Below are 57,671 nucleotides of genomic sequence, written 5' to 3'. Positions count from 1 at the left end.
GGGTTCGTGTTGCTCAGGAACTTGGTATAAAAGTTCGGGCCGTTGTAAAACCGCTAGCTGATCTAGAACATATTCTCAGCCAAGGACAGGAAAACTCCGCGCGTTCAAATCTAAGCTTTATTGAGCGTGCACTGTTTGCTGCTCGGCTTGAGAAGCTCGGCTATGAGCGCGAAGCCATTCAGGCCGCGCTGACGATCGATTATCAGACTCTCTCAAAGATGCTGACCATTCCACGTGGCATTCCGGAAGATTTGCTTCTGGCAATAGGGCCCGCCAAGGGGGTGGGTCGTGATCGCTGGTTGGAATTGCGCAAGCTCATAGAGAGACCCGGTAATGCAGACGAGGCCAGAGAACTCACAGAGAGCGATGTTTTCCGGGAAGCTTCATCCCCACAGCGATTTGAATTGCTTTATACGGAGCTCAAAGGCAGCCGACAGAGACGACCGGTGACCAGGTCTGCCGCAAAATCCGGGACCAGCTGGGTGGCTCCCGATAAAAGCGTAAATATCAGTTTTAAACAAACCAGCCGAACTGCGACCATGGCAATAGGATCTGCCAATGGGCCGCGTTTTGCTCAATGGATTTCTCGTAATCTGGATACGCTTTATGCGTCATTTAAAGAGGACGAGGAGTGAGTAAGCGTTCAGATGAGGGAAACTTATCCCCGTCTTTTGAGGATCGAGTATAAAGCCAAAAGAAGCAGGTGATGGTCATCTGCAAAGCTTGAAGAGGAAAAAAGCAAAAGAAAAAGGCCCCCAAACGTTGCCGCGTGGAAGCCCTTCTCATTGGTTTAGCAGCTAGAGAATCGCAAATCCACGAATCAGTGTCAAGTATAATCAGCGTCATTTTGGCGGGTGGATTTCTTTTGCCCAGAAAAAGGTGAAAGAAAAATGCAGTCTCATATTGGATTGACGCCATTTGGCAGTCAAAGGATGACGCACGCCTTGATGGCAGCCCATCAGAAAACAAGGAAATCAGCCAAAGATATCGCCATAGATAAGTGGCAGCTTTATCGTTGGCTGTGTGAAGGCAAGAGCATTATTGGCCTGAGCGATCGTACTCTTGCGGTCCTTTCCGCGCTGCTCTCCTTCCATCCTGAAAACAATCTAAGCACACATGTGCCGCTTGTGGTGTTTCCATCCAATAAGCAACTCTCCTTGCGAGCGCATGGCATGGCGGATGCTACTTTACGTCGGCATCTTGCGGCGCTGGTCGAAGCGGGTTTGATCACACGACAAGATAGCCCCAATGGTAAACGTTATGCACGTCGGAGCAAAAGCGGCGAATTACGCATTGCATTTGGTTTTTCTCTGGCCCCTTTGCTGACGAGAGCAACTGAGATTGAAGCCGCAGCAGAGCAAGTAAAAGCTGAGAAACTTGCTTTGCGTGAATTGCGCGAGCAGCTTACGCTGTTACGTCGGGATATTTCTAAACTATTGCAATATGGAATTGAAGAAAATCTGCCCGGTGAGTGGATACAGCTTAAAGCTTCGTTCCGATCCATAGTAGATGCTATTCCGCGTCGTGCTGAGCAGGACGAGCTAAAGCGCTTGATTGCGGATTTAATGGAAATTCACTTTTCTATAGATAAGCTATTGAAAAATAATGAAAAATCTCAAAAAATGAGCGCCAATGCATCTCATATTGAGCGGCAGCTAAATGAATCAAAACCAGATTCTATTTCTGAATATAATTTTGCAGATTTTGCAGAAAAGGAAACGAATCCGCTTGAAAAGCATAAATCGTCAAAACGAGATAGGCTCATAACAATCGAGCACATCCTGCAAACCTATCCAGAAGTTGAAACCTATGCTCCCAAGCCGATTAAAAATTGGCGGGATCTGTCGGAAGTTACATCACGGATACGCTGTTTCATAGGAATTGATACGAAACTCTATGAGCTTGCTCTACAAAATCTAGGGAAATTCCAGACCGCAATCGTCATCTCTTATTTGCTACAGCGCTATGAACATATTCGTTCAACCAGCGGCTATCTTCGTATTCTTATCGAAAAGGCCCAGAACGGAGCGTTTTCTGTGCAATCATTGATGCTCGGCGCCAAACAAGCACCTGATCTGACGAAAGATCTGCCTGTCTGTTCTGACCTGCAAATTGGTAAATTTCCTGCAACGCAACTGGAGGTGATCCCCAATCTCAACCAATAAGGTCTCAATCAATAGGGCCTCGGCCAATTTAGACCTTTTGCACGATAGGCAAGCTTTCAAAGCATAAGAAACGCACAGAATTGAGAAATTGCTTTACGTACCTCAAAACGATCGCTAAGGTTTATTGCGTAGCTTTGGGAGGAGTTATCAATGCATTCAAAAACGATCGCGAAAAGTCCGGCAAGACGCTTTGCGAACCGGTCGGAATGCTTTTGCTATACGCATTTTCGTAGCGACGGTGCGGGCCAATGATTGCGACCTCGCTCAGCAACGAACCAATTCAGCTCGAAGCGACAGCGCTGTCCAAATCTTTCGGCCCTGTCGAAGTTTTGCGCAACATCAATCTGACCGTCCGTGGTGGCGAGGTTCACGCGATCATCGGTGAGAATGGTGCTGGCAAATCCAGCTTGATGAAACTATTAGCCGGCAATGAACGGCCGAGTTCTGGTGAAATTTATATTGATGGACAGCTGGTAAGTTTCTCTGGGCCGGTAGCAGCCGAGGCACATGGCATTGTGCTGGTGCATCAGGAAATTCTTCTCGCTCCCGATCTAACCGTGGCGCAGAATATTTATCTCGGGCGAGAAATTACCAATGGATTGGTCGTTGATGACAAGTCCATGCGTGAAGGCGCTCGCAAAGCTATTCGTGATCTTGGTGCTGATATTGACCCGGACGCAGTGGTGGGAGGCCTATCGATTGCACAGCAACAATTAGTGCAGATTGCACGGGTTTTGCTTGTGCCGCACCGAGTGGTGATTTTTGACGAGCCAACCGCTTCTCTGACACCACACGAAACGGAAGCGCTGCTGAAAGTCATTGATCATATACGCTCCAAAGGCATTGCGGTTCTGTATATTTCGCATCGCCTGCCGGAAGTGAAACAGATATCGGATCGGGTAACGGTGTTGCGGGATGGAAATCTCGTTTCTTCCCATTTGGCAAGCGAACTCGAACCTGCTGATATGGCCCGTCTGATGGTTGGGCGCGATGTTGCGAAACTTTATCCCGACCGTAAAGCCAATGAAGGCCAGCAAGCTGTTCTTGAAGTCTCTGCTTATAATGTACCCGGCTTTGTGCGGGATGCGGCTTTCCATTTGAATAAGGGTGAAATTCTCGGCTTTGCCGGGCTTGTGGGCGCTGGGCGGACCGAATTGATGGAAAGCATCGTCGGTGTCAGACCGGGCAAGGGCAATATTCGACATAATGGTAAATCTGCGCATTTCCGTAATGCACAGGATAGTCTTTCTGCGGGCATTGCTTATTTGAGCGAGGACCGCAAAGGCAAAGGCTTGTTGCTATCCAAAGATATGGGCATAAATCTCACCCTGGCCTCGATCAAAAAATTCATACGCGCTTTTCAGATTGACACACAAAAAGAAAGTCAGGCGCTGGATGAAACAATTCGCGAGTTTGATATTCGCACCGGCCGCAAGGATATTCTTGCTGGTCAGCTCTCCGGTGGTAATCAGCAAAAATTACTGCTCGCTAAGATGATGATGCTGGATCCGTCAATCATTATCATTGACGAGCCGACACGTGGCATCGACGTTGGCACTAAGGAACAGATTTATCAATTCATCGCCAAACTTGCAGATGAGGGACGATCTATCATCGTGGTTTCCTCTGAAATGCCCGAGCTTATCGGCATTTGTGACCGTATCATCGTCATGCGGGAAGGGCGGATTGTCGGTGAAGTCAGCGGCGAGCGCATGACAGAAAATGATATTGTCGTATTGGCGACGGGGGTCAGCCATGATGCAGCGGCATAAATAAAGGGGAATCGATGACACATAGTGCCACCGAAAAAAAAGAGACGCTTAAAACGTCCAAAGACTGGGATTTGCGCGCGATTGCACCATTCGTCGCGCTGTTTTTGCTGCTTATTCTCGGTACTCTGGCAAATCCTAATTTTCTAAGCGTTGATAATTTACTCAATGTCGCAACGCGAAGCGCATTCATTGCGATCATCGCGCTGGGTGCCACCTATGTCATTTCATCGGGTGGCCTTGATCTTTCTGTTGGCTCAATGGCGGCATTTGTCGGCAGCATCATGATTTTATTCATGAATAGTGGGGTTATAGCCGATCCGGTGATGATGTTGATCGCCGCCATGCTGCTCGCAGTGGTTGTGGGTGCAGCTTGCGGGCTGGCCAATGGGTTAATCACCACTATAGGCGGAATAGAACCCTTCATCGCCACACTTGGCACAATGGGTATATATCGTGGTTTGACCACCTGGCTCTCACAGGGTGGGGCCATTACTTTGCGTAATCCGGAAATTCAGTCGATCTATCGGCCTGCCTATTTCGGCTCGGTGATGGGGATTCCTGTACCGGTGATCGCTATTTTCACGCTTGCGGCCATTGCGGCATTTATCCTTTATCGCACACGCTATGGGCGCCATGTGATCGCGGTGGGCTCAAGCGAAGACGTTGCGCGCTATTCCGGTATTTCGGTCAAAAAAGTGCGCACGATTGCCTATGTAATCCAGGGGCTTTGCGTGGCTGCAGCTGTATTGCTTTATGTCCCGCGCCTTGGCTCTACGTCAGCGACCACCGGCATGCTGTGGGAATTGCAAGCAATCACTGCGGTTGTCGTCGGTGGAACTGCCTTGCGCGGCGGGGTGGGGCGTGTCTGGGGCACGCTTTGCGGCGCATTTATTTTGGAAATTGTCAGCAATATCATGCTGCTTTCCAATTTTATCAGCGAATATCTGATTGGGGCCATTCAAGGCGCAATCATCATTATTGCCATGTTGGTGCAAAGATCACTATCGCGGCGATAGCGCATTCCTACAAAAATCTCACGGTTTGCGTAAGGATCATGCGGGCGAAAATAGGACTTAGAGCGATACCGACATCTGATTGCTCTAGGGAGGTAAAATTGACGGAACTGAAGGGGCGGTTCCGGCTCAAGAGGAATGAAAGCCCCGTTATTGGGAGGAAACTATGCGTAAAAGATTATCAAGCATTGCTTTTGCCGCATTGGCAGCAGGGGCGATGGCTTTCACCGGTGCGGCTAATGCACAACGGGCGGAAAAGGAAGTAACGATTGGTGTTTCAATTCCTGCTGCTGACCATGGTTGGACAGCGGGCGTTGTCTATCATGCGGAGCGCGTGGCCAAACTTCTTCAAGATGAATATCCGGGCCTTAAAGTGATCGTGAAAACATCGCCCGACGCCGCCAATCAGGCCAATGCGTTGCAGGATCTTTCTGTTCAAGGGCTTGATGGTCTGGTCGTTCTGCCGACCGATCCTGATCCGCTGGTCAATGCGATTAGGGAAGTCAAAGACAAAGGCACTTTCGTAGCACTGGTTGATCGGGCACCGAGCGTCAACGACAATTCGATCCGCGATCTTTATGTTGCTGGTAACAATCCTGCACTTGGTCGAGTGGCAGGTGAATATATCGCAGCAACCACACCGGATGCAGAAGTGGTCGTTATTCGCGGCCTGCCGATCCCGATTGATCAACAGCGTCAGGATGGTTTTGACGAGGGGATTAAAGGCTCCAATGTCAAAATTCTTGATCGCCAATATGGCAATTGGAACCGTGACGATGCCTTCCGTGTCATGCAGGACTTCCTGACCAAATATCCGAAAATCGATGTGGTCTGGTGTCAGGATGATGACATGGCTGTTGGTGTGCTTGAAGCAATCAAGCAGGCAAACCGCGACGATATTCAATATATCGTTGCCGGTGCTGGCTCTAAAGACATGATCAAACTGGTCATGGATGGCGACAAGATGGTGCCGGTTGATGTGCTTTATCCGCCCGCAATGGTGGCAACGGCAATGCAACTTGCAGCAGCTCATTTCTATGATCAGGTTCCGGTAAGCGGAGAATATATTCTCGATGCCACGCTGATCACTAAGGATAATGCGGAGCAGTTTTACTTCCCCGACTCTCCGTTCTGATTTTAGCGCCCGCTCCTTGAGGGGCGGGCGTACCCACCGAATGCAGGAGAAGATTTAATGAAAACGATCAAGGGTCCGGCCATTTTTCTTGGGCAGTTTGCGGGCGATGAAGCACCGTTTAATAGCTGGGACAGCATTACAAAATGGGCTGCTGAAAAAGGATATATCGGGGTGCAGGTACCCTCATGGGCAAGTCAGCTTATTGATTTGAAAAAAGCCGCCGAATCCAAGGATTATTGTGACGAATTTAAGGGAATAGCGCGCGAAAATGGCGTGGAAGTCACAGAGCTTTCCACCCATTTGCAAGGCCAGCTTGTGGCTGTTCACCCTGCTTATGATGAGGCCTTTGATGGATTTGCAGTGCCGGAAGTGCGCGGCAACCCCAAAGCGCGGCAGGCTTGGGCGGTTGAGCAGGTAAAAATGGCGATCCGCGCCTCACACAATATGGGCATTGGCGCGCATGCGACTTTCTCGGGCGCGTTGGCATGGCCCTATGTTTACCCTTGGCCGCAGCGTCCTGCTGGTCTGGTGGAAACGGCTTTTGATGAATTGGCGCGCCGCTGGTCGCCGATCCTTGATCATGCGGATGAGCATGGCGTTGATATTTGCTATGAAATTCATCCGGGCGAAGATTTGCATGATGGCATAAGTTTTGAAATGTTTCTTGAGCGGGTGAAAAACCATCCGCGTGCCAATATGCTCTATGATCCCTCGCATTATGTGCTGCAATGCCTGGATTATCTCGACAATATCGACATTTACAAAGATCGCATCAAGATGTTCCACGTCAAGGACGCGGAATTTAACCCCACTGGTCGACAGGGCGTCTATGGCGGGTATCAAAGCTGGGTCGATCGTGCCGGGCGCTTCCGTTCGCTGGGCGATGGCCAAGTCGATTTTGGTGCAGTTTTCTCCAAAATGGCTGCCAATGATTTTGATGGCTGGGCGGTTGTTGAGTGGGAATGTGCGCTGAAACATCCGGAAGATGGTGCACGAGAGGGAGCCGAATTCGTTCGGGCGCATATTATTCGCGTAACTGAAAAGGCGTTTGACGATTTTGCCGCTGGCGGAACAGATGATGCTGCCAATCGGCGCATGCTAGGTCTTTGAGGATATTATGACAATTGAAGCTAAAACCCAAGAAGCGGCAGCACCGCTCATTCGTTTAGGCATGGTCGGTGGCGGGGCAGGCGCGTTTATCGGGGGCGTGCACCGCATGGCATCGCGGCTTGATCATCGTTTCAAACTGGTGGCAGGCGCGCTTTCATCCACGCCAGAACGTGCGCAAGCATCAGGGCGCGAGCTTGGACTTGCGCCGGACCGGATTTATTCCAGCTATCGTGATATGGCCATTCGCGAAGCACGGTTGAAAGATGGTATTGAGGCGGTTTCCATCGTTACCCCCAATCATGTGCATTATGATGCGGCAAAGGAATTTCTGCGCCGCGGCATTCATGTCATTTGCGATAAGCCGCTGACGTCAACACTTGCTGACGCTAAGAAGCTCAAGAAAATCGCCGATGATAGCGGAGCCCTGTTTGTCCTCACCCATAATTACACTGGCTATCCGATGGTGCGACAAGCGCGCGAGATGATTGCCAAGGGTGAACTTGGTGATTTGCGCGTGGTGCAGGTTGAATATGCGCAGGATTGGTTATCCGAGCCATTGGAACAGACCGGTGCCAAAGGTGCTGTTTGGCGCACTGACCCGACACAATCGGGTCTTGGCGGTGCAACAGGCGATATTGGCACCCATGCATTTAACCTTGCGTCTTTTGTCACCGGACTGACGCTCGACAGCCTTGCAGCAGATCTTGATAGTTTTGTTGAGGGCCGGCAGCTTGATGATAATGCGCATGTGATGTTGCGTTTTGCTGGTGGTGCCAAGGGTATGCTTTGGTGCAGCCAAGTGGCGCCGGGTAATGAAAACGCACTGCGTTTGCGTGTCTATGGCACCAAAGGTGGCATTGAATGGGCGCAGGAAGATCCCAACCGATTATGGTTCACCCCATTGGGCGCTGAAAAGCGCCTGATCACGCGCGGTGGAGCGGGGGCAGGGGAAGCTGCCGCGCGTGTGACCCGCATCCCCGCAGGGCATCCGGAAGGTTATCTGGAAGCTTTTGCAACGATTTATACTGAGGCAGCACACGCTATTGAAGCGCATCGCAGCGGTAAAAAGCCAGATGCAGACGTTATTTACCCGACGGTGGATGATGGGCTGGTTGGGGTTGCTTTCATTGACGCCTGTGTGCGTTCGTCGCGCAGAAATGGTGCTTGGGTGTCACTATAATTCGATTTTACCCATGTAAAAGGGCGCTCTTTAGCGCCCTTTTTGTGTATTTGGTATCATTAAACGTAACGATTGACGATATTTTCCAAATATTCCTGTCGACCGGATTTCGGCTGAGGATTGATATTTTCAGATTCCACCACGCTTACGATCTGATCAAGTGTCATATCAGTCATCAGCTTTTTGCCAAACGCACTGTCCCATCCGGCGTAGCGTTCTTCCAGTGGCTTTGATAATGCCCCGTCTTCAAACATGCGCGCAGCAGCTTTTAATCCGCGTGCACAGCAATCCATGCCACCAATATGGCCGATCAGCATATCTTCTGGATCAAGGGATTGGCGACGAAGTTTGGCGTCAAAATTGGTGCCGCCGGTGGTAAAACCGCCATCGAGCAGGATTTGATAATAGGCGAGCGCCATTTCCGGCACATTATTGGGGAATTGATCCGTGTCCCAGCCCGATTGATAGTCATTACGATTCATATCAATCGAACCGAGAATTCCAAGGCTGCGGGCCAGTGCGAGTTCATGCTCGAAAGAATGGCCGGCTAGAATTGCATGCCCCTGTTCAATATTGACCTTCACTTCCTTTTCAAGGCCATAGCGTTTGAGGAAACCATAAACAGTTGCCACATCATAATCATATTGGTGTTTGGTCGGCTCTTGCGGCTTGGGCTCCAGCAGGATGGTGCCTTTAAAGCCGATCTTATGTTTATAATCGACAACCATGCTGAGGAAGCGGCCCATCTGATCATATTCACGCGAAAGATCAGTGTTCAGCAGGGTTTCATAACCCTCACGACCGCCCCAAAGCACATAATTTTCACCACCAAGACGCATGGTCGCATCAATGCAGGTTTTTACTGTCGCTGCCGCAAAAGCGAAAACTTCAGGATCTGGATTGGTGGCAGCGCCCGCCATAAACCGTCTATGGGAGAACAGATTTGCGGTTCCCCACAATAGCCGCATGCCAGTTTCGGCCTGTTTTTTCTCAAAAATATCGACAATTTCGTTCAAATATTTTGTATTTTCGGCGAAATTTTTGCCTTCTGGACGCACATCGGCGTCATGAAAACAATAAAATGGTGCACCGAGCAGCGAAAAAAACTCAAAAGCAACGTCAGCTTTAAGCTTTGCAGCTTCAAGTTCGTTGGAAAACCAAGGCCGATCAAAGGTGCGGCCGCCGAATGGATCGCCGCCTTCCCAAGCGAATGTATGCCAATAGGCCACTGCAAAGCGCAGATGGTCTTCCATCCGTTTGCCCAGCACGATTTCGTCTGGATTATAGTGGCGAAAAGCCAACGGATTATCGCTGTCGGGGCCTTCATAACGTATTTTTTCGATATCGCCGAAAAATCCGCTGCTCATTTTAGTCCTCCCATTCGGTTCTGTTCAGGAAATTACATTCCGCAAAGCGGGATAAATTGCGTGATAGCGCTGATAGGCTTCCTCATAAGCGCCCAGCAAACTCGTATCAGGCTCAATGGTCTGGGCGGTTGGTGGCGGCGCACAGACCGCAAAAGGGTCAGCACTTGTGGCCGCAATCAGACCAAGGCGCGCAGCACCAAAAGCCGCGCCAAAATCGCCTTCCTCGGGTAGAAGAACTGGCACTTTTAGCGCGGTCGCGATGGCTTTAAGCCAATATTGCGAACGCGAACCGCCACCGACCGCCGTGACCGAGCTGATTTCTGTGCCGGCCGATTGCAATGCTGCGAGATTGTCACGAAACGCGAAAGCCACCCCTTCAAGCACGGCCTGAGTCATCGAATTACGGTCTGTCTCATGCTCTAGCCCGGTGAAGATACCGCGTATTTTCGCATCATTATGCGGTGTGCGTTCGCCCGATAAGTAAGGCAGAAAAGTAACGCTGCTCGGCGCCTGCAATTGATCTCCCAATACTGCGCCGAGTTCTTGCGGCGTGGAGCCAACAATCTGTGAATACCATTCAAGCGCGCTGGCAGCGGAAAGGATGACCCCCATCTGGTGCCAACTATTGGGCAGCGCATGGCAGAAAGCATGTACAGCGCTTTCAGGCTTTGGCTGATAGGCGCCATTAGCCGCGAAAAGCACGCCCGACGTGCCAAGCGAGACAAAAGCGTGGCCCGGTTTGACCGTACCCATGCCGCAGGCAGATGCTGCATTATCGCCAGCGCCACCGGCAATCACTGGACGGTTAGAAAGCCCCCATTTGCTCGCAAGTTCAGCGCGCAACATGCCCGCTTGTGCGCTGCCCTCAACGAGTTGCGGCATGTGACTTTCATTAAGGCCAGTTTTTTCCAGCAATTGCGCCGACCAGCAACGCGCGCCGGTATCGAGCCAGCTTGTGCCGGAAGAATCCGACATTTCAGAAATATATTCGCCACTAAGCCAGAGACGCAGATAATCTTTCGGCAGGAGGATTTTGCGCACGCGCGCGAAGATATCCGGCTCATTGCGCGCCACCCAAACGAGTTTAGGTGCGGTAAATCCGGGAAAGACGATGTTACCAGTGATGGCTCGAAATGCCGGATCCGCGTCTAATTCCGCCGCTTCCTTATAGCTGCGTGTATCGTTCCACAAAATGCAGGGGCGCAAAACTTGATCATTCTCGTCAAGCAGGGTTGCGCCATGCATCTGGCCGGAAAGCCCGATACCAGAAATTGCCGAAAACGCTTGCGGATGGGCTGTACGCAGGCCATCGATAGCGCTTTCACAAGCCTTTATCCATTGTGCTGGGTCTTGCTCGCTCCAGCCCGGATGCGGACGCGATACATCCAGATCACCATGGGCCGAGCCCACCAGATTCTGTTCATCATCGATCAGAAGAGCTTTAACCCCAGATGTTCCAAGATCGAGACCGAGATACATTTTTTCTCCGTTCAGCCAAATTGCGGCAAGTTATCTTTCAGGAAAACTTCGATGCGGATGTGCTCTTGTCCCGGCACGATTGCCAGGTCATCCGCAGACGCTTTCAATATGCGGATGGCGCTGCGAATTTCATGTCCTGCATCTTGCGCCAGAACCGCATGGATCAAACCATCTTGCAAAGCTTTCGTGGTGATTTCATCACGCTCATGCGCAATGACCAAAGGGCGCTCTGTCTCTAAAGGAAGCGCTGCTAGCGCATCGACAAGTCCACTATTGCCAGCGCCAAGACTGTAAATTCCTGCTATATCGCGGCGCTGGTCGAGCAGGGAGCGCACAAGCTTTTCAACCCGCTTTCCCTCGTCCCAGCCTTCCAGAACAGGTAGAATTTCGCGGTCTGGAAAATCAGCGCGCATAGCAGCGCAAAAACCGTCAAACCGCTCTTGATGATCATGAACTTTCAAAGACCCCGCGAGAACGGCAATTGCACCTTTGGTTCCTTTGGCAAAAAGCCCCAACAGACGAGCCGCGGTGCGCCCGGCAGCATTATTGTCCACGCCGACATAATGTTTGCGGGTTGAGCGGCCGAGATCAGAAACAAGCGTCACCGCATGGATGCCGTTTTGCGTCAGCCGTTCGCAGGCGGCGCGGACTGGGTCAGTATCAACCGCAACAAAAGCCACGCCGTCAGGTCGGCGCTCAATAGAGGCATCAAGCGCGGTTACAAGGGCCGCTTCGTCAAATGCCGGCACCAATACCAAATTGATCAGAATCCGATCAGCCGCGGCGTGTTTCAGCGCGGCTTCCAGCTCTGCCCGCAGCGCGAGCATGAAACTATTGTCATTGTCGGGAAGAATGAAATCGAACCTGTAGCGTCGCCCGCGTGCAAGATTAGCCGCACCAACATCACGTACATAGCCGAGCGCATTCATCGCAGCTATCACTCTTTCCCGAGTCTTGATGCGAACGCCGGGTCGATCATTAAGAACACGATCAACAGTAGCCAGACTGACGCCTGCCGAACGCGCAATATCATGCACTGTAGGTTTCATTTTTACTCCTCATTGCAACATAAGAGTAAAAATGAGGTACGTAAATCAAAAAATCATAGCAATCATATCACTGGGTCAGAACAGGTGGAAAACTCAACAGTTACCGGAGTTTGCACAGCCCAAATCATTGTGTCTCTTGTAATTATTCCTGCAATTGGGTCTATAAATATTGACTGCCCACTGTGGAAATTGAGTGTGCGAGAAATTGAGAGTGTGAAAGAAACTGATCGTTGACGAATGATATTGCCCATACCGAGCTGATTGCGGTTTTAATTGCCGTTACAGGCGAACAACCGCGGGTGATGACTGTGCGGCAGGGACATGCTTTGCCATCAGGCCCATTTGAAATGGAGCACCGATCATTACAGGCCGGATTGCGCGCTTGGATCCAGTCTGAAACCGCGCATCCCGTGGGCTATCTTGAACAACTTTATACTTTTGCTGATCGCGATCGACATCCGGAAGGTGAGCGCATTATTTCCATCAGCTATCTCGGACTGGTGCGCGAAAATGATGCGGCGGTGGATCAGGCCGGTTGGCGAGGTTGGTATGATTATCTGCCCTGGGAAGACCATCGGCAGGGCATACCGGAAATCACCGATCATTTGAGCAATGCCTTGCGCGATTGGGCGCATAGCGCGGCAACGGCAGAATTAACCAAATTGCGTTTACGCCGTATCGCTTTTGCTTTTGGTCTTGATGGCGAGCGCTGGAACGAGGATCTCACATTGCAACGCTATGAGCTGCTTTATGAGGCGGGGCTAGTGCCGGAAGCGGGCCGGGATGCGGGCGAGAGCGGGCGACGCATGTTTGCCGATCATCGCCGCATATTGGCCACAGCCATTGGACGGTTGCGCGCCAAGATTAAATATCGCCCGGTCGTCTTTGAGCTGATGCCGGAAAGTTTCAGCCTTTTGCAACTTCAGCGTACCGTTGAGGCCTTAGCCGGTTTGCGACTGCACAAACAGAATTTCCGCCGCGTCATTGAACAGCAAAACCTTGTTGAAGAAACAGGCGAAACCGATAGCGAAACCGGTGGCCGTCCGGCCAAGCTATTTCGCTTCCGCTATTCTATCGTTGAAGAACGCGCGCTATCTGAACGCCCAATTGCTGGCAGCAAATTACCAATCTCACGCGATTGATGCATGAAAGCCCGTGCAGCCAGGGTCTTACCGCTATTTCTGTGTCGGCACTGTGGTTTGAATACTGGCAGTTGTCTGCGGCTTGTCCATTTTGCTTTCCGCATTATGCGCAGGGCAACCCGCGAATGCAGCAGATGCCGAAAAAGCAAGAACCGCGGTAGTCACAAGAACGAGTTTCATGCTGCTCTCCCTTTTGTTCTAGCTGGCTTGTGAGACAATTTTGTCAGCTGGTTTGCCATCTAGTTTGCCAAGTAGTTTGCGAGGCAGTTCCGTCCATTTAAGGATTTATATTAGCAAATGCTGCAATATATGTCTCATCACTTTCGCCACCAAATCGGATTAATTGCGGGGCGCTATTGAGCAGCAGCCCGAAAGCAGGCGTGGTTGTTGGTCTTTATTCTCGAGAATAAGCGTCGCATTCAGGCCGAAACTACGATCAGACATGCCATCAGAACAAAGGCCGGGCTGGATGACCGCGCTCATTTGCGTGGTTTCATCCGATGCAAGCAGGGCGCGAAGGCGATCGCCTTCAAATCCGCGATCAAGCACAGCTTTAAGCTGCAAGGCTTGATCTGGATTGTCGGGCTCAGAGAAGCTGAGATTTCCATCTTGTTGCCGTAGTGACCAGAATGGTTCGGTACCGTAGCAGGCAAGATGTTGGGGCAGTGTTTTGTCTGTCCAGGCTGAACCTTCAAGTTCCAGAAACTTGCGTGCCACCCATCCGGCAGTTTCGCCTATGTTGACTTGCGCCCATTGCCCGTCTGCACTGAACGCGACGACCTCTATATTGGTAGCATTGGGCGAAAACTGGCCGATGATTTCGCCAATTGCCTGCGGTTCGCTGCGAATATTGAGCATATCATCTTGTGCAACATTGCTGACCGAAAAAAGCTCGGGCAGGGCAATGATCTCTGCCTGCGCGGCAAATGGCAGGGAAATCACGATTGCAGCCGACAGAAACAGGGCGCGCATGGTTTGCTCCTAAAAGACTCAATTAAAAACACTATGAGTTGATTGACATGCGATAGCATTTCTCATGTCTTGTCGATACCCAACTCAGATTGATCAATCCGTATTTTGCGTTGGCGTCTCAGATGGGATTTCAAATATGCGCTGGTCATCAAGCGAGCTATGATAGGTAACCGGTTGGTTGGGTGGGCGAAATAGTGCCCCTTGATCCCGCATCAAGCAAATTGAGTAAATACGAGCGGAGAAGGACAGCAAGAACTAATGAGGGCAATAGTCAGAAAGCTTCTGTTTCTGTGGGCGGGTTTGTTAGTTTCGCCGATTTTCCATAGCGCCAATGCCGCAGCGCCTGCCTGCCAAGAAAAAAGCTTTGAAGGCAATCGTTATGTGCTTTGCACTGTCGATCCGCAAAAGGATGATTTACGTCTGTTTTGGAAAAATTCCGATGGCGAGCCATTTCGACGCTTTCCACGACTGGCGCGCACAATTGCTGATAGCGGTAAGTCGCTGGTCTTCGCTTTGAATGCTGGCATGTATCATACAGATTTCTCACCGCTGGGGCTGTATGTTGAAGATGGAGAGGAGTTGCAGCCTGCCAATATTGCGCCCTATAGCGGCAAAGACCGGCCGGTTCCCAATTTCTACAAAAACCCGAATGGGGTTTTTTATGTTGATAAAGAGAAGGCGGGAATTGTCGCCACCAAGAATTTTTTAAAAAGCGGGATCAAACCGCTTTACGCTACACAATCCGGCCCGATGCTGGTGATCGATAATAAGCTTAATCCCATTCTGATAAAGGGTTCTAAAGAGCGAACCCGACGCAGTGGCGTGGGCGTTTGCACTGAGGGAAAAATAAGTTTTGCAATCAGCACCGATAATATGAATTTCTATGATTTTGCGCGATTGTTTAAAGATGAACTTAGATGTCCAAACGCGCTTTTTCTGGATGGCGGAGGCGGAGCCGGGTTTTATAGCCCGGACCTAAAACGGAGCGATTTCTCATGGCATGGCGGATATGGGCCTTTTTTCGGATTGATAAAATAGGCTAATCGATTCCGCGCCCCATCCTGAAAACAAACTCCGTTCTTTGATGGTGATGGCCATAAAATCAAATAAAACCAATAGGTTATTGTTTCATAGCAAATGAGAAAATAACCTCTCTTGACGCAACGCCCAATTTGCTTTCAAATAATGATAACGTTATCATTTACGGCGAAAGGTGTTCATTCATCCATAGCTGGAATTGAGAACTGCTGGAGGAGGCATCATGAATTCCACCCCGAGGGAGCGGGGCGATCTGGCTGTGGTTTGTCCGCAAGCCCAGAAGGGCCGAGGAGCTTATGCATCAGGCATAGAGGGTTCTTATCGCAGCCTTTCTGTGGTCTTGCCTATGCATTTCGGACATTCCTATGTCGTCGCTTAATTTCCGTCCGCTATGGCGTTATGAAGATTTCTTTATTGAAGGCATAATCACGACGCTCAAGCTCGCCTTTCTTTCCGGCGCCAGCGGGCTCTTGCTTGGGCTTGCATTGGCGTTACTGCTTGGTCGCAAAAACCGTGCGATCACAATCCTGATCCGGTCTTATATTGAGATTATCCGCAATACGCCTCCCGTCTTGCAGATATTCATAATCTTTTTCGTCATGCCGCAGTTAGGCTTTCGCTTACCGCCTTTTGAAGCATCCGTGGTGGCGCTCACACTCTATTTTGCGGCTTTTGTCTGTGAAATAGTGCGCTCAGGATTGAGCTCAATTCCAAAATCGCAGATCGAAGCCGGGCATTGTTTGGGCATTACGAGAGTACAAGTCTTTCTTCATGTCGTGCTGTTGCCAGCGCTGCGTAATATTTATCCGTCCTTGACCAGTCAGTTTATTCTGCTGCTCCTTGGCACTTCGATTGCCTCATTTATTTCGACGGAAGAGCTGTTTTATCAAGCAGCCTATGTGGATAGCCGAACTTTTCGCAGTTTCGAGGTCTATGCGGTTGTTTCAGCCATCTATGTGGCGATGGTTATGGCGTTTCGCTTGCTCTTCTTTGCTATCGGAAAGCTGGCTTTCCGTTGGCCGGTAGCGCGATGAGGAGGAATTGATGCGTCCATTTGGAACAATTGACTTTATTTCGTTCGCTACCGCTTTCCAATATACGGTGCTGCTGGTCATTCTGGCATTGATTTTTGGCGGTCCGCTCGCACTTTTATTTGCCATGATGCGAGTATCGCGTTTTGCTCCGCTGCGCTGGCTCTCGGCAATATTGCTGCAATTGATGCAGGGCATCCCATTGCTCGCGCTGTTAATGTTTGTCTATTTCGGCTTGCCCGTTTTTCTGGGAATCCGGCTTCCGCCGCTTTTGGCTGTAACGGCTGCCTTTACGCTCTATACGGCAGTGTTTCTGGGCGAAATCTGGCGTGGAGGCATTGAGGCTGTGAAGAAAACGCAATGGGAAGCGGGCGCATGTCTTGGCCTGAGTAGTTGGCATCAGTTCAGATATATTATTGCACCGCAGGCGCTTAAAATCGCACTTCCCGCAAGCGTTGGCTTTCTGGTGCAGCTTATCAAAGGCACATCGCTTGCAGCTGTGGTCGGGTTTATCGAGTTGACGCGAGCAGGCCAACTTTCCGCCGCAGCAACGCTTGAGCCTTTGCGGGTCTATCTCATTATCGCTGCGATTTATTTCGCAATTTGTACTCCGCTGACGCTTTGGTCACATAAATTGGAGACACGTCTGCATGGTGCTCGTTGAGATCAAAAATCTGCGCAAGTCTTTTGGTTCCTTAGAGGTGCTCAAAGATGTTTCTCTGGTGGTTGAGAAAGGGGATATTGTCGCGCTTATCGGTCGCTCGGGCTCGGGCAAGTCTACCCTTTTGCGCTGCATCAACGGGTTAGAAGAGACGCAAGGCGGGTCCATTCGGGTCGGAGATCAAGCAGTCAGCGCGCATATGCGTGGTTTGCGGGAATATCGCCAGCGTGTCGGTATTGTCTTTCAGCAGTTCAACCTGTTTCCGCATATGAATGTGCTGAAAAATATCACATTGGCGCCGATCCTGACCGGCAAAGTGTCGAAGGCTGATGCGCGTGCGCTGGCCGAAAAATGCTTGGAAAAAGTGGGCTTGCTCGACAAGATCGAAGCCTGGCCGGAACAGCTTTCGGGTGGACAACAACAGCGTGTGGCCATTGCCCGCTGTTTGGCCATGTCGCCAGAACTCATGCTGTTTGATGAGGTGACGTCGGCGCTTGATCCTGAATTGGTCGAGGAAGTTCTCAAAGTCATGGAAGATATGGCCCGACAGGGCATGACCATGGTGTTGGTGACGCACGAAATGGGATTTGCCCGCAATGTGGCGAATAAAGTGGTCTTCATGCATCAGGGGAAAATCTGGGAAGAGGGGCCACCGGAACAGTTGTTTACCAACCCTCAGACGCCTGAACTACAGGCATTCATCCGGAGGTCGCGCAATTAGCGCATTATAAAAAGGGAGAGAAATAATGGGATTTAAGTCAATCTTGAAGGCAATCACCGTCGCAGCTTTGATGCTGGCGCCGGTCACTGCCCACGCGGATAAACTGCAAGATATTCTTGATCGCGGGAAAATTCGCGTCGGTATTTTGCTCGATGTGCCTCCATGGGGCATGAATGATGCGGAAGGAAAACCAACGGGGCTGGATGTCGAAGTAGCAGAACTGCTTGCGCAGGAGCTTTCGGTTGATCTTGATATTGTACAGGTAACCGGCACAAACCGGATCCCGAACCTTCTGTCAGATCAGACCGACATTATTATTGCCGCAATGGGCGCAACATCTGAACGTGCTCAGCAGGTGATGTTCTCTAATCCTTATACTGCGGTGCAGCTTGGCGTTTTTGGCTCGCCGGAAATTGGTCAATCTGAAGATGTTTCGATACTGGACGGGAAAACCATTGCCGTGGCTCGTGGTACGACGCTGGATCTTTGGCTGAGCGATAATGTTCCATCCGGCACCACATTGGCGCGGTTTGATGATGTTCCGGGTGCGATGGCTGCCTATCTGGCAGGCCAGGCGGATATGTTTGCTGAAAATAGCGCGATTATCAGCAATTTGCGCACGGAACGGCCAGAGATCGAAATTGCTCCGGTTTTTGAAATTCGTCAATCGCCCGCCCATATTGGCGTGCCAATGGGTGAGCACAATTTGCTGCAATGGGTGAACACATTTATCTTTACAAATGTGATCAACGGAAAACTCCCAGAGCTGCAAGAAAAGTGGTTTGGCACCAAGCGTGGTGATTTCCCAGCCCTTTGATAATGTTCGGGCGCTCATCAACCATGGGCGCCTGACTGTTTTTCTTGCTTTCGCTTGATATTGGCGAAGACAGGGCTTGATATTAGCGAAGATAGGACTTGGAAACACGCTCCCTGATCGATCTGGAGCTTGTTTATGGATCGGCGTGAAAAATTAAATGCAGATTAAAATGATCTCCACAGTAACGCAGGATCCGGTAGTCCGTGTGCCGAATGCGAATCACGATCCGGCAAAACCCGGTGACAGGCAGGTCAGGATTGAAGCCGTGGCCGAGCGTGCTGGTGTCTCCGCGATTACTGTTTCACGTGCGCTGCGCACTCCGGACATTGTGGCGGAGAAAACGCGCGAAAAAGTTGCCGCAGCCATCCGCGCCACAGGCTTTAGCCTTAACCCCCATGCCAGCGCATTGCGATCAGGCCGATCCAATGTGGTGCTGGTGTTTATTTCATCGATGGCGAGTGAGCAATTTCTGCTCGCTGCCGATGCGTTTTCCGATATTATCGAGCAATTGGATTATGAAGTCGTGCTCGCCCGCACCTATTATTCCTATGAGCGCGAATTGCGCCTGACGCGCAGCCTCTCGCAACTGCGTCCCGCAGGCGTATTTATCACGGGTATGATTGAACAGGAACTCAATCGCGATATGCTGCATCGGCTCAATATTCCGATTGTGGAAAGCTGGGCCTATTGTGACACACCGATTGATATGTTGGTTGGCTTGTCAAACACCGACGGCGTTGTCGCGATGATGGAATATATTGCGGAGCGTGGTTATCGCCGCCCAGCTTTTATGGGCCGTGCCTATGGGCGTGGCAAAATCCGCTATGAGGCATTTCAAAAACAATGCGCGCGGTTGGGCCTGCAAGAAGCGGGTTCTGTCCTGTTGCCCACAGTGCGCTCGAAGGAGGACGGACGCGCGGCTTTTGCGGAACTGCTCAGCCAGGGGCACAATCCGGATGTGGTTTTCTGCGCCAATGATCTGGTTGCTTGTGGTGCGTTGATTGAAGCGCATGCGAGGGGCCTGCGCGTGCCGCAAAATATCGCAATAACCGGTTTTGGCAATAATTCACTGATGCAGGAATTGCCGCCCGGCATTACCACGGTGGCAGTAGACGCGACAGAACTGGGCCGTCACGCGGGGGAGATGCTGGCCGCGCGTTTGACCGGCAAAAATACCAAACCTGAAAAACTGCTCATGCCGTTATCTCTGATCGTGCGAGGCTCAAGCTGAATTGCCGATCAAGTTTTACAGCAAATTTCACGGAAATTTCTTGCCATTCCGACATCGTATAGTCGGGCCATCAGCCCGGACATATTCGGCAGGCACATCATCATCCTCCATCAGAACCAGGTTGAAACATGACACTATATGCCGGGATTGACAGAGAATCCGCTATTTCGCTGCTCTCCGCCTTTGTCGAAGTGCCTTCAATCAATCCCTCCTTTAAAAACCCAGACGACCAAGATAGTTCTCATTTTGGTGAAGAGGCGGTGGCACGGGTTCTCAAGAGCTGGTTTGAGAAAGCGGGCGTTGTAAGCGAGCTTGATTTTGTTGATGCCCATCGGCCCAATCTGATTGCCCGCGTCAAAGGCCGCAGCGGTACTAAAAGAATGTTATGGGAAGGTCATCTTGATACCGTTCAGGTAACAGGAATGAGCGCGCCATTTACGCCAAGACTGGAAGGGGATCGCCTTTATGGTCGCGGTGCGGTTGATGATGGAGCAAGCGTTGTTGCCTTCATGCTTGCCATGCGCGCGTTAAATGCGTCACCGCCAGAAGCTGATGTCGATTTTCTGGGTGCGATGGATGAAGAGTTTAGCTTTCGCGGAATTTTGCATCATCTAAAGCGCAAAGAACGCTATGATCTCGCGGTGGCGGGTGAGCCGACTTCGCTTCGCGTTGTGCGCGCTTGCAAGGGCACGGTCCGTTGGTGGGTCGATATTGAAGGAAGAAGTGCCCATACCGGCAAGCCCCATGAAGGTATAAACGGCATTACCATTGCGCAGCGTATTCTTGAGCAATATGACGCGGAAATGGCGCGCCGCTTAGACGTTCATCCTCTGCTCGGTCCTGCCACTTTGACATGTACTTCGATAGAAGCAGGCGTCGGCCCCAATACCGTTCCGGCCTCCTGTCGCATGCGGTTTGATTATCGCTATTTAGCGACAGAAACCGGTATGGATGTCTTTGCCAGTTTCAAAGCAATTGCAGAACAGGTTGCGGCCGAGTTTCCGGGCGCTCGGATTTATGCCGAGCCGCCTTTTGTGGATTCATCTGCCATGGATGTGCCTGAAACAAGTGAAATTGTGCAGCGCATGGGCCAGGTGTGCAAAGCCCATGGCATTAATGAAGAAGCCATTGGTGTACCTTATGGCTCAGACGCCACAAAAATAGTTAATCTGGCCAATATCCCCACCATCGTATTTGGTCCGGGGAGCATTGATCAGGCGCATGCTGTTGATGAATTCGCCGAGATTGAACCGATTGTTCAGGCAGCGAAAATGCTGGTTGATCTGGCGCATGGATTGGACAAAGAACCTTGATAAAAGCTGCATGATCCCGCCAATGGCGAGATCAATATTTGGCGGCGGTTGCCTCATTCGGGCAGGCCTGCACCGCAGACAGCTACGCTGATTTTTTCTCCAGCTTCAGCCTTGTACGCGCCCGATAAAAGAGCAGCAATGGCTGCGGCGCCTGCGGGGTCCGCGGCAATGCCCATCTCAAACCACAGCCATTGCGCGGCTTGTGTCATATGCTCATCTTCAATCAGCACATATTCATCGACGACTTTGGAAGTCTGCACAAAAAGCGTGTCGTCGGTGCGGCGGCATGACATGGTCGGGACCGCGCTGGTGATGGCTGGCAAGGACACGACTTCGCCAGCTTTCGCCGAATTATACAATGTGGGTGAGCCATATGGTTCGACCGTTACCAGCTTGATATTTGGGTTGAGCGCTTTGAATGCGGTGCCTGCGCCGGTGACAAAACCGCCACCGCCTGCTGCAATGATAACAGTTTCGGTTTCAGGACGATCAGCAAAAATTTCAAGCGCCACCGTTCCCTGTCCCGCAACCACAAATGGATCGGCAAAAGGATGCACATAGGTTGCGCCGCTTGCTTCGGCAAGTTTATGCGCAAGCAGACTGCAATGATCGAAATCATCACCCTCAACCACAGTCTTTGCGCCCCAAGCCTGCATTTTGGCGAGTTTTTCCGGCGCGACTGAGCGCGGCAAAAAAATTGTCACAGGAAGGTTTAAAATATGTCCGCAGCGCGCAACCGCCAGACCATGGTTGCCGCCGGATGCGGCAACCAGCCCGTGGACGCGCTTTTCTTCCGGCAGGGAAAGCACACGATTGGCAGCACCTCTTCCCTTGAACGAGCCGGAGACTTGCAGACATTCAAGCTTGAGATAAAGATCCGCCGAAGTGATCGAGGATTTGATCTGGTCAGCCGGTATAAGAGGGGTACGCCGAATATAGGGCGCAATGCGATCGGCTGCGGCGCGGATGTCATCCAAAGAAATCATAATGTCTCCTCCCAAAAGCGTGTCTATCTTCCCGCTTATGGCTGTACTTGATGTAAAAGAACAATTAAACTCGCGATATGTTAACGTTATCATGAGCGTAACGAAAGCGCTTTTGTAAGACTGCTGGAGGAGAATAAGCGGCATGGAACGGGTTTTAAACGGACATATTCGAGGCTTTCCTTCGGATCAGCAACCGGTTTCAGCCAACGAAATTGCAAAGCTCGCGCTTGATCCGCGTGCAGGCACGGCGCAGCTTCCCATCATTACGTTTGAACCCGCGGCCTGGGATCAGAATTGTAATGCCATGTTTGCTTATTTGGCGGCTGTTGGGGCAAAAATTGCGCCCCATGCAAAAACCCCGATGTCTCCGGAACTCGCGGCTGATTTAATGAAACGGGGCGCAGTAGCGTTGACCGTTGCCGATATCAGGCAGGCCGCTACGATGTTAGATCATGGATTTGAGAAGCTCATCCTTGCCAATCAGATTGGCGGCAAGGCCAGCGGCGCAAGGCTGGGCCGACTTCTTGCGCAATATGAAAATGCCCAGATTACACTTTATGTGGATAGTCTTGCAGCACTTGAAGTAGCGGCGGAAGTCGCCCAATCCGCTGGCCGGAAGGTTGATTTTCTGATCGAAGTTGGCGGTGGACGTGCGGGCGCACGTAATATGCAATTGGTGACAGAAATCCTTGATAATGCAGAGCAAAACCCGGCTTTGAGCGCGGTAGGAATCGCAGCCTATGAAGGTGCGTCATCAAGCGCCGACAGCAATGCAACGCGTGAGGCCATTCGCGCGCTGCATGGTTTTGCAGCAGATGCTTTTGCATTGTTGCGGGCGCGCAAACCCAGCCAACGGTTGGTGCTATCTTCGGGCGGATCAAGCTTTTTTGATCTTGTGATCGAAGATTTAGGTCCGCTGGTTAAGGCTGACGGAAATGCAAATCTTATTCTGCGTTCCGGCGCGATCTTTTTCTATGATCATGGGATTTATGCCAAAGGACTGGCCAATATGGATGCCCGCGGCGGGTTCGAAATCGCCGGAATAGGCCCTGCAATAGAGGCATTCCGCCCGGCTTTGCGTGTCTATGCGGAAGTGCTTTCACGGCCAGAAGCAAGGCTTGCCATCTGCGGAATGGGCATGCGGGATGTGTCGTTCGATCAGGGCTTGCCTGTGGCAATAGCGCTTTATCGTGATGGCAAAGAACGCGAAATTCCTCAAGGTGCGGAAGTGTTCAAACTCAATGACCAGCATGCTTTTCTCAATATTGCTGAAAATGCAGATATTGAGGTAGGCGATATTATAGCCTTCGGAATCTCCCATCCCTGTACTGCGCTTGACCGCTGGTCGTGGCTTTATGTTGCTGGGGAGGACGGTAAAATCACCAACGCCCTTCCTTTGCATTTTGGGTGAAGGCTTGGACTATTTTGCAATGCACGCCCCGGAATCGGGGGCGTGCAGATTTTACGTGAATGACGGTTTGGGTCTTCTAGCAGACCATCTCCACATAAGCGCGATCAGGTCCTTGCTTGAGGTTTAAAGCGGCCGTGGATAGGTTCGGTAAACCTTTTCAATATCTTCCAGAACAGCATCTGAAAGTGTAATTTCATGCGCAGCAATATCAGTTTTCAACTGTTCTGTGGTCGTTGCGCCGATTATCACTGAGGTCATAAAGGGCCGCGTGAGTGCGAATGCAATCGCCATTTGCGCAATATCCAGATCATGCTTTTTCGCCACATCAAGATATGCGCGCACAGCCGGCTCAGAATAAGGATTATCGCGCCATAACCCACCTTCGGTGACTTCTGCCCGTGACCCTGCCGGTATTTTTCCGTCCAAATATTTACCGGTCAAAACCCCTGCCGCTAGGGTGGAATAGGCTAGCAGGCCGACATCTTCGTAAATCGAAACTTCCGCAAGATCGTGATCAAACCCGCGCTGTAACAACCCATATTCGTTTTGAATAGAAGCCATACGCGGTAAATTATGTTCTTCCGCGATCTGCAACCATTGCATCGTGCCCCATGCGGTCTCGTTTGAAAGTCCGACATGCCTGATCTTTCCTTCGCGAATAGCGTCATCCAGACCGCGCAAAATATCAAGATATTGATCACGCTCTGCCTTGGGATCGGTGCCGGATGGATCAAAACTCCAGCCGCGTCCAAAATGATAATGTGGACGGGTGGGCCAATGGATTTGATAAAGATCAATATAGTCGGTCTGTAACCGCTTCAGACTGTCATTTATCGCTTCGCGAATATTCGTGCGGTTGGGTTTATCGCCATTTCGTATCCAGGCTTGACGTTCACCGCCAGCAATTTTACTGGCCAAAATAACCCGATCACGATTTCCAGTTTTTTTGAACCAAGACCCAATATAGGTTTCGGTTTTGCCAAAACTTTCGGGGCTCATCGGGATGGCATAGCTTTCAGCCGTATCAATAAAATTGATGCCGGAATCAATTGCTATATCAAGCTGTTGGTGTGCATCTGCTTCAGTATTTTGCACACCCCATGTCATAGTACCAAGGCAAATTTCGGTAACAGAAAGGCCGGTCCGGCCAAGAGGCTTCTTTTTCACGAGAGATTTCCGGATTACTGCATATTAGAAGAGACAGATCAGAGCCACTAATACTCATCTATCCATAGAAATGGCAAGCCTCGCTCAAACTACTAGCAGGTTTTGATTGGCTTACAGAAAAGATACCGTTAATGCGTAGCCTTATCATTTAAATACTGATGTTATTTGTTTTTGAGTTTGGGTAGGGGAATTTCTGCTTTGCGAAAATCGGCCCAAGGATTTTTCTTTAATTTGGCTAATCGGGCGGGCGTATTGAGCATTGTAAAATGGGCGGGGCCAATCGCTGGACTGAGCTCATCCCAATCCAATGGCATGGAAACCGCAGCACCTGGTCGAGCGCGGCTAGAATAGGGCGCGACCGCGGTCATACCGCGCTGATTTCTTAAATAATCTACGAGAATTTTGCCCTTGCGTTTGGCTTTTGAAATTGTCGAAACAAAATTGTCGGGATTATCGGCGGCCATTTCATCCGCGATGGCTTTTGTGAATGATTTGAGTTCTTCCCAACCGGCTTTGGGTTTCAATGGGGCCACAATGTGTAACCCTTTGCCGCCGGATGTTTTCAAAAAAGCCTGCAATCCCAGATCTTCCAATCGCTGTTTGGTTTCAATCGCGGCATCGATCACGCGTTCCCACGCGACCCCTTCTCCGGGGTCAAGATCCATGGTGAGGGTGTCGGGCTTATCCCAATTTTTAACCGTGGAGCCCCAGGGGTGGATTTCCAGCGTCGCAGCTTGCACGAGGCCAATAAGACCATCCAAATTCTGAATGCTGATCAGCCCCGCCTCATCTTCATCGGATGGATCGTGTATTTCCACAATATGTTTGTTCAGCCCTTTCCAAGCATGTTTTTGGAAAAAGTGCTCACCTTTAATGCCAGTGGGACAACGTAACAGCGCAAGCGGTCGGTTGGTGATAAATGGCTCAATATAGGGCCAGACTTGGGCATAATAATCAGCCAATCCCTGTTTTGTAATGCCCTCTTCAGGCCAATATACGCGGTCGGGATGGGTCAGTTTCACATTGGCCTCCTGAAAAGACGTCACGGCTTCAGGTGTTATTGCATCGCTTTCTCGAACAATATCCTTGGCAGGCTTATCTTCACGCAATCCTCTGAACGACGCGTGCCGCAAGCGTTTTTCGGCGGTCCAAGCACGAAATTCGACTTCCGCCACCAGTTTCGGCTCAACGAATTTAGCGCCCCTTCGTTCTGCTGCGCTTAAAGCAATTGCAAACGGGCTTTCTTGCTGCCGGATAGCTTCGAGCTTTTTATAAAGTTCCTTGGCGAGTTGGGCGGAAAAGCCGGTGCCAACCCGACCCACGGGTTGAAGCTTGCCATTCTCGTAAACACCCAGAATAAGTGAGCCGATTGCATTGCGCGAAGCGGTCGAAGTAACATAGCCAGCGATGACGAATTCTTGCCGCTCAATACATTTGGCTTTGCGCCAATCCTTTGTTCTTCCGGTTTTATATGGCCCGTCTTTAAGCTTTGAAACAATCCCTTCCAATCCCATTCGGCAAGCATTGCTAAGAACCGCGACACCTTCTGCATCAAAACTTTCGCTAAAGCGGAGAATTGAATTTTTTCCCGCTAGCAGTTTTTCCAATAGCGCTTTGCGTTGCTCAAGAGGCACGTTCATAAGCCGGTATCCGTCCAAATAAGGCAGATCAAAAAGGTAATAGACAAAGCGATCGGTGCGTCCTTCACTTAAGTCGTTCTGAAGCGCTGAAAAATCCGCAATGCCGGCTTGGTTTTCGACTACGATTTCACCATCAAAAATGGCGCTGGTAACACCAAGCGCCAAAAGGTCTGACACAATCTGGTCGCCAAATTTGTCCGTCCAGTCCAAACCGCCGCGGGAATAAAGGATTACCTTGCCATCAGCGATATGTGCCTGAATACGATATCCATCAAATTTGATTTCATGCAGCCAACGTTCGCCGGTTGGTGGCGACGCCACCAAAGTGGCAAGCTGCGGTTCGATAAAATTGGGCATCGCTCCTTTGCGTGCGCCTTTCGGCATTTCATTCTGAGTGCGCGACGGCTTTTCTGGCTTGGATTTTTCTGGCTTGGACTTTTCTGGGTTGGGTTTTCCTGGCTCGATCCTTCCAGTTTTAGATGACCAACCCGGTTTTTCATCTTCTACTTCAGCAATAACGCGACCGGTTTTTACCGATTGCGGATCGGTTTCTAAAATATCTGGATCCTTTTCAGTGCGAGCAAACTCGTCCTCGCCTTTGATAAGCAGCCAATTTTCCCGCTTTTCCTCCGGTTTCCCACGCATTCGCACGAGGTGCCAGCGACCTTTGAGTTTTTCGCCCGCAAGTTCAAACTCCAGATGACCTTTCTTATATTGTTTATGCTGGTCGCCCAGCGGTTTCCATTGGCCGCGATCCCATAGGATTACGGTGCCGCCTCCATATTCTCCTTTCGGGATCGTGCCTTCAAAATCGCCATATTCCAGCGGGTGATCCTCCACATGAACAGCAAGCCGCTTTTCGCCCGGCACATAACTTGGGCCTCGCGTAACCGCCCAACTTTTCAACACGCCATCCATTTCTAAGCGGAAATCATAATGCAGGCGCCGGGCATCATGTTTTTGTACGACAAACAGATTGCCATCGTCTTTTTTTGCGGAACTGTTACGGTTTTCGACTTTGCCGCGTGGTTCTGAAGTCGATTTGAAATTTCGCTTTTTTCGGTATGTTTCGAGGGATTTTGCCATTTCTAGCTCGCTTTACGCGTCGACGTTGCTCGTTTTGAAGGCTTTTTGGCACTGGCTTTTTTGCTGTCTTTTTGCTTGGTCAGGCCAGCGCTTTTACGCAGCGCTTCTTTCAGATCGATAACTTGTGACGTTTCGGCAGGGCGCGGTTTCTTTATCGGCTTGCCTTCTATTTTTGCCTTGATCAGCTCGGCAAGTGCGGCATCATACCGGTCTTCGAAACTTTCCGGTTCGAACTCGCCTTTTTTCGTTTCGATAATATGCCGGGCGAGATCCAGCATTTCACGATCAAATTTGAAATCAGCAATTTCGGAGAAAGCTTCTTTCGCAGAGCGCACTTCATAATCAAAATTAAGAGTGGTAGCGATCAAACCGTCTCCAAAAGAGCGAATGAGAAGCTTTCGCGCACGCCGAAACAGGACCGCTTCGGCGATAGCGGCGACCTTTTCCGCTCTCATACCTTCCCGGATAAGTGCGAAACCTTCATCATCATCGCCGCTGGGTGCCAAATAAAAGGGCCGGTCAAGGTAAACATCGTCTATTTCATTGCATTTGATAAATCGAAGTACATTAAGTGTCTTATCGCTTTCAGGAACAGCAGCGGCAATTTCTTCCTCGTCAAAGCTTATATATTTTCCCGACGATACTTCGTAGCCTTTGCGCTGGTCGTCGCGCGGGACGGGTTTTCCGGTGTCGCTATCGACAAATTCCCTTTGTAGCCGATTGCCGGTTTTGCGATTGAGCAAATGAAATGAAACACGATCCGATGTCGAGGCTGCGGTATAAAGAGCGACCGGGCAAACAAGTTGATCGATCTTAAGCTGGCCTTTCCAATTGGCGCGTGGTGCCATTTTCCCCTCCGATTATGTGCCATCTTCTTGCGAAGGGGTGTCTTTCCCTTTGCTGCGCTTAAGATATTGCGCGTAAGCAAAACCGCACGCTAAAAGCGCGGGCAATCCGATCAAAACAATCCAAAAAAGCAGCTGTCCCATTGGGCACCCCAAATCTCAGTGCTAACAAAACTCCAAGCTGTGGCAGAGGTTCCAAAAACTAAAGGTTGAACGGAACCTGTCGGCCAATTCGGGCGTTATTTGCTCATGATCGGTCGATGTTTTGAGCAGGTCTGATCACATCAATAAGATGCCGTAATAACGCAAAACAAAGTTGAAGAGCTTCAAGGGGAGGATGACTTGCCGTTATTTAATGAAGCCAGCCGCATCTATCGCCCGGACGAAGTCAATTTCATGCGCAGCTCTTTCGCGGAAGCAGCTCTGATCCTTGAGGCCAATGATTTAAACTACTCTGCTGCAGAGCTTTCTTCGATTGTTATTACGCTTTACATGAGCGGACTTCGGGACGTGCGTTATATTGCGAATATAGCCGCTCGATTGGCGCATCAGAAATTTACAAAACGCCACCCGGAACTATCGGATCCCAAAGACAATCCAGATCAAACTGGCACTTGGTAAGCCGCTTTAGCGAGCGCATTAACTCCTTATCGGGCCAAAATCGACGGCTCTGATCTATGGAGTCCAGGGGGGGCTATGGGGGTCTATGGTTTTTAGCACCCCGTCTGGCTTTCTAACCTTGATGCTGGGCCGATGAATTATGTCGGGAACAGGATTGGTTCTTTGGAGTTGAGAAATCGTAACTCTTAATAAAGGAGCCGCGAAAATGGAAAAGAACTATCCCGAACCGCCATTTAATGAACAACAGCAGCCGATGCCGGGCCGGACAGATAAGATGTCGCCACGACCAGACCATGGCGAAAAAACTTACAAGGGTTCCGGTAAACTCGTCGGCAAAAAGGCAATTATAACCGGCGGCGATAGTGGTATCGGCAGAGCAGTGGCAATCGCCTTTGCGCGTGAGGGCGCGGACGTTATGATTGTTTATCTTGAGGAAGATGCCGATGCGATCGACACTCAATATTTGGTGGAAGCAGAAGGCCGCAAGGCGGTACTTCTTAAAATAGATATTCAGCACCCGGATAATTGCCGGACTGTTATTGACCAGGCGATTAATGAATTGGGCGGTATTGATATTTTGGTAAACAATGCTGCGCATCAGGCAAGCTTTGCGAAATTGGAAGATATTAGTGACGAAGAATGGGAAAGAACCTTTCGGGTTAATATCCACGCAATGTTTTATCTGATCAAGGCAGCGAAGCCTCATCTTAAGCCTGGATCTTCCATTATCAACACGGCTTCTATTAACTCGGATAAACCCAATCCAGGTTTATTGGCTTATGCTGTTACCAAAGGCTCAATCCAAAACTTCACGGTTGCTCTGGCGCAAATGTTTGCGGAAGATGGAATCCGTGTGAATGCGGTTGCACCCGGCCCCATTTGGACGCCATTGATCCCCTCGACTTTGCCGGAAGACGCTGTACGCAATTTTGGTAAGCAATCTCCGATGAAAAGGCCCGGTCAGCCCGCCGAATTAGCCTCAGCCTATGTGATGCTTGCTGATCCGATGTCGAGCTACACCACCGGAGCAACAGTGGCTGTGACTGGCGGACAGCCGATGATGTAATCTCACTGGGAGCTTATTTTTGGCTATTTACTGAGGGACTGGACAGCTCAAATCGCCTTCTTCACATGAAAGATAATCAAGAAGCTGCTTGTTGCGGTCATTTGTTATCCTGGTCTTGCAATTGGCAATAATCATTGGCTCAATTGAACCGCCGCGAGCAGCGGATGATGAAAAAGCGCATTCTTCATCGCGGAATGTGAGCCATGCTCGCTGAGCTTTTTTCAAGAGCTCCAAAGCCGGTTGATCGTCAGAAAGGCGTTTTGCTATTTGTTTATAGGTCGCGTTCAGCGCCTGATCTGCAGCGGCATATTCGTCCGCGGCACATTGATTAAGCGCATTCTGTTCTTGAGCGTTTTCGCATGTCGCGCTGGCCATGCTCGGAAAAGTCATCACGAAAAAAGCCAGACCGGCCAAACGAACTTTCATCGCCGTCTCCTAGTTTATAGCGCAGTTCAGCATGGATCTAGGTTCCGGGCAACGCTAACAGAGGTAAATCTAGCTATGCAAACGCGAGGTTTTATGTATCGCTAGCAGAAATTGGCTTCTGGCCTCTTCGGGACACGCACCTTCCTCAATGACGTTAATGAACCTCTCAAGTGGCTTGAGCATATCTTCATTGGGTTCCCGCGGCCATTCTTCCAAGACGAAAGCTGCGGCCTCCATCACACTTCGGATGATGACGAGCTTTCCGGCTGAGTCCTGCACAATAATGGGCTTATCCCAATAATAATTCATCGCTTTTCCCTTCCCTTTGACAACTGCTGAAACCGGCAATCGTTCCGGTTTTGGCAAGATGATGGGGTTGGGAGGAGGTGGCGGAGCGGTAAAAATTCAGCAAAAAACGGGTTTGTTCGGAAATCGTGTTGAAAGCGCTACGCTTAGCGGTGCTTTCTCTCTGAGCTATCCCCAGTGTCGCTCCCAAGTGTCGTTAAGCGGAATTCACAGCTTGCGTTAAGAAAGCAAAATTGTGCTTTTCGAATGAAACGATCTTTGCAGGTCTTTAACTCTGGTCGGGCGCAGTTGCGGCACTATGTCTTCTATCAAAGCGATAAGGAGAGTTCCGATGCAACATAGAATTCATGAAAATATGGAAGTAATCGGCGCAGACGGTGTGCATGTTGGCACGGTTGACCGACTTGAAGGTAATCGTATTAAGCTTAAAAAATCAGATAATTCTGAAAGGCATAAAAATCATCATCACTATGTTGATCTTGGCTTGGTCGCAAGTATTGAAAGCGATGAGTGTGTAAGATTATCTGCAAATGCCGATGTGGCAATTACTCTTGAAGAAGAGTCGTCCGGACGGCCAGTCGATTTATGATTTATTTGGGAAGAAAAAGAAATGCGGTCCATATTATGAACCGCATTTTCTGAAACTACATGGCAGCAATACGCTCCATCTCCAGGCGCTGTTGGCGGAGGCGGGCGGTTTTCTTTTCTCGCTCCATACGTTCCGACGAAATAAGTTCGCGCGCGACGCGATCAGCGCGCTCCATCGGTGTTTCTCTTTTCTCGGTATTGTTGCTAGACATATAATATACTCCAAGTTTATTTATATATAATAGTTTTCTTAAAATATTTCAATAGTTTGGAGTAAAACTATTTTATGAAGAGGATTTCCGATGATGCAGATTTTATTGATAGGCGAGCAAAGACCTATCTAGTAAATATAATAATAATTTTAGAGTTGCTGGAGTGGTAAGTTAGTTATACGGAAATTTACTTTATTTTTACTTGAGATAATGTAAGTTATTCGCGCTAAATTACGTGTTCTTATTCTGAAGCCAAGTAAGCGTTAACATTTTCAAGGTGGCATCGCGCTTAGTCTTTAACGAGCTCTGGCCTGCTATCGAGATAGGTCAGCGTCATCCGACTTGGCTTCCGGGTCAAGGCGCGGTGGAACTCTGGTGTTGTCTTTATGGTTCGAAAATAGCGCTAGGGTAATCAGCGCGAATACCATGATGATAATCGCTACGTCGAATGCATATAACGCGCAGGCTATTCCGATTGCACCTGTCGCCCAAAGGCTTGCTGCGGTAGCGGTCCCTTTTACGGAAGAACTAAGCCGCAGGATCGCGCCACCTCCAATGAAACCCATTCCGGTGATCACACCTTCTATGATGCGAGCCAGCGCTTCGGGACTGTCGGTTATGATGCCTGCGGCGGCTTTAATGAAACCACAGCTTGCAACTGCTACCAGCGGGAATGTTCGTAAACCCGCGCTTCGCTCTTCGCGCTCTCGGTTCCATCCGATAGGAAGTGCTAAAATATAGGCGGCTGCCATGGCAATAATGTGCGGCCAGACGTTGAAATTGTCAGAATTTAAAGCCTCCTGAAGGGCTGATCGAAACTGATCCATCTGTCCCGCTCCCAATATTAGAGCAACGATAACGTCACCGGTGCATTTCCGTTCCTGACTAGAAACACCGCTCCATTGTGGGACTTCAAAAAAGCTTTACTGCTCAGGCGCGGCAGGCCACAAAGCAATGCGGATATTGTGCGCAAAGAAACGGGCCGATCAGCTGGAATTTATCAAGAGCGATTCCATCCCAGATGAATATCCCAGTGTAATAAATATGCGCGATATTGCTCACTGGTAAGCAAGGCTCACCATCGCCCAGTACTGATTTTTGGACTGAATGCCGTTGTCTATATTTATTCACTAAAACAAAAGGGGCAAAAACAGCATTTCTGTCGCGTTCAGACAAGAGCGCAAAACATTTGCACCTAAAATTGAATTAGGACGATTGATAGAACATTGTTTTAGTTGGAAGTTTGCTTGGAGGCCTCGCCCGGAATCGAACCGGGGTGCAAGGATTTGCAGTCCTCTGCGTAACCACTCCGCCACGAGGCCATCCGTGAGATGCGGCAAATCAATCTGCGCATCCTCTATGTGCTTTTCCATATTGATCGCCGGTCACTTCGTCAAGCCGTTAGCAACGTTTGACGCATTTTTATCTGGCTTTCTTACATCTATTGCTCATTCCCGTTTAGGATTGGGGAAAATCCCTGCCGACGAGCGCTAAATTAGGGATCAGGATCGCGATCAGAAGGCGTTTGAGTTTTCGAAAGATCACCTTTCGAGAATGTATAGCCTGTCTCGATAACGTTTACGCCGAACTTATTCCGCAGATGATCAATCGCAGTTTCAGCGACGGCGCGCTTGGTGGCTTGTGTATCAACCAAATCGGGTGGATCGGCACGATCCGCGGTCGAAAGCTCGGTTACACCAATACCCATTAAACGAAATTTTGTGCCGTCTAATTCCCGTTGCAAAAGCTGTAGGCCTGTGCGGAAAATTCGATCAGCTAATTGTGTCGGATCAGAGAGTTTTTGATTCCGGGTCCGTAGTCTGAAATCTTTGCTTTTGAGTTTAAGAACAATCGTGTGTCCAGCAATTTCACCCGCTTTAAGCCGTCTGGAAACCTTCTCGGATAGGGCCCGCAAAATAGGGATCAGCTCGCTAGCTTGTGAAAGATCGGTGTTGAAAGTCGTTTCGGCAGACACGCTTTTCATTGCGTGTTCGGGTTCGACAGTGCGAGTGTCTTGGCCGCGCGCCAAACGATAAAGCCGCTGGCCCATCGCGCCATACGCTCTCATAAGAGTGGCTTCATCCATGGTCTGTAACTGACCGATTGTACGAATTCCATCACTTGCCAATTTGGCATTAAAAGATTTGCCAACGCCCCAGATCATGCTCACCGGTTTATCTCGGAGGAATTCCAATGCTTCACTTTCGCCAATGACGGAATAACCACGCGGTTTGTCGAGGTCAGACGCGATTTTGGCTAGATATTTGCAATATGAAAGCCCGACGGAAATTGTAATTCCAATCTCGTCTTCCACCCGCTTGGCAAATCGCGCCATGATTATAGCGGGCGGATGCCCATGTAACCGTTCCGTACCTTGCAGATCCATAAATGCTTCATCAATGGAAACAGGCTCGACCAGAGGGGTGAGTTCTTGCATCAACCGCCTGACCTCTCGCCCCACGCGGGCATATTTTTCCATATCAGGCTTGATAATGACAGCCTGAGGGCAGGCTTCACGCGCTTTAAACATCGGCATAGCCGAACGAACCCCATGTATGCGCGCTAGGTAACATGCGGTGGATACAACGCCCCGTTTGCCACCTCCGATGATGAGTGGCTTATCGCGCAGTTCGGGATTGTCCCGCTTTTCAACAGAGGCATAAAATGCGTCGCAATCCACATGGACGAGGGCCAGAGAATAAAGTTCCTTATGGCGCAATAGGCGAGGGCTGCCGCAACGAGAGCAGCGCGGCTGGGAGTGAGATTTTTGCAAGGCGAGGCAATCGCGGCAAAAACCTTGTGTGGGTGTATTGGTGACAAAATTCGCAGCCATCTATTAGTTAATTCCGATGCCCTGACCCGTGAAGATAGAAGGAATATTCTATAGCATTAAAGCTCGTAATTGTTACCAGGCGCAACGTGTCCATTGGCTTGAACACTTGACATTAGTCACGATATCACCAACTCTCATCTTATGAGCAACCGTTTCACTTCCATATGTCATCGGGTTAAGCCGATCACGGGATAGCAGCCCTCGAGTCCTGCCAAGCGCCAAGGACTCCGGGGGAGGGTTGTTGCTTCTTTTGAAGCGAATTCTAGTAAAGCGCTTTCACCAAATTTCTATCAAACGCTTCAGTCCGGAATCGGTATGAAGGGCTCCTTTACATAACAGCAGTGAGCAATCGCTATGAGCGGAAAAAATCGCAAAAAGCCTAATATTGTAGTGAGTGAAACTGACTATGAGCGCCTCATGGGGTTGGCCGGTAGTGTGCCTGAAAAACAAGAGGACATCGCGGAAGAATTGATGTTGGAACTTGACCGAGCAAAGGTTGTTCCGGCGAAACGCGTCGCGGATAATGTCGTGCAGATGGGCTCTACCGTTGAATTCAAATCCAATGACGGTCAAGAGCGGCGCGTCACGCTGGTCTATCCCGGCGAGGCAGATATTGCTCAGGGCAAAATTTCCATTCTGACGCCGATCGGAACGGCGCTGATCGGATTGACACCGGGGCAATCGATTTCCTGGACTACTCGCGACGGCAGATTGCACGAGCTTAATGTGCTCAGTGTTTCAAAAGCGCCCGTTGAGACCGAGGCAGAAGCACCCGCGGCTAATGTGGTTCAATTCACAGCTAGGCGCTCGCCTGTTGTGGCCGATGATGAGAATGATCCCGGTCCAAGTGCTGCATGATACGCAAAGCCCGGCCAATAGCCGGGCTTTTATTTTGGTACTGCTCTGCAAGACGAGATAAGGTCAGAACTGTGGTGTGGAACCGCCAGGCAACAGAACGACCGCTCGTTCTACGGATGCAGGTTCTGTGCCGCTTTCCTCACAAAAACGCAGCAATGTCGGCTCATGGCCGAGAAAAAATTGTAACACCCCTGCCAAAAACCCAGGTTCTTGCGCGGCTGATCGAATTGATGCAGCCTCAATCCCGGTCAAAGCGAGAAAACGTGGCAGAAGATCCTTGTCTTGTGCGAGCCACGCCAATGCAGAAATAGCAAGATTTTCTGCTTCGGCCTGACTCATAGTATTTTTCATCGGCTTGGCTCCCTGTTCCGCTACGTCAAATTCGTGTTTACTGTTTTCGGAGTTTGACGACAATGGAATATTTGCCATTCGTAAATGAAATAGGCTTAAAGTAAAAATACATTAAGAAACGCCAGGGTGCGGAGAATAGGCCAGGAATATTCGATGACTAAAAGAGTGATGATCGTCGAGGACAACGAACTCAATATGAAGTTGTTTCGCGATCTTATCGAAGCCAGCGGGTATGAAACCATCCGGACGCGCAGCGGGCTTGAAGCGCTAGATCTAGCACGTGAGCATCATCCGGATCTAATCCTTATGGATATTCAGCTTCCGGAAGTATCGGGGCTGGAAGTTACCAAATGGCTCAAAGATGATGAAGAATTACGGCATATTCCGGTGATCGCTGTGACGGCATTTGCCATGAAAGGGGATGAGGAACGCATCAGGCAAGGCGGATGCGAAGCCTATATTTCTAAGCCAATTTCAGTGCCGCGCTTTATAGAGACAATAAAGTCATATCTCGGGGACGCCTGAGGTGGCAGGCCAATGAAGGGGGGAGTATGTCTGCACGGGTACTCGTAGTTGAAAGCATCGCCGCCAACGCTGAGCTTTTGGAAGCGCTTCTTTTGCAGCAATATTATGAGGTGCTTATCGCGAATCGCGGCTCTGACTCGATTGAACTGTGCCGCAGCGGACAGGTAGATATCCTCCTCCTTGAAGTTCAATTGCCCGATATGGACGGATTTGAAGTCTGTCGCCGTCTCAAAGACGATGCTGCGACGTCAAATATTCCGGTGATTATGCTCACCGCCTTTGAGCGGCCCGAAGATCGCATCAACGGTCTTGAGGCTGGAGCAGATGATTATTTCATTAAGCCAGTCAAAGATCGGGTATTATTATCGCGGATTAAAAGCCTTTCTCATTTCAAAACAGTGTCCGATGAGCTGTTCCGGCAGTCAGGAATAGGAGCCGATATTGAGGTAGAAAGACAGGTCGAGGCAAAGCTTTCTGCCCGACTTGGTGGCGGGGATGGTGCAGCCCGCCTGCTTGTCGTGGATGAAGATCAGGCGGCTGCTGCAAGATTATGCATGGTGTTGCGTGACGATTTCTTCGTCGATAGCTGCCACGAGCCGACGGAAGCCGTTTTAAAGGCACTTGAGAACGACTATGACACGATCATCATCTCAGCATCTTCCGCTCACGCGGATGTTTTGAAGTTTTGCGCGCAGTTACGAGCAATCGAAAAAACCCGACATATTCCCATAATTCTGGTCGTAGACGAAGATGAAGGTGCGGTGGTGGTCTCTGCGCTAGAACTGGGTGTTAACGATTATCTTATGCGTCCGATAGAAAAGCTTGAGCTGCACACGCGGCTTAGGACGCAGATTAAGCGTAAATGCTACAATGAGCTATTGCGCCAAAGTCTCCATCAAGCAGCAACAAGATCGGTGACTGATAGCCTGACCGGTCTCCATAATCGGCATTATTTGGAACGGCATATGTCGATTTTCCTTGCCCGAGCGGAAAACCGAAATCGGCCTCTTTCGGTCGTGATGTTCGACTTTGATCACTTTAAAACCGTCAATGAACAGTTTGGCCGTGACGCTGGTGACCAAGTTTTACGCGAATTTGCAGCGCGGCTGCGCAAAATTGTCCGTAATATGGATGTAATTTGCCGATATGGCGGGGAAGAATTTGTGATCGTTCTGCCTGATGCCTCGGCAGAGACAGGGGCGCTTGTTGCAGAGCGCGTGCGCAAAATGGTTGCCGAACAGCCCTTCCTGGTAGGCGCAGATCAACATGAAGCGCAAGTAACGATTAGTGCTGGGATCTCACAACTGCGTGTGAAAGACGATGATTGCGAAACCCTATTTGCACGTGCTGAAGCTGCAATGTTTAGAGCAAAAAGCAGCGGCAGAAACAGAGTTGTGTTATCGGCGGCCTAGACGCCGCAAAAGAAATTATACTTTCAAATAAAACGCCGTCACGAAACGAGACGGCGTTTTTATTTCTACCAGTCTTGGTAGGAAACGAATTATTTGATCTTCGTTTCCTTGAACTCGACATGCTTGCGCACAACCGGGTCGTATTTGGTTTTTGTCATTTTTTCCGTCATCGTGCGGCTGTTCTTCTTCGTTACGTAGAAGAAGCCGGTGTCAGCGGTCGACAAAAGCTTGATCTTGATCGTCGTAGCCTTGGCCATATCGAAATACCTGCTCTTTCATGATTAAACCGCTGCGAGTCCGGCGGTGAGCCAGAAGCGGAAATTCGGCGCGACACTTACGGATTGAGCAGAAAAAGTCAACCCTGCATCTTGTTTTGTACCAATCTAATCACCGCAAACAGCGCATAACCGGCAAAAAACATGCCTAAAGTGTAAGGAAAACCTTTTGGTCCCAATGCGTCCATACCAAGACCAACCATTTGCGGGCCTGCCAACATTCCAATTGCATAGCAGAAAACAAAGGCTGCATTGGCGGAAGCGAGCTCACGCCCAGTGAGTTGAGAGCCAAGATGTGCAAGCCCGACTGTGTAAAGTCCCGCAACGACACCACCCCATAAAAATAGAATGGTGGCTAGCAAATACCAGTTTTCCATCAAATAGGGGAGCGCGATCATACCGCACAAACCCGTTACCGCGCAGATGAGAAGCAATTTACGCCGGTCAGAGATTCGGTCACTGATGATTCCCAAAGGGATTTGCATGAACACATTGCCCAGGCCAATCATCGTGAGAAGTAATGCGGCATCGGCTTCAGGATAACCGACCCGTGCTCCAAAAACCGGGAATAGCGCAAAGCCCCCTGTTTCCACAGCGCCAAACACAAAAACTGCCATTGTTGCGGTGGGTACAGCAAATATGTAGTGCAGGAAAGGAACATGATCGCCTTCCTCAAAATCGGGGCTATCGCGCCATGCCAGCAGCACTGGGATGATTGCGAGTAAGATGATTCCAAAGCCCACATAGAAGGGCAGCGCGCCCGCACTTCCAATGACCGAAAAAAGCCATGGGCCGAGAGCAAAACCGAGGGAAAGCGATGTGGCATATATGCCTAATACCAGCCCGCGTCGGGATGGCGGAGCGGAGGCATTGATCCAATATTCTGACAGGACAAATAAGGCAGTTAATGCAAAATGCAAAACGACCCTTAATGCAAACCAGGCCCATATGGATTGCAGAAAATGAAAGCCGAGAAAGGCGACGCTCCCGATCAAAAGCATGATGACGATTGATCGTGTAACACCAAGCTTGGCAGCAATGGGAGCTGCCAGCGGGGCTGCGACGATAGATGCAAGCCCAGCCACGGCGGTATTTGCCCCGATCATGCTGGCCGAATGTCCACGGCTTTCCAGAAGCACACTCAATAGAGGTATGCCCAGGCCAATGGCGACGCCAACGGCGCTGATCGTGGCAATGGCTGCACCCAGTGAGCGCCAATGAAGTTGCTCTTCTGCCAGATCGCCTGGCTGGCATGGGGCAGAAATTTGCGCAGATTCGTTTTTAATATCCATTTTCGTTAAATCACTTCACGAACATAATGGCGGTGCCGCATAGTAAATTCGATTACCGGTATGGTGGCCGGAAGTTCCGCCTTGTAATCACTCAGCAGTGCTTTTGCTTCACGAAATATTGCTTGCGTGATGCGGGCGAGGTCCAGCCTTTTCAGTTCGTCCATAGTCACCCAATTTAAATCCTCAAGTTCGCCGCTTGGAACGATTTTCTGCGTCTCCAAGTCCGGAACCTGATCGCGAAACGCAATGAAGAACCGTGTATCAAACCGGCGTATATGCCCGGGCGGCGTAATCGCACGAGCGAAATAACGCAAGTCACCCAGTGCAGGCAACATGCCTTCACGCAGGAAGGAGCACCAATCCTCATGATTTGGCAATATTATGTTTTTTGATGTCGTTCGTGCGACGCGCAACCCAGTTTCTTCAAAAGTTTCGCGAATTGCCGATAATCCAAGAGCGCGGGCTCGTCCGACACTGGCTTTTGATCCCATACCAGCCAGCAGTTTTTTAATATCCTGCGCAGGCAATTCACTTGCGGAGATTATATTTTTATCGGCCGGATCGGTTCTGCCACCGGGAAAGACATATTTTCCGGGCATAAATGCAAGACTGTGATGTCGGCGTCCCATCAACACGCGCAAGGATGGTCCGTCTCTATCAATCAGCAAGAGTGAAGCGGCATCGCGCGGTCGCAACACCGGTCTGCGCGTAGATGGTTCAGATTGCGTCAATGTCACTGAACTTTACCGCGTCAGGTGACGTCGCCGTAATCCCCGTCACGATGGCCACCAAAGCCGTGCATGAATAGTGCCCATTGCAGGCCAATTGTTGCACCTTTAATTGGCTGTAGCAAAAGAAGTGACAGCAATACCGTTATCGGCACCCAGATCAGCATATGCAACCACAGCGGGATATCGACCGCGCCTTCCAAGACCATACATCCTGCAATGACAAAATGGCCGATGATCACAATCGTGAGATAGGCGGGAAGATCGTCTGCCCTTTGGGCAGTATAGCTTTCATTACAGACAGAGCAATGATCGACAGGCTTAACAAAAGAGCGAAAAAGTTTTCCTTCGCCGCAATTGGGGCAACGACATCGGAAGCCCCGGCGCATTGCCAGCCCAAGCTGGCGGGAGGGTTGCTCTGTTTTGTTGGCTTCACCACCAAAGACCTGAACTTGGCTTTCTGCAGTACGGGCTTCCAGCATGCTCATCTACGATCTCTCTTTTTATTGCGGGATGCTCCCGCGCTTTGGAATTTGCGACCACGCAATCCCCGTCGAGCCTTATGAAAAGACTGGTTCGATCTGGGGAGGGAATGTGGCTCGGATACCATTTCAAAACGCAGCGCCCCTGCAACGGGCAGAGCTTCGACGAGCTTGACGGTCACCGTATCCCCTAAACGGAAACCCTTGCCGCTTCTTTCTCCGGCAATTGCATGGTTTGCTTCATCATATAAATAGTATTCATCACCCAAAGTTGAAATGGGCACCAGCCCATCTGCGCCATATGTCGCAAGCGATACAAAGAGACCGGCTCGGGTCACGCCAGTGATACGGCCCTCAAACTCGTCACCAAGATGGGCTGCCAGATAATGCGCGATCAGTCGATCCACCGTTTCTCGCTCGGCGAGCATAGCGCGGCGCTCGGTGGCGGAAATGAGCGCGGCAGTTTCGGCAAGTTGTGCCTCTTCGCTGCTGGTCAGTCCGCCTTCGCCCAGTTTCAATGCCTTGATCAAAGCCCGATGGACTGTGAGGTCGGCATAGCGCCGAATGGGAGAGGTGAAATGTGCATAATGCTGCAAGTTCAACCCGAAATGTCCGATATTATCGGGATTATATTCAGCCTGACTTTGGGTGCGCAGAACCACTTGGTTGACCAGTTCCTCATGATCGGTGTCAGCCACTGCATCCAATATCCGATTGAACTGACGAGGCCGTAATTTGGCTCCTTTGGCGAGATTAAGATCAAGCGTGCGCAAAAACTCGCGTAATGTTTCCTGCTTGGCTAGAGCAGGCGCATCATGGATACGATAAATCAGCGGTTGGTGGCGTGATCCAAGCGTTTCAGCCGCACACACATTCGCTTGAATCATAAATTCTTCGATCAACTTATGGGCATCCAGCCTTTCAGGCACAATCACCTTGTCGACCTTGCCTTCGGCATCCAGAAGAATTTTCTTCTCCGGTAGATCAAGTTCCAATGGCTCACGCGCATCACGTCCGCGCTTTAATACCGCATATGCATTCCACAAGGGTTTGAGAATCGTATCCAATATTGGAGCGGTTTTCTCATCAGGCGCACCATCAATTGCAGTCTGTGCCTGATCATAGGCAAGTTTTGCCGCAGATCGCATCATGATACGATGGAAGCGATGCGATTTCTTTTTGCCTTGTGCGTCAAATATCATCCGAACCGCAAGCGCCGGACGGTCTTCAAATTCACGCAAGGAACAGAGATCGTTAGAAATCCGTTCGGGCAGCATTGGCACGACGCGATCTGGGAAATAAACGGAATTGCCGCGATTTAATGCTTCGCGATCGAGTGCCGAACCGGGCCGTATATAAGCGGCAACATCGGCGATGGCGACAATTACAATCTGGCCACCGGGGTTTGCCGGGTCTGTGTCAGCTTCGGCATAAACCGCATCATCATGGTCTTTTGCGTCTGCAGGATCGATGGTCGCAAGCGGAATTTCACGCCAGTCTTCCCGATCATCCATGGTGGCTGGAGGAGCAGATTCAGCTTCCTCAATCACGGCCGCGGGGAAAATATGCGGAATTTCATGCTCGTGGATCGCAATCATGGACAGCGCTTTTTCGCTGTCGATCGACCCGACAACCTGAAGGACTTTACCGTGGGGCAGGCCATAGCGGCGGGATGAAGTCAGTTCTACTTCAACCAGATCGCCGCTTTCAGCATTCTGGAGGGCGGATGAATCAAGCTGCACTTCAGGCTGTTTGCGATTGACAGGTTCAAGCCGCCATTCGCCATTTGAAAGCTTGCGCAGCACGCCGAGAACCGTATTGCTCGCATGATCAAGGATTTTGACCACACGTGCCGAATAATCGGGCCCGCCCTGCTCTTTATTGCGGATGATCTTTGCCAGAACCTTATCGCCAACACCTGCCGCTGGTCCGTTTTGCGATTTGTTTGACCGCATACGCCGGATCATAACAACCGGCGGAGTGCCATAACTTTCCTCATCCCATTCAACCGGACGCGCTAGAAGGCCACCTTCCTTGTCGCGACCAGTAATGCTCAGCACCGTTATTGGTGGCAGAGTGCCGGGGCGTGAAAGCTTGCGGGCGCGCTTTTCGACAAGACCTTCATCGGCAAGTTCTCGCAGCAGATCTTTCAGCAGAACTCTGGAGCCTCCCTTGATATTGAACGCTTTTGCGAGCTCTCTTTTGCCTGCCCGGTCAGGATTTTCCTCAATAAATTTGAGGATTTCTTCCTTGCTGGGCATAAATTGCTGCGTATTGCCAGAAGCTGTTTTCGATTTTGCTGAGGCTGCACGCCGTTCGGTCCTTGCGGACCGCCCGGTGTCGGAATTTGGGATACGGCGTGCCAAATTATTACTCCTCTGCGACCTTGCTCTTGGCCTTTGCGGCCGGTTTCTTAGCCGGTGCTTTTTTCGTCGCCTTCTTTTCACCACTGGCCGCTTTGGCGGCTGTTTTACGTGCCGGGGCTTTTTTAGTCTTGGTATTCGCGGCCTTTTCCGTAATCAATGCGAGCGCTTCTTCGAATGTCACACTTGCCGGATCTTTGCCCTTTGGCAAGGTCGCATTCACTTTGCCCCAATTTACATAAGGTCCATAACGCCCGTCACGGACCGTAATTGCTCCGCCGTCTGGATGGTCACCCAACGTTGCCAGTGCTGCTGGTGCTGCACGTCCACGGCCAGGGCCTTTGGACTGCTTATCAGCAAGAGCGGCCACGGCCCGATTGATACCGACTGAAAAAACTTCGTCAGCACTTTCCAGATTGGCAAAGGTGCCATCATGGCTAACATAGGGTCCATAACGTCCAATGGAAGCAGTGATCATTTTTCCTGTTTCAGGATGTTGCCCCACATCGCGCGGTAGCGAAAGAAGCGCCAAAGCTTTCTCATAGTCAATCGTGTCTGGCGTCCAGCCTTTGGGCAGGCTCGCCCGTTTGGCTTCCTTGCCTTCACCGCGTTGCACATAAGGGCCAAAACGCCCGGTCCGCAGAGTGATATCTTCTTCGGTAAAGGGATCTTTCCCCAAGTTTTTTGGCTCGTCGGAAGCCGCTGCTTCACCATTGCTATCGCCGCCAAGCTGACGGGTGAATTTGCATTCTGGATAGTTAGAACAGCCGACAAAGGCGCCATAACGGCCAAGTTTCAATGACAACTGGCCGTTGCCACAGGCCGGACAGGAGCGTGGATCGCTTCCATCTCCCCGGTCAGGGAAAGCCAAAGACGCGAGTTCTTCATTGAGGGCATCAAGAACATTAGTGACCCGCAATTCCTTGATATCTTCAACAGAGCCTGAGAAATCGCGCCAAAAATCACGCAATACGTCTTTCCAGGACAGCTTGCCATCCGAAATAAGGTCTAGCTTTTCTTCGAGCGCGGCAGTGAAATCATATTCCACGTAGCGTCTAAAGAAGCTTTCGAGGAAAGAAATGACCAACCGCCCCTTTGGCTCGGGAGACAGCCTACGCTTTTCAATCGTGACATATTCACGGTCGCGAAGGGTGGCGAGCGTCGCGGCATAGGTTGAAGGACGGCCAATGCCCAGCTCTTCCATTTTTTTGATCAGCGAGGCTTCGGAATAACGCGGAGGTGGTTCGGTCGAATGCTGCGTAGCATCAATTTTTTCACGCGTTAGCGCTTCGCCCTGACGGATTTCCGGCAGTTTTGCGCTGTCTTCGTCCTCATCTTCCTCTTCGCGATGGTCCATATAGGCCGCAAGGAAACCGTCAAACTTGGTCACCGAGCCATTGGCACGCAGCATGGCAGACTTATCGCCATTGAGCGCCTCAATATCAACTGTGGTGCGTTCAATGTCAGCGGCCTGCATCTGGCTAGCAATGGCGCGTTTCCAGATCAGCTCGTAAAGCCGTGCCTGGTCTTCATCGAGATAACGACGCATCTCTTTGGGATGACGTGAAAAGTCGGTCGGGCGGATTGCTTCGTGCGCTTCCTGCGCGTTCTTGGCTTTGCTCGAATAGAAACGCGGTTTTTCCGGCACATATTTCGTGCCGAAATTATTTCCGATCGCGCTGCGTGCGGCCTGAATGGCTTCTGAAGCCATTTGGACACCATCAGTACGCATATAGGTGATCAGACCTGCGGTTTCTCCGCCAATATCGACACCTTCGTAAAGCCGCTGTGCGACCTGCATGGTGCGTGAAGCAGAAAAGCCCAGTTGTCCTGAAGCAGCCTGTTGCAGCGTAGAAGTGGTAAAGGGCGGTCCGGGATTACGCTTGGTTGGCTTGGCTTCAACGGAAGCCACGTTAAAGCTTGCTCCTTCCAGCATGGAACGAATAGAATTTGCCTGTTCAGCGTTTTTTATGTCGAGCTTACCTAGCCTCTTTCCGTCCAGAACGGTAAGGCGCGCCATAAAGCCGTCGTTGCGCGGTGTTTTGAGCTGAGCTGCGATATTCCAATATTCTTCACGAATAAAACGCTCAATTTCCGACTCGCGATCACAAACCAGACGCAATGCGACCGATTGCACGCGCCCAGCCGAGCGAGCCCCAGGCAGTTTGCGCCAAAGAACGGGCGACAGTGTGAAGCCAACGAGATAATCGAGCGCACGGCGAGCGAGATAGGCATCCACCAATGGCTCATCAATGTCGCGCGGATTGGCAATAGCATCAAGAACTGCCTTTTTGGTGATCGCGTTAAAAGCGACCCGCTTAACAGTCTTTCCCCTGAGGGCTTTCTTTTGATTGAGAACTTCCAGCACATGCCATGAAATGGCTTCCCCTTCGCGATCAGGGTCAGTTGCCAGAAACAGGTTGTCGCTGTCTTTCAGCGCTTTAATAATATCGGCAAGCCGTTTGGAAGAACTGCTGTCTACTTCCCACGACATGGCAAAATCTTCATCAGGCCGCACGGAACCATCCTTTGCCGGAAGATCCCGCACGTGGCCAAATGAGGCTAGGACCTTATAGTCGGAGCCTAGATATTTGTTGATAGTCTTGGCCTTGGCAGGCGATTCGACAATGACGACGTTCATTCAAGCGATCCAATTAACGACCTGGCCGGGCAAAAAATGCTTTGTCGGCGCGATGATATGACCTCCCACATGAACAGCGAGCGCGGTTTGGTCAAGAGTGAGACTATAAAATTCGCGCAATTACAATCAAAGGTTGATTTAAATAGGCTTGTCGCCGTAAAGTGGTCTGCGGTTGCAGTGACCTCGTTTTTTGTTCGGAAGATCGTAATTTTTCAAGGGAAGCCTGTATTCGGTTTCTGTTCTATGTATGTTTTGATTGCACGCAAGTCCGATTCCGATTCTTAGTTTTTGAAAAACGTTATGAAACGACGTTGCTCGGGGGGGCATAATGGATCAAAGGCAGGCAACTAAAGCTGAAACGCTAGCATATATTGAAGCAATGTTACGAGAATTACTTAAACTTGCGAGAACAACCGATAAACATTTGCTTATTTATATGCTTGATATGGCCCTACAAGAGGCGCGAGAAAGTCAAAAAATACAACCAGGGGGGTGCTAATACTTTAAACAAGCGAAGAAACAGGGTTAAGTTCTTCGCTTGGCACGAGCGCAACTTGGTTTCCAGGATAGCGGATAATGCGACCTGCAAGATCAAGCTCAAGCAGAATGAGTTGAACAGCATCCGGATCTAAACCCGTAAATCTAACAAGTGAGTCGATATCGATAGGGGTAATACCCAGTGCATCGACCAATCGATTGCGATCATTATCAGTTGTCGGCACTTTGAGCGGTGCCGGATCTTCGTCAAGTTGAGTGAACGATGCTGGCGGTGCATCCTCCAGATCAAGCTCGCCGGTTGGCATCCAGGGCGCGAGGCCTTCAATTACATCGTCAACCTGGGTTACAAGGGTAGCGCCCTGTTTGAGCAAGGAATTGGTTCCACGGGCACGCGGGTCGAGTGGTGAGCCAGGGACAGCGAATACTGTGCGGCCCATTTCGCCTGCCATCCGTGCACTAATGAGCGACCCGGATCGTTCGGCAGCTTCGATGACAATCAAGCCGAGCGACAAACCTGCAATAATGCGATTGCGGCGCGGGAAGTCCCGTGCGCGCGGTTCAGCTCCCATTGGCATTTCGGTGATCAATGCCCCGCCATGTTCTGGGATAGCGCGATAAATGGGCAGGTTTTCTGCAGGATAGGGACGGTCCAACCCGCCGGCAAGTACTGCAACTGTTCCGCTGGCCATGCTGGCTTTATGAGCAGCCGCGTCAATGCCGCGAGCAAGGCCCGATATGACTGCAAATCCGGCATCGCCGAGATCTTGCGCCAGCCGTTCGGTAAAGCGGGCACCGGCGACGGAAGCATTTCTTGATCCGACAATAGCAACCGGCGGTTTGCGAAAGACCCGTGTGTCACCCTTGACGATGACAAGTGGTGGTGGAAATTCGCAATTCTTGAGCTGTTGCGGATAATCCGGCTCGCCCATGCCAATCAGCTGGGTGCCATTGCGGTAAATTGCTTCTATTTCACGCTCAGCATCTTCCACGGACATGATGCGAAGTGGGCGCGCACTGCCGCCACGAATATTAAGTTCTGGCAAGCGTTCAATCGCATTGGCCGCCGACCCGCAGAAAAGAACCAAATCACGAAAGGTGGCAGCACCAATATTATCGGTACGTATAAGGCGCAGCCAGTTGAGCCGCTGATTATCAGAGAGACGAATTCCAGATCGAAAATTCGTCTTCTCTTTCATCCCTTAGCTCCGATTTTGCTTTCGCTTCCATCAAGTAATCGCGAAATATTGGCTCGATGCGTGATAAAAATAATAATAGTTAACAGCGCCATCAGTGCGGCATCAACCGTATCTCCCCGCGCATAAAGTGCAATAGGAGTTATGAGGCTGGCGATCATGGCCGATAGGGAAGAATAGCGCGTCAATAGAGCGGTTATGATCCATGCGGCAGCAAATACCAGTGCACCCTGCCAAGCAAGCCCCAGCAAAATGCCCAGATAAGTTGCAACGCCTTTACCGCCTTTAAATCCAATCCATACGGGAAAGAGATGGCCGATAAATGCACCCAAACCTGCTGCAATGGCTGCATATTCACCATAACGAGCAGCGATCAAAACGGCGGCTGTGCCTTTGAGAACATCAAGCAGAAGCGTTGCAGCGGCCAGCTTTTTATTGCCAGTCCGCAGCACATTGGTGGCACCAATATTACCCGATCCAATGGAGCGCACATCGCCAAGACCTGCATATCGGGTCAGGATAAGTCCAAAAGGGATTGAGCCTAGAATATAGCCAAAAAGCAGCGAGGCAAAGCCGAGCAAACTGAACAGACCTGTTTCGGCCATATTATTCCCCTTTGTTTATTCAGCCGAATAGACGATTTTGCCCGCGACTATAGTGTGCTGAACCCGCCCTTGGAAGCGCGCACCTTCAAAGCAACTATTTTTTGAACGAGAATGCAAATCTTGTTCGCGAACAACCCAAGGCTCATCCAGATCAACAATGACAAGATCAGCGCTTGCGCCTGCTTGCAAAGTGCCCGCATCAAGTCCGAATATTTTTGCCGGTGCAGTTGAAAGCACTTCTACCAAACGCAGTAACGGAATGCTGTCATTATGATAGAGACGAAGTGCTGCCGCCAGCAATGTTTCAAGCCCGATCGCGCCTGCTTCAGCATCGGCAAAGGGTAGGCGTTTTGTGTCTACATCCTGTGGATCATGAGCGGAGACGACTATATCAATCGTGCCGTTTTTCACCGCTTCCACCATGGCTAGACGGTCTTCTTCCTGGCGCAAGGGTGGTGACAGGCGGAAGAAGGTGCGGAATTCGCCAATGTCGTTTTCATTGAGCGAGAGATGATTAATCGAAACACCTGCCGTCACTTTTGCGCCCAAGTCTTTTGCTCGACGCATCGCTTCTGCAGACATAGCGCATGAAATTTGTGCAGCATGGTACCGACTTTTTGTGAGCGCTGCTAAACGTAGATCGCGTTCAAGCGGAATCACTTCTGCTTCGCGAGGCGTGCCCGAAAGGCCGAGCCAGCTGGCAAAAAGCCCTTCATTCATCACGCCATTAGCACCCAGATAAGGGTCCCGAGTTTCGCAAGCGAGAACCACATCAAAATCGCGAGCATAGGTTAATGCGCGTCGCATCAATTGCGTATTGGCAATGGTGTTGCGGCCTTCAGTAAAACCAACCGCGCCAGCATCTCGCAATAGTCCAATTTCGGTCAACTCTTCACCAAGTAATCCCTTGGTAATGGCTGCTGCCGGGTGAATATTAACCACTGCCGTGTCCCGCGCGGTGCGTTTTACGAATTCCACCAGCGCAACATCGTCGATTACCGGATTGGTATCGGGCATCATGATAAGCGACGTAACGCCGCCGGCCGCCGCAGCCCGACTGGCCGAGGCAATTGTTTCACGGTGCTCATTGCCAGGTTCGCCAATAAAGACGCGTGCATCTACCAGCCCCGGCAAGATCGCTAGGCCGTTGAGATCAATGATCTGAGCATCTTCGGGCGCCCCTTGATTGTGAGCTTCCGCTCCGCTTGCGACGATTTTTCCGTCTGCAATCAGCAGGCTGCCAATTTCATCAATTCCGCGAGATGGATCGATAATACGGGCGTTTTCAAATAATGTGGAACTCATGCCCGGTCTCCCTCGCTGATTGCATCGCGGCGCGGATCAAGCAATGCTTCCATCACCGCCATACGCACCGCCACGCCCATTTCAACTTGCTGCTGGATGACGCTTTGCGCACCATCGGCAACGTCAGAAGCGATTTCAACACTGCGATTCATTGGTCCCGGATGCATCACCAGCGCATCTGGCTTGGCATGTTTGAGTTTTTCGTTGTCGAGGCCATAGAAGCGGAAATATTCACGCACTGAAGGCACAAAAGAACCGGCCATGCGCTCACGTTGCAAACGCAGCATCATGACGACATCTGCGTCTTTTAGGCCTTCTTCCATATTGTTATAAACTTCAACACTCATATCAGCGATACCCGCCGGCAGCAGTGTGGAAGGTGCAACAACCCTCACGCGGGCGCCCAAAGCGTTGAGCAGCAAAATATTGGAGCGCGCCACGCGCGAATGCAGCACATCACCGCAAATGGCAATGATGAGATTTTCGATCTGCCCTTTGGCACGACGAATAGTCAACGCATCAAGCAGGGCTTGAGTTGGATGTTCATGTGCACCATCGCCCGCATTGACAACTGAGCAGCCGACCTTTTGCGCAAGCAGCGCTGCGGCACCGGCAGAAGCATGGCGAATGACCAGAATATCCGGCTGCATGGCGTTGAGTGTCATCGCAGTATCGATGAGTGTTTCGCCTTTTTTGACCGATGAATTGCCAACAGACATATTCATCACGTCAGCGCCTAGCCGTTTGCCAGCCAGTTCGAACGAAGATTGCGTCCGGGTCGATGCTTCAAAAAACAGGTTGATTTGCGTGCGACCGCGCAGCACAGACTTCTTTTTCTCAAACTGCCGTGAGACAGCGACTTCCTGATCTGCAAGATCAAGCAAGCAAAGAATGTCCAGAGGCGATAGCCCCTTAATGCCAAGCAGGTGGCGATGAGGGAAGAGCGGAGAGGCCGGTTGTGTTATCATGGCAAGTCATCCGTATAAGGTGGGGAATGCGGCACCGCAACCGTCCTTATAGTGGCTTGTGCAGATTCCAAAAGGAAAACCTGTATTTCACGCACAGAAACCTGATGCATGAGGGAAATTTAAGGAATTAACTGGCAAGAGTCACAAGAATCGAGTCAAACCAACGGACAAGCCTGTGAAAACGCATGAAATCACCAACCAGCCCCCGCTTATGGCGGGTAATAATGCTTATCTGGGCGACCCGCTTCTGATGCAGCTCGCAGCGCGATTCCCCAAAGAGCTTCATACTGAACTAGAACAGACCGGGCGTTTTGTTCTGTCAGCTGAGGCTCAGGAATTTGCGCGACTGGCAAATACGGAAATACCCAAACTGCGCACCCATGACCGGCAAGGTCGCAGGACAGATCTGGTCGATTATCATCCCGCCTATCATGCGCTGATGCGTCGTTCGAGCGCGCAAGGGTTGCATTCCTCAATCTGGGAAGCCAATCCGCTTGAAACGGGTCGACGGCATCAGACACGTGCAACGCGGTTTTATTTGGCCGCCCAGCTGGAGGCAGGCCATCTTTGCCCGCTCACCATGACCAGCGCGTCTCTGGCCGCGCTAATGGCTTCTCCTGATCTCTATGAAAAATGGTTGCCGCATATTCTGTCGCGCAAATATGATTCCTCGCAAAAGCCCGCTTTGAGCAAACAAGGCATCACCATTGGCATGGGAATGACAGAAAAGCAGGCGGGTACTGATCTGCGCGCCATTACAACCAGAGCCACGCGCAATGACGATAGAAGTTATAACATAACGGGTCATAAATGGTTCCTATCTGCGCCAATGTCCGATGCTTTTTTGGTGCTGGCACAGGCCGATGAGGGTCTTTCCTGCTTTTTCCTGCCACGCTTGCAGCAAGATGGCACGGGCAATGGTTTTATGTTTCAGCGTTTGAAAGACAAGCTGGGCAACCGATCCAATGCTTCGGCCGAAGTCGAATTTGATCAGGCAAATGGATATATGGTCGGAAATCCCGGCGAGGGCGTGAAGACCATCATGGATATGGTGACGCTGACGCGGCTCGATTGTGCGGTTGCTTCCGCTGGTCTGATGCGTTCTGGCCTGGCGGAAGCTGTTCATCATGCGCGCCATCGGCAGGTCTTTGGAGAAACGCTGATTGATCAGCCTTTGATGAACCGTGTTTTCGCCGATATGGCGCTCGATGTTGCCGCCGCCACTGCACTTTCTATGCGGCTTGCGCGTGCTTTTGATATGGCCGCAACCGATCGTGCGGAAGCGGCTTTTGCCCGCTGCATGACACCGGTGGTGAAATATTGGGTCTGCAAGATTGCACCGGCGCTGCTTTATGAAGCGATGGAATGCCTTGGCGGCAATGGATATATTGAAGATGGCAATTTGGCGCGGGCCTATCGCGAGGCACCAGTTAACGCGATCTGGGAAGGCTCGGGCAATGTGATGGCGCTCGATGTGGTGCGTGTACTTTCGCGCGGTCCGGCACTTTTTGACGAAGTGCTTGATTGGATCAGTGGACAGCTTGGCGTGCGCGGGCAGGGGACTATAGATGTGCTACATGCGGCATTACATTTGACGCAAAGTGATCCCGGCGTAGCGCGGCTTTTGACTGAGCAACTGGCCTTTGCGGCGGCGGCTGCCGAATTGCGAAATCTTGGGGCTGACGATATTGCCGATGCGTTTATCGACACGCGTCTGGGTGGGCAATGGCGCACCACTTATGGTATGTTGGATGCACGCCACAATGCAGTAAAGCTGCTGGATCTGCTTTATCCCGCGTCATAATCATCGTTGTTGTCGTTGTTTCGGCTGAGCGCATGAATGCGGTCGAGCGCGCCTTGTAGGATGAAAGCGGCAGCGGCCGAATCAATGCGTTCGGCGCGTTTGCCGCGTGAGACATCCATGCCAAGTAGGGCCCTTTCAGCGGCAACGGTTGAAAGTCGCTCGTCCCAAAAGACAAACGGGATGTCGGTCAATGGCTGCATTGTACGCACAAATGCCCGTGTGGCCTGTACACGCGGCCCAGCACTGCCATCCATATTCATCGGCAGACCAATGATGATGGCACCTACATTATCAGCCTGAAGCGCTTTTAAAAGCACTTGCGCATCAATTGTAAATTTTACCCGCTTGATGACAGGGCGGGGATTGGCAAAGGAAAGGCTAAGATCGGATACGGCAACGCCGATTGTCTTGGTGCCAAGATCCAGTCCAGCGACGGTCTGGCCGGGTTGCAGGATGGTTGCAACATTTTCAATTTCGATAACGGCCATTATTTCCCTTGTCGCAGTGGCGGTTTAAAAATCTATCTGACTTGTCTAAAACTCTCCGGGCGTCATATCTGGTCCGGGAATAAAAATCGAGGTCAAAGGAGAACCCTTATGAAAATCACCTGGCTTGGTCATTCTGCATTTCGCATTGAAATAGCAAGCGCCACTATCCTGATCGATCCTTTTCTTAACGGCAATCCGGGCGCTAAGGGCATTGATTTTGCGCAAGCCACGCAAGGCGCAACCCATATTGCCCTGACCCACGGCCATGGTGATCATGTCGGTGATACGGTGGCAATCGCCAAAGAACATGGCGCGACTGTTATCGCCAATGCTGATCTTGCTAGCTGGCTGGGCAGTCAGGGAGTTGAAAAACTTGATCCCGGTAATACGGGCGGAACCATTGCGCATGATGGCTTCACGGTCACTTTCGTCAATGCGCTGCATTCATCGGCAATATTGACCGAAAATGGCGTATCGCAAGCGCTGGGCAATCCAAATGGTTTGGTGTTTCACTTTGACGACGCACCGACGCTTTATCATATGGGGGACACAGATATTTTTTCCGATATGGCGCTGATCAATGAATTGCATCAGCCAGAAATCGGTATTGTGCCAATTGGTGATCGCTTTACCATGGGCGGTGCAGTGGCCGCGCTAGCCTGTCAGCGTTTCTTTAATTTCAAAACCGTGCTTCCATGTCATTATGGCTCGTTCCCGATTATCGACCAGACGGCAGAACATTTCATAGCCGGCATGGCAGATCAGACGAAAACGAAAGTTCTGGCCGATCCAGCCGGTACTGTTCACAGTTTCTAATTGGATTTTGAAGCGCAAGAAATGTTGCGCTTCAATCATCGCACCGTTATAGCCGGTATTGAGAACCAAAAGGGTGGCAATCGCCGCCCCTTTCAAGCATTTGCGGAGAACAGAATGCCCGTCGATATTTCCACCGTGAAGCGCGTTGCCAGTCTTGCGCGTATCGCCGTTAACGACGAAGCTGCCGAACGTATGACCGGTGAACTCAATGCTATTCTGGGCTTGGTTGAGCAATTGAACGAAGTGGATGTTGAGGGCGTGGAGCCCATGACATCTGTTGCGGCAATGAAAATGCGCCTACGTGAAGACGTGGTAAATGATGGCAATATTGCTGATGCCGTTGTCGCCAATGCTCCGGTTTCAGAAGAAAATTTCTTCGTGGTGCCGAAGGTCGTTGAATAAGACTTTCTGAACCCGCACCAAACAACGCCTTCTGAGGCGTACTGACAGGATTTTATGATGAGCGAACTGACCGCACTGACTATTGCCGAAGCGCGCGATAAGCTGAAGACCAAAGCCATCACCGCGACCGAACTGACCGAAGCCTATCTGGGCGCGATTGAAGCTGCCAATGGTGCTCTTAATGCCTATGTTGCCGTTACGCCCGATCAGGCGCGTGAAATGGCTAAGGCTTCCGATGCCCGTATTGCGAGCGGCGAGGCGGGAGCGTTAGAAGGTATACCGCTGGGTGTTAAGGACTTATTCGCCACCAGGGGCGTTCACACGCAGGCCTGCTCACATATTCTCGATGGTTTTAAGCCTGAATATGAATCAACCGTCACAGCCAATCTTTGGGCTGATGGCGCTGTTATGTTGGGTAAACTCAATATGGATGAATTCGCGATGGGTTCATCCAATGAAAGCTCCTATTATGGCCCGGTAAAAAACCCTTGGCGCGCCGAAGGTTCCACTGCTGATCTCGTGCCAGGCGGATCATCGGGCGGTTCGGCAGCGGCTGTTGCGGCGCATCTTTGCGCAGGCGCTACCGCGACCGATACGGGCGGCTCGATCCGCCAGCCCGCAGCATTCACCGGCACGGTTGGTATTAAACCCACTTATGGCCGGGTATCGCGCTGGGGCATTATTGCTTATGCTTCCTCACTTGATCAGGCGGGTCCGATTGCACGCGATGTCCGTGATGCGGCAATCTTGCTCAAATCTATGGCATCGCTTGATCTAAAAGATACAACCTCGGCTGATCTTCCTGTGCCTGATTATGAAGCCGCTATCGGCAAATCGGTGAAAGGCATGAAGATCGGTATTCCGAAAGAATATCGCCTTGAGGGAATGCCTGCGGAAGTCGAAGAACTTTGGCAAAAGGGCATTCAATATCTCAAAGATGCTGGCGCTGAGATTGTTGATATTTCGCTGCCGCATACAAAATATGCGCTTGGCGCTTATTATATTATCTCGCCTGCGGAAGCTTCGTCCAACCTCGCGCGTTATGATGGCGTGCGTTATGGTTTGCGCGTTCCGGGCAAAGATATTGCCGATATGTATGAGCAGACCCGCGCTGCGGGCTTTGGTCAGGAAGTTAAGCGTCGGGTTATGATCGGCACCTATGTGCTTTCAGCCGGATATTACGATGCCTATTATGTACGCGCTCAAAAAGTGCGCACGCTGATCAAGAAAGATTTTGATGACGTCTATGCGCAAGGGGTTCAAGCTATCCTGACCCCGACGACGCCTTCTGCAGCTTTCGGACTGGGCGATGAAGAACTCGCCAAAGATCCGGTCAAAATGTACCTCAATGACATATTCACCGTGACTGTGAATATGGCAGGGCTTCCTGCTATTACGGTCCCCGCGGGCGTTAATAATGAAGGATTGCCGCTTGGTCTGCAGTTGATCGGACGACCTTTCGAGGAAGAAACTTTGTTTCAAACTGCGAGCATTATCGAAAAGGCCGCTGGTCGTTTTATCCCGAAAAAATGGTGGTAAAAGACGGTTAGTCCAATAATTAAAACCCGGAAATCAGCGTTGATTTCCGGGTTTTTTCATGAGGGATAGTGTAGAAAACCTGTTAACGTGCCGCCAAGACGCCAGCGATCAAGCCAGTTGCACCTGCTATAAGTAGATATTGGTTATCCACCTTCACCCAATGCTGGCCACGACCGGGCTTGCGAAGGCCATGACGCTTGTAATCGCGAATTTCCTGATGGCGGCGCCAGTTGCTGTAACGCTGTCCCTTAGACCAGCGCTTTTGCTGCACTTTCTTGCGGCGGTCATGACGATGGAAATTCTTGGACGGACCGGGACGGCTTGGCTCTACCCGATGATGACCCGGCTTGCGCGGCTGATGATGACTTTGCGCTTGTGCCAGCGGTGCACCGATAAAGGAAAGGGCGATTGCTGCCATAACTACTTTTTTAAACATCGAGTTTCTCCATTTCGTTGGGGTCAAATTAGGACACACATCGTGAATGGAAGATGAATGGATAGCTAAAATAACATTAAATAAAATCAATGTGATGATGTTGCGGTTTAAACCTGCGTGGAAGCCGCATTAAGTGTTATGCCCATTGTGCTAAGAGCCCGGACTAACGCGAACTGCTCACAAGGTCATATAATGGGACCGAAGCAGTTTCATCGAACATAGCTGCGGTATAGACCCATGCGGGAATGGAATTCGCCGCTTCCATATAATGACTGCCTTTATATTCGCTACAAGCGGTTTCGTTATATTTTTTAACCGGTAAGTCCATCCGGTAATAAATTTCCGCAACCACAGCCGGAAAGCAGAAGAAGGGCTTGCCTTCTGTTTGACTACGAAGTTTGTTTGCGCGGTCAGCAATCGGATCAATAATCAGTACCGGAACATCGCCAATCTCGTGACGGCCGCTGGAAGGAGATAGCTGAGTTTCGGGTAGGCTGGGTTTGTGATCGCCATAAATGAAAAAAAACGCTTCTGGATATTTACTGCGTATGGAAGTGATAAATTCTTCCATATCGTTAATGCTGGCGCGCAGTTTTTTCCGGTAGTTGGCTATTGGTTCGCTGCCATTGCCGTCAGTATAGGGTCCATGAGTGTACATCGTGGCAAGATGTAGGAATAATTTTTTCCCCGCAGCCGCCTCAATGCGACTAATCGCATGGTCGTATAATATTTTATCTCGCGGGTAGACTGGTTCGTCATGGGGTGCCATTTGTTCTATTCCATGGAACGCGGTAAAACCTAGTTTTGGTTCGACCTCATCACGAAACCAAAATTTTTGAAGATAATTATGAAGTGATTCTGTTTGAAAATTATTGGCTCGCAAATGACTTGGCAGAGTCGAAGTCGCATCAGCGAAAAAATCCCGATACTCCTGATAGATAATACCGGCTACGGCAGGATTATGTGTAGAGAGGCCTGACAATAGTTCCAAAGTTGCATTGGGTGTGCCGCCCCCAAACACGGGCGACACAGCTCTGAATTCAGTGGTAGCAAGTTTCTTTATCGGAATAAATTCGTCGTCCAGAAGCCCTTCTTTATACTAGCAAGACTCACATAGAATATTGATAAAAAGAGAGGGCGAGTCATTTGCCGGAACGGCGTTGGTATATAGCCGATTGAATTCTATCCGTTCTTGTTCGGTAATAGATACAGGTTGAGGTCGATTTCCAGTCTGCGCTAGATGCACAATCAAGCCGTTTGTTTTATAATTATGTGGCCAGTCCCAGCTATAATAGGGGATGCCCATTTTGTTGGCATTAGCTGCGGTCGTCATCACCAAGTGGTGCGTCTGTGTCAGCGTAACAACCACCAGTCCGCAGAGTATAGCGTATCGCCACCATTTACGAAGTATCAGGTTGCGGCTTTTCACCCAATTTATTCCAATTAACAATACTATCGCGATCAGTACCAGTATGAACTCGTGCAATTGTACGTATTTTAAGGCAATGGAAATATGGGTAGTGTGACTGATGTCTCCGAAGATTAAAGGTTCACCAGTAGCTGCCCTTTTTTTAAAAGAAGCTAAGCGTAAAAGCGCTGTGAAGAATAATACAGTAATTGCACTTGAGATCGGGGAAAGCGCAATATTGAAGAATGCATATATAAAAAATACGATAATGGAAGTAAGAAGTAATGGCTTTAAGTTGATATCGGTTAAGTCAGTGCTTACCCGAAAGGAAATTAATGCAGCTATCAAGACAGTAACGCATCCCCACCCACAAAATTTTATGAGGTAGGTGCGAATCTTGCTTGATCGTTTACGATGGATGTTAAGTCGTGCGCGCCGCATAATAGACTTGTCATAAATCTGTCATAGCAAGTCAAGAGGATCATACGAAATATGCAACGGTGTTATGATATGGGGGAATATTTAGTATCCGTATATTATTAGCGGCGCTCATTGTGAAAGTTATAACGTGGGCCTTCTTCGTGCCCAAACAGGAGCGCTTTTCTACGTCAGTCTAATCGTGAGCATGACAGATGAAAATGAGGTCCAGCTGGCCATTGGGCTAAAATACGCGATATATTTTCGGTATCAGCCAAAATTCAAAGATTTGAGAATTAAGCATTTTTACAAGTATAGTGGCTCACCGGGCGGTTTTTTTAATAATTTTGGTGGCTATACTCTTATTATTTTTCAATCTGTTAAGCCTAGGCCGTGTGGACGGATTTGGCCAAGATGAAGCCTGCGACGAGCGCGACGAAGGAAGCAAAGTTTCGCTTTGTCTTCTCGCAGCGTAGGGCGAT

At 50.4% G+C, this 57,671-nt stretch carries 56 protein-coding genes, 1 tRNA gene and 1 pseudogene (1 of these 58 running past the window's edge); 27 read left to right on the top strand and 31 right to left on the bottom strand.

Features of this window, described 5'->3' with window-relative positions; all coding sequences use genetic code 11:
• The 7 genes and pseudogenes from repB to C7374_RS12870 all read left to right on the top strand — a co-directional run.
• On the top strand, nt 1-635 hold the 3' portion of the coding sequence (gene repB / locus C7374_RS12900; RefSeq protein ID WP_245412665.1) for a plasmid partitioning protein RepB. Its footprint begins 349 nt before the window's first position; the window shows 635 of its 984 coding nt (coding positions 350-984); its start codon lies off the left edge, out of view; the stop codon is at nt 633-635.
• A gap of 255 nt (nt 636-890) precedes the next feature.
• Nucleotides 891-2,060, top strand: a pseudogene (repC, locus tag C7374_RS12895) (plasmid replication protein RepC); the annotation flags it as partial.
• Nucleotides 2,061-2,413: 353 nt separating this feature from the next.
• Nucleotides 2,414-3,937 carry a sugar ABC transporter ATP-binding protein gene (locus C7374_RS12890; protein WP_111576037.1) on the top strand — a complete coding sequence of 508 codons (1,524 nt, stop codon included), beginning with the start codon at nt 2,414-2,416 and terminating at the stop codon, nt 3,935-3,937.
• Between the two features lie 14 nt (nt 3,938-3,951).
• Nucleotides 3,952-4,953 carry an ABC transporter permease gene (locus C7374_RS12885; RefSeq protein ID WP_111576036.1) on the top strand — a complete coding sequence of 334 codons (1,002 nt, stop codon included), beginning with the start codon at nt 3,952-3,954 and terminating at the stop codon, nt 4,951-4,953.
• Nucleotides 4,954-5,116: 163 nt separating this feature from the next.
• Entirely contained in the window at nt 5,117-6,085 is a 969-nt protein-coding gene (locus C7374_RS12880; protein WP_111576035.1) for a substrate-binding domain-containing protein, read from the top strand.
• A gap of 57 nt (nt 6,086-6,142) precedes the next feature.
• Nucleotides 6,143-7,195, top strand: coding sequence for a sugar phosphate isomerase/epimerase family protein (locus tag C7374_RS12875; RefSeq protein WP_111576034.1), 1,053 nt, complete (start codon nt 6,143-6,145; stop codon nt 7,193-7,195).
• 7 nt (nt 7,196-7,202) lie between these two features.
• A complete protein-coding gene (locus tag C7374_RS12870) occupies nt 7,203-8,375 on the top strand; it encodes a Gfo/Idh/MocA family protein (RefSeq protein WP_111576033.1) in 1,173 nt (390 codons plus the stop codon).
• A 59-nt stretch (nt 8,376-8,434) separates the two neighbouring features.
• Here C7374_RS12870 and xylA read toward each other — a convergent pair whose 3' ends face one another.
• From xylA to C7374_RS12855, 3 genes are read right to left on the bottom strand one after another with little or no spacing between them, the layout of a single operon-like run.
• Nucleotides 8,435-9,742, bottom strand: a complete 1,308-nt coding sequence (gene xylA, locus C7374_RS12865; RefSeq protein WP_111576032.1) for a xylose isomerase — start codon at nt 9,740-9,742, stop codon at nt 8,435-8,437.
• 24 nt (nt 9,743-9,766) lie between these two features.
• On the bottom strand, nt 9,767-11,221 hold the full coding sequence (gene xylB, locus C7374_RS12860; RefSeq protein WP_111576031.1) for a xylulokinase: 1,455 nt from the start codon (nt 11,219-11,221) through the stop codon (nt 9,767-9,769).
• A gap of 11 nt (nt 11,222-11,232) precedes the next feature.
• Nucleotides 11,233-12,270, bottom strand: a complete 1,038-nt coding sequence (locus C7374_RS12855; RefSeq protein ID WP_111576030.1) for a LacI family DNA-binding transcriptional regulator — start codon at nt 12,268-12,270, stop codon at nt 11,233-11,235.
• Nucleotides 12,271-12,500: 230 nt separating this feature from the next.
• On the opposite strand from C7374_RS12855, the gene C7374_RS12850 reads away from it, so the two are divergent.
• Nucleotides 12,501-13,412 (top strand): NUDIX hydrolase, encoded by a 912-nt coding sequence (locus C7374_RS12850; RefSeq protein ID WP_111576029.1) that lies wholly within the window; start codon nt 12,501-12,503, stop codon nt 13,410-13,412.
• 33 nt (nt 13,413-13,445) lie between these two features.
• Here C7374_RS12850 and C7374_RS16025 read toward each other — a convergent pair whose 3' ends face one another.
• Together C7374_RS16025 and C7374_RS12845 are read right to left on the bottom strand one after the other, a co-directional pair.
• Entirely contained in the window at nt 13,446-13,592 is a 147-nt protein-coding gene (locus C7374_RS16025) for a hypothetical protein (RefSeq protein WP_158527842.1), read from the bottom strand.
• 159 nt (nt 13,593-13,751) lie between these two features.
• Nucleotides 13,752-14,384 carry a COG3650 family protein gene (locus C7374_RS12845; protein ID WP_111576028.1) on the bottom strand — a complete coding sequence of 211 codons (633 nt, stop codon included), beginning with the start codon at nt 14,382-14,384 and terminating at the stop codon, nt 13,752-13,754.
• 258 nt (nt 14,385-14,642) lie between these two features.
• On the opposite strand from C7374_RS12845, the gene C7374_RS12840 reads away from it, so the two are divergent.
• The 8 genes from C7374_RS12840 (at nt 14,643) to C7374_RS12810 (ending at nt 21,196) form a co-directional block, all read left to right on the top strand.
• Entirely contained in the window at nt 14,643-15,422 is a 780-nt protein-coding gene (locus C7374_RS12840; protein WP_111576027.1) for a phosphodiester glycosidase family protein, read from the top strand.
• Nucleotides 15,423-15,645: 223 nt separating this feature from the next.
• Nucleotides 15,646-15,801: a hypothetical protein gene (locus tag C7374_RS16020; protein WP_158527841.1), complete on the top strand. Its 156-nt coding sequence runs from the start codon at nt 15,646-15,648 to the stop codon at nt 15,799-15,801.
• Nucleotides 15,788-16,456, top strand: a complete 669-nt coding sequence (locus C7374_RS12835; RefSeq protein ID WP_111576026.1) for an amino acid ABC transporter permease — start codon at nt 15,788-15,790, stop codon at nt 16,454-16,456. The genes C7374_RS16020 and C7374_RS12835 overlap by 14 nt, the downstream gene beginning before the upstream one ends.
• Nucleotides 16,457-16,466: 10 nt before the next feature.
• Nucleotides 16,467-17,117: an amino acid ABC transporter permease gene (locus C7374_RS12830; RefSeq protein WP_111576025.1), complete on the top strand. Its 651-nt coding sequence runs from the start codon at nt 16,467-16,469 to the stop codon at nt 17,115-17,117.
• The gene (locus C7374_RS12825) at nt 17,104-17,835 is read left to right on the top strand and encodes an amino acid ABC transporter ATP-binding protein (RefSeq protein ID WP_111576024.1); all 732 of its coding nucleotides are present in this window, start codon (nt 17,104-17,106) and stop codon (nt 17,833-17,835) included. Before C7374_RS12830 ends, C7374_RS12825 begins: the two co-directional genes overlap by 14 nt.
• 25 nt (nt 17,836-17,860) lie before the next feature.
• Complete coding sequence (locus C7374_RS12820; RefSeq protein ID WP_111576023.1) at nt 17,861-18,652, top strand: transporter substrate-binding domain-containing protein; 792 nt, start codon at nt 17,861-17,863, stop codon at nt 18,650-18,652.
• Between the two features lie 157 nt (nt 18,653-18,809).
• A complete protein-coding gene (locus C7374_RS12815) occupies nt 18,810-19,883 on the top strand; it encodes a LacI family DNA-binding transcriptional regulator (protein WP_111576022.1) in 1,074 nt (357 codons plus the stop codon).
• 128 nt (nt 19,884-20,011) lie between these two features.
• On the top strand, nt 20,012-21,196 hold the full coding sequence (locus C7374_RS12810) for a M20 family metallopeptidase (RefSeq protein ID WP_111576021.1): 1,185 nt from the start codon (nt 20,012-20,014) through the stop codon (nt 21,194-21,196).
• A 53-nt stretch (nt 21,197-21,249) separates the two neighbouring features.
• On the opposite strand, the gene C7374_RS12805 is transcribed toward C7374_RS12810, so the two are convergent.
• Nucleotides 21,250-22,182, bottom strand: coding sequence for a threonine ammonia-lyase (locus C7374_RS12805; protein ID WP_111576020.1), 933 nt, complete (start codon nt 22,180-22,182; stop codon nt 21,250-21,252).
• A 142-nt stretch (nt 22,183-22,324) separates the two neighbouring features.
• Here C7374_RS12805 and C7374_RS12800 point away from each other — a divergent pair, with 142 nt between their 5' ends.
• Entirely contained in the window at nt 22,325-23,593 is a 1,269-nt protein-coding gene (locus C7374_RS12800; RefSeq protein WP_111576019.1) for an alanine racemase, read from the top strand.
• Nucleotides 23,594-23,716: 123 nt separating this feature from the next.
• Here the strand turns inward: C7374_RS12800 and C7374_RS12795 are convergent, their stop codons facing one another.
• From C7374_RS12795 to ku, 3 genes are all read right to left on the bottom strand, one after another.
• Nucleotides 23,717-24,760: an aldo/keto reductase gene (locus tag C7374_RS12795; protein WP_111576018.1), complete on the bottom strand. Its 1,044-nt coding sequence runs from the start codon at nt 24,758-24,760 to the stop codon at nt 23,717-23,719.
• Nucleotides 24,761-24,921: 161 nt separating this feature from the next.
• The gene (gene ligD / locus C7374_RS12790; protein ID WP_111576017.1) at nt 24,922-27,486 is read right to left on the bottom strand and encodes a DNA ligase D; all 2,565 of its coding nucleotides are present in this window, start codon (nt 27,484-27,486) and stop codon (nt 24,922-24,924) included.
• A 2-nt stretch (nt 27,487-27,488) separates the two neighbouring features.
• Nucleotides 27,489-28,334, bottom strand: a complete 846-nt coding sequence (gene ku, locus C7374_RS12785; protein WP_111576016.1) for a non-homologous end joining protein Ku — start codon at nt 28,332-28,334, stop codon at nt 27,489-27,491.
• A 339-nt stretch (nt 28,335-28,673) separates the two neighbouring features.
• Here ku and C7374_RS12780 point away from each other — a divergent pair, with 339 nt between their 5' ends.
• Nucleotides 28,674-28,952 carry a hypothetical protein gene (locus C7374_RS12780; RefSeq protein ID WP_111576015.1) on the top strand — a complete coding sequence of 93 codons (279 nt, stop codon included), beginning with the start codon at nt 28,674-28,676 and terminating at the stop codon, nt 28,950-28,952.
• A gap of 205 nt (nt 28,953-29,157) precedes the next feature.
• Entirely contained in the window at nt 29,158-30,018 is an 861-nt protein-coding gene (locus C7374_RS12775; RefSeq protein WP_111576014.1) for an SDR family oxidoreductase, read from the top strand.
• 27 nt (nt 30,019-30,045) lie between these two features.
• Here the strand turns inward: C7374_RS12775 and C7374_RS12770 are convergent, their stop codons facing one another.
• Together C7374_RS12770 and C7374_RS12765 are read right to left on the bottom strand one after the other, a co-directional pair.
• Complete coding sequence (locus C7374_RS12770) at nt 30,046-30,444, bottom strand: lysozyme inhibitor LprI family protein (protein WP_111576013.1); 399 nt, start codon at nt 30,442-30,444, stop codon at nt 30,046-30,048.
• Nucleotides 30,445-30,513: 69 nt separating this feature from the next.
• Nucleotides 30,514-30,753: a DUF982 domain-containing protein gene (locus C7374_RS12765; protein WP_111576012.1), complete on the bottom strand. Its 240-nt coding sequence runs from the start codon at nt 30,751-30,753 to the stop codon at nt 30,514-30,516.
• 328 nt (nt 30,754-31,081) lie between these two features.
• Between C7374_RS12765 and C7374_RS12760 the strand changes: the two genes are divergently transcribed.
• Entirely contained in the window at nt 31,082-31,339 is a 258-nt protein-coding gene (locus C7374_RS12760) for a DUF2171 domain-containing protein (protein WP_111576011.1), read from the top strand.
• A 55-nt stretch (nt 31,340-31,394) separates the two neighbouring features.
• On the opposite strand, the gene C7374_RS16015 is transcribed toward C7374_RS12760, so the two are convergent.
• From C7374_RS16015 to C7374_RS12745, 5 genes are all read right to left on the bottom strand, one after another.
• Nucleotides 31,395-31,550, bottom strand: coding sequence for a hypothetical protein (locus tag C7374_RS16015; RefSeq protein ID WP_158527840.1), 156 nt, complete (start codon nt 31,548-31,550; stop codon nt 31,395-31,397).
• A gap of 314 nt (nt 31,551-31,864) precedes the next feature.
• Nucleotides 31,865-32,377, bottom strand: a complete 513-nt coding sequence (locus tag C7374_RS12755; RefSeq protein ID WP_111576010.1) for an MgtC/SapB family protein — start codon at nt 32,375-32,377, stop codon at nt 31,865-31,867.
• 103 nt (nt 32,378-32,480) lie between these two features.
• On the bottom strand, nt 32,481-32,726 hold the full coding sequence (locus C7374_RS16010; RefSeq protein WP_158527839.1) for a hypothetical protein: 246 nt from the start codon (nt 32,724-32,726) through the stop codon (nt 32,481-32,483).
• Nucleotides 32,727-32,798: 72 nt separating this feature from the next.
• Nucleotides 32,799-32,872 (bottom strand) — tRNA-Cys (locus tag C7374_RS12750).
• A 173-nt stretch (nt 32,873-33,045) separates the two neighbouring features.
• Nucleotides 33,046-34,383 carry a DNA polymerase IV gene (locus C7374_RS12745; protein WP_111576009.1) on the bottom strand — a complete coding sequence of 446 codons (1,338 nt, stop codon included), beginning with the start codon at nt 34,381-34,383 and terminating at the stop codon, nt 33,046-33,048.
• Nucleotides 34,384-34,737: 354 nt separating this feature from the next.
• Here C7374_RS12745 and rnk point away from each other — a divergent pair, with 354 nt between their 5' ends.
• Nucleotides 34,738-35,241: a nucleoside diphosphate kinase regulator gene (gene rnk, locus C7374_RS12740; RefSeq protein ID WP_111576008.1), complete on the top strand. Its 504-nt coding sequence runs from the start codon at nt 34,738-34,740 to the stop codon at nt 35,239-35,241.
• 63 nt (nt 35,242-35,304) lie between these two features.
• Here the strand turns inward: rnk and C7374_RS12735 are convergent, their stop codons facing one another.
• Entirely contained in the window at nt 35,305-35,592 is a 288-nt protein-coding gene (locus C7374_RS12735; protein ID WP_111576007.1) for a DUF3572 domain-containing protein, read from the bottom strand.
• 153 nt (nt 35,593-35,745) lie between these two features.
• On the opposite strand from C7374_RS12735, the gene C7374_RS12730 reads away from it, so the two are divergent.
• On the top strand, nt 35,746-36,117 hold the full coding sequence (locus tag C7374_RS12730) for a response regulator (RefSeq protein ID WP_111576006.1): 372 nt from the start codon (nt 35,746-35,748) through the stop codon (nt 36,115-36,117).
• 26 nt (nt 36,118-36,143) lie between these two features.
• Complete coding sequence (locus C7374_RS12725) at nt 36,144-37,529, top strand: PleD family two-component system response regulator (RefSeq protein WP_111576005.1); 1,386 nt, start codon at nt 36,144-36,146, stop codon at nt 37,527-37,529.
• Nucleotides 37,530-37,618: 89 nt separating this feature from the next.
• On the opposite strand, the gene rpmG is transcribed toward C7374_RS12725, so the two are convergent.
• The 10 genes from rpmG to C7374_RS12670 all read right to left on the bottom strand — a co-directional run bounded on the left by rpmG (nt 37,619) and on the right by C7374_RS12670 (nt 49,879).
• Complete coding sequence (rpmG, locus tag C7374_RS12720; protein ID WP_111576004.1) at nt 37,619-37,786, bottom strand: 50S ribosomal protein L33; 168 nt, start codon at nt 37,784-37,786, stop codon at nt 37,619-37,621.
• 98 nt (nt 37,787-37,884) lie between these two features.
• The gene (locus C7374_RS12715) at nt 37,885-39,096 is read right to left on the bottom strand and encodes an MFS transporter (protein WP_111576003.1); all 1,212 of its coding nucleotides are present in this window, start codon (nt 39,094-39,096) and stop codon (nt 37,885-37,887) included.
• Nucleotides 39,097-39,101: 5 nt separating this feature from the next.
• Nucleotides 39,102-39,695: an NUDIX hydrolase gene (locus tag C7374_RS12710; protein ID WP_374850617.1), complete on the bottom strand. Its 594-nt coding sequence runs from the start codon at nt 39,693-39,695 to the stop codon at nt 39,102-39,104.
• 152 nt (nt 39,696-39,847) lie between these two features.
• Nucleotides 39,848-40,312, bottom strand: a complete 465-nt coding sequence (locus C7374_RS12705; RefSeq protein WP_111576002.1) for a DUF983 domain-containing protein — start codon at nt 40,310-40,312, stop codon at nt 39,848-39,850.
• Nucleotides 40,309-42,672 (bottom strand): ribonuclease R, encoded by a 2,364-nt coding sequence (gene rnr / locus C7374_RS12700; protein ID WP_111576001.1) that lies wholly within the window; start codon nt 42,670-42,672, stop codon nt 40,309-40,311. Before rnr ends, C7374_RS12705 begins: the two co-directional genes overlap by 4 nt.
• Nucleotides 42,673-42,676: 4 nt before the next feature.
• Nucleotides 42,677-45,310, bottom strand: coding sequence for a type I DNA topoisomerase (gene topA / locus C7374_RS12695; protein WP_111576000.1), 2,634 nt, complete (start codon nt 45,308-45,310; stop codon nt 42,677-42,679).
• Between the two features lie 503 nt (nt 45,311-45,813).
• Nucleotides 45,814-47,004, bottom strand: coding sequence for a DNA-processing protein DprA (gene dprA, locus C7374_RS12685; protein WP_111575998.1), 1,191 nt, complete (start codon nt 47,002-47,004; stop codon nt 45,814-45,816).
• Nucleotides 47,001-47,606, bottom strand: coding sequence for a glycerol-3-phosphate 1-O-acyltransferase PlsY (gene plsY, locus C7374_RS12680; protein WP_111575997.1), 606 nt, complete (start codon nt 47,604-47,606; stop codon nt 47,001-47,003). Before plsY ends, dprA begins: the two co-directional genes overlap by 4 nt.
• Before the next feature lie 15 nt (nt 47,607-47,621).
• On the bottom strand, nt 47,622-48,911 hold the full coding sequence (locus C7374_RS12675; protein ID WP_111575996.1) for a dihydroorotase: 1,290 nt from the start codon (nt 48,909-48,911) through the stop codon (nt 47,622-47,624).
• The gene (locus tag C7374_RS12670; RefSeq protein ID WP_111575995.1) at nt 48,908-49,879 is read right to left on the bottom strand and encodes an aspartate carbamoyltransferase catalytic subunit; all 972 of its coding nucleotides are present in this window, start codon (nt 49,877-49,879) and stop codon (nt 48,908-48,910) included. Before C7374_RS12670 ends, C7374_RS12675 begins: the two co-directional genes overlap by 4 nt.
• 175 nt (nt 49,880-50,054) lie before the next feature.
• On the opposite strand from C7374_RS12670, the gene C7374_RS12665 reads away from it, so the two are divergent.
• Entirely contained in the window at nt 50,055-51,683 is a 1,629-nt protein-coding gene (locus tag C7374_RS12665) for an acyl-CoA dehydrogenase family protein (protein WP_111575994.1), read from the top strand.
• Here C7374_RS12665 and ruvX read toward each other — a convergent pair.
• The gene (gene ruvX, locus C7374_RS12660; protein WP_111575993.1) at nt 51,668-52,171 is read right to left on the bottom strand and encodes a Holliday junction resolvase RuvX; all 504 of its coding nucleotides are present in this window, start codon (nt 52,169-52,171) and stop codon (nt 51,668-51,670) included. The genes C7374_RS12665 and ruvX overlap by 16 nt on opposite strands.
• Nucleotides 52,172-52,279: 108 nt before the next feature.
• On the opposite strand from ruvX, the gene C7374_RS12655 reads away from it, so the two are divergent.
• From C7374_RS12655 to gatA, 3 genes are all read left to right on the top strand, one after another.
• Nucleotides 52,280-52,987 (top strand): metal-dependent hydrolase, encoded by a 708-nt coding sequence (locus C7374_RS12655; protein WP_111575992.1) that lies wholly within the window; start codon nt 52,280-52,282, stop codon nt 52,985-52,987.
• 114 nt (nt 52,988-53,101) lie between these two features.
• On the top strand, nt 53,102-53,389 hold the full coding sequence (gatC, locus tag C7374_RS12650; RefSeq protein WP_111576043.1) for an Asp-tRNA(Asn)/Glu-tRNA(Gln) amidotransferase subunit GatC: 288 nt from the start codon (nt 53,102-53,104) through the stop codon (nt 53,387-53,389).
• Nucleotides 53,390-53,446: 57 nt separating this feature from the next.
• On the top strand, nt 53,447-54,928 hold the full coding sequence (gatA, locus tag C7374_RS12645; protein ID WP_111576042.1) for an Asp-tRNA(Asn)/Glu-tRNA(Gln) amidotransferase subunit GatA: 1,482 nt from the start codon (nt 53,447-53,449) through the stop codon (nt 54,926-54,928).
• 82 nt (nt 54,929-55,010) lie between these two features.
• Here the strand turns inward: gatA and C7374_RS12640 are convergent, their stop codons facing one another.
• From C7374_RS12640 to C7374_RS15825, 3 genes are all read right to left on the bottom strand, one after another.
• On the bottom strand, nt 55,011-55,364 hold the full coding sequence (locus C7374_RS12640; protein ID WP_111575991.1) for an RcnB family protein: 354 nt from the start codon (nt 55,362-55,364) through the stop codon (nt 55,011-55,013).
• Between the two features lie 163 nt (nt 55,365-55,527).
• A complete protein-coding gene (locus C7374_RS12635) occupies nt 55,528-56,427 on the bottom strand; it encodes a sulfatase-like hydrolase/transferase (RefSeq protein ID WP_342634726.1) in 900 nt (299 codons plus the stop codon).
• A 36-nt stretch (nt 56,428-56,463) separates the two neighbouring features.
• Nucleotides 56,464-57,120 (bottom strand): hypothetical protein, encoded by a 657-nt coding sequence (locus C7374_RS15825; RefSeq protein ID WP_146612737.1) that lies wholly within the window; start codon nt 57,118-57,120, stop codon nt 56,464-56,466.
• Nucleotides 57,121-57,671: the final 551 nt, after the last annotated feature.

It is taken from the genome of Falsochrobactrum ovis, from assembly GCF_003259955.1.
Taxonomy (GTDB): Bacteria; Pseudomonadota; Alphaproteobacteria; order Rhizobiales; family Rhizobiaceae; genus Brucella; species Brucella ovis_A.
The sequence above is the reverse complement of the archived record's forward strand: the minus strand, read 5'-3'. Positions and strand labels throughout refer to the sequence as shown.

Coding starts and splice junctions, on each gene's coding strand:
- C7374_RS12890 (WP_111576037.1), top strand. CDS start 2,414: ATGATTGCGACCTCGCTCAGCAACGAACCAATTCAGCTCGAAGCGACA.
- C7374_RS12885 (WP_111576036.1), top strand. CDS start 3,952: ATGACACATAGTGCCACCGAAAAAAAAGAGACGCTTAAAACGTCCAAA.
- C7374_RS12880 (WP_111576035.1), top strand. CDS start 5,117: ATGCGTAAAAGATTATCAAGCATTGCTTTTGCCGCATTGGCAGCAGGG.
- C7374_RS12875 (WP_111576034.1), top strand. CDS start 6,143: ATGAAAACGATCAAGGGTCCGGCCATTTTTCTTGGGCAGTTTGCGGGC.
- C7374_RS12870 (WP_111576033.1), top strand. CDS start 7,203: ATGACAATTGAAGCTAAAACCCAAGAAGCGGCAGCACCGCTCATTCGT.
- xylA (WP_111576032.1), bottom strand. CDS start 9,742: ATGAGCAGCGGATTTTTCGGCGATATCGAAAAAATACGTTATGAAGGC.
- xylB (WP_111576031.1), bottom strand. CDS start 11,221: ATGTATCTCGGTCTCGATCTTGGAACATCTGGGGTTAAAGCTCTTCTG.
- C7374_RS12855 (WP_111576030.1), bottom strand. CDS start 12,270: ATGAAACCTACAGTGCATGATATTGCGCGTTCGGCAGGCGTCAGTCTG.
- C7374_RS16025 (WP_158527842.1), bottom strand. CDS start 13,592: ATGAAACTCGTTCTTGTGACTACCGCGGTTCTTGCTTTTTCGGCATCT.
- C7374_RS12845 (WP_111576028.1), bottom strand. CDS start 14,384: ATGCGCGCCCTGTTTCTGTCGGCTGCAATCGTGATTTCCCTGCCATTT.
- C7374_RS12840 (WP_111576027.1), top strand. CDS start 14,643: ATGAGGGCAATAGTCAGAAAGCTTCTGTTTCTGTGGGCGGGTTTGTTA.
- C7374_RS16020 (WP_158527841.1), top strand. CDS start 15,646: ATGAATTCCACCCCGAGGGAGCGGGGCGATCTGGCTGTGGTTTGTCCG.
- C7374_RS12835 (WP_111576026.1), top strand. CDS start 15,788: ATGTCGTCGCTTAATTTCCGTCCGCTATGGCGTTATGAAGATTTCTTT.
- C7374_RS12830 (WP_111576025.1), top strand. CDS start 16,467: ATGCGTCCATTTGGAACAATTGACTTTATTTCGTTCGCTACCGCTTTC.
- C7374_RS12825 (WP_111576024.1), top strand. CDS start 17,104: ATGGTGCTCGTTGAGATCAAAAATCTGCGCAAGTCTTTTGGTTCCTTA.
- C7374_RS12820 (WP_111576023.1), top strand. CDS start 17,861: ATGGGATTTAAGTCAATCTTGAAGGCAATCACCGTCGCAGCTTTGATG.
- C7374_RS12815 (WP_111576022.1), top strand. CDS start 18,810: ATGCAGATTAAAATGATCTCCACAGTAACGCAGGATCCGGTAGTCCGT.
- C7374_RS12810 (WP_111576021.1), top strand. CDS start 20,012: ATGACACTATATGCCGGGATTGACAGAGAATCCGCTATTTCGCTGCTC.
- C7374_RS12805 (WP_111576020.1), bottom strand. CDS start 22,182: ATGATTTCTTTGGATGACATCCGCGCCGCAGCCGATCGCATTGCGCCC.
- C7374_RS12800 (WP_111576019.1), top strand. CDS start 22,325: ATGGAACGGGTTTTAAACGGACATATTCGAGGCTTTCCTTCGGATCAG.
- ligD (WP_111576017.1), bottom strand. CDS start 27,486: ATGGCAAAATCCCTCGAAACATACCGAAAAAAGCGAAATTTCAAATCG.
- ku (WP_111576016.1), bottom strand. CDS start 28,334: ATGGCACCACGCGCCAATTGGAAAGGCCAGCTTAAGATCGATCAACTT.
- C7374_RS12775 (WP_111576014.1), top strand. CDS start 29,158: ATGGAAAAGAACTATCCCGAACCGCCATTTAATGAACAACAGCAGCCG.
- C7374_RS12770 (WP_111576013.1), bottom strand. CDS start 30,444: ATGAAAGTTCGTTTGGCCGGTCTGGCTTTTTTCGTGATGACTTTTCCG.
- C7374_RS12765 (WP_111576012.1), bottom strand. CDS start 30,753: ATGAATTATTATTGGGATAAGCCCATTATTGTGCAGGACTCAGCCGGA.
- C7374_RS12760 (WP_111576011.1), top strand. CDS start 31,082: ATGCAACATAGAATTCATGAAAATATGGAAGTAATCGGCGCAGACGGT.
- C7374_RS16015 (WP_158527840.1), bottom strand. CDS start 31,550: ATGTCTAGCAACAATACCGAGAAAAGAGAAACACCGATGGAGCGCGCT.
- C7374_RS12755 (WP_111576010.1), bottom strand. CDS start 32,377: ATGGATCAGTTTCGATCAGCCCTTCAGGAGGCTTTAAATTCTGACAAT.
- C7374_RS12745 (WP_111576009.1), bottom strand. CDS start 34,383: ATGGCTGCGAATTTTGTCACCAATACACCCACACAAGGTTTTTGCCGC.
- rnk (WP_111576008.1), top strand. CDS start 34,738: ATGAGCGGAAAAAATCGCAAAAAGCCTAATATTGTAGTGAGTGAAACT.
- C7374_RS12735 (WP_111576007.1), bottom strand. CDS start 35,592: ATGAAAAATACTATGAGTCAGGCCGAAGCAGAAAATCTTGCTATTTCT.
- C7374_RS12730 (WP_111576006.1), top strand. CDS start 35,746: ATGACTAAAAGAGTGATGATCGTCGAGGACAACGAACTCAATATGAAG.
- C7374_RS12725 (WP_111576005.1), top strand. CDS start 36,144: ATGTCTGCACGGGTACTCGTAGTTGAAAGCATCGCCGCCAACGCTGAG.
- rpmG (WP_111576004.1), bottom strand. CDS start 37,786: ATGGCCAAGGCTACGACGATCAAGATCAAGCTTTTGTCGACCGCTGAC.
- C7374_RS12715 (WP_111576003.1), bottom strand. CDS start 39,096: ATGGATATTAAAAACGAATCTGCGCAAATTTCTGCCCCATGCCAGCCA.
- C7374_RS12710 (WP_374850617.1), bottom strand. CDS start 39,695: ATGCCCGGAAAATATGTCTTTCCCGGTGGCAGAACCGATCCGGCCGAT.
- C7374_RS12705 (WP_111576002.1), bottom strand. CDS start 40,312: ATGAGCATGCTGGAAGCCCGTACTGCAGAAAGCCAAGTTCAGGTCTTT.
- topA (WP_111576000.1), bottom strand. CDS start 45,310: ATGAACGTCGTCATTGTCGAATCGCCTGCCAAGGCCAAGACTATCAAC.
- dprA (WP_111575998.1), bottom strand. CDS start 47,004: ATGAAAGAGAAGACGAATTTTCGATCTGGAATTCGTCTCTCTGATAAT.
- plsY (WP_111575997.1), bottom strand. CDS start 47,606: ATGGCCGAAACAGGTCTGTTCAGTTTGCTCGGCTTTGCCTCGCTGCTT.
- C7374_RS12675 (WP_111575996.1), bottom strand. CDS start 48,911: ATGAGTTCCACATTATTTGAAAACGCCCGTATTATCGATCCATCTCGC.
- C7374_RS12670 (WP_111575995.1), bottom strand. CDS start 49,879: ATGATAACACAACCGGCCTCTCCGCTCTTCCCTCATCGCCACCTGCTT.
- ruvX (WP_111575993.1), bottom strand. CDS start 52,171: ATGGCCGTTATCGAAATTGAAAATGTTGCAACCATCCTGCAACCCGGC.
- C7374_RS12655 (WP_111575992.1), top strand. CDS start 52,280: ATGAAAATCACCTGGCTTGGTCATTCTGCATTTCGCATTGAAATAGCA.
- gatC (WP_111576043.1), top strand. CDS start 53,102: ATGCCCGTCGATATTTCCACCGTGAAGCGCGTTGCCAGTCTTGCGCGT.
- gatA (WP_111576042.1), top strand. CDS start 53,447: ATGAGCGAACTGACCGCACTGACTATTGCCGAAGCGCGCGATAAGCTG.
- C7374_RS12640 (WP_111575991.1), bottom strand. CDS start 55,364: ATGTTTAAAAAAGTAGTTATGGCAGCAATCGCCCTTTCCTTTATCGGT.